We start from the raw sequence: 55,427 nt of genomic DNA on the forward strand, positions 1-55,427 counted from the left end.
GGGGGGGGGGGGTGCGGCGCCGCGCCCCGCGCGGGTGGTGTTGTTGTTGTTGGTTTGTTTTTTGGGGGGTTACGGGTGGGGGGGGGGGGGGGCGGGGGGGCCCCCCCCCCGGGGGGGGGGGCGCCCCGGCCGTTTGCGCGCACTTATCCTTGAGGGCATGTACTTCACCGATCGAGGCATCGAAGAACTCGAGAAGCGGCGCGGCGAGGAAGAGGTCACCTTCGAGTGGCTTGCCGAGCAGCTGCGCACGTTCGTCGACCTCAACCCGGACTTCGAGGTTCCGGTGGAGCGGCTCGCGACATGGCTGGCGCGGCTGGACGACGAGGACGACGAGTAGCACTCCGGCTGCCGGGCGCGGCCCTCAGTCCCACGGCCACATCAGTTCGTACGCCAGTCCCAGCGCCCCGTGCGCCAGCAGCAGCACCCCGGCCGCGGTCCAGCCGCCGCTGCGGCGCCACAGACCCCATGCCGTGAGCGGGAGCCCGGCCGCCACCTGGGCCAGGGCCAGAGCGGGCGCCCGTGACGTTCCTGACCGGGGCAGCCACGGGCCGAGGCGGCTGCTCTCGGCGGCGGCGAGTTCCGCCCGTACCGCCTCGCGCCAACCCGGCCACTCGACCGGGCGGGCGTCCGGCAGGGCGTGCGCGGCCTCATGGAGGCGGTCGGCGGGATCGCCCGGGGTGACGCCGTCGGGGAGGGACACTCCCGCGCGCGTGAGGACGGCGATCAGGGCGCGCAGGCGGGCGCGGGCATCGGCCTCGGGGTCGGGTTTCGTGAGGCGGTCCAGGGCCTGTACGTCGAGGACCGGGTCCAGGCCCAGGCGGGCCGCGAACGTGCGCACCGCCTCGTCCTCCGCGGCCGGGGTGCCGTTCGCGAGCCAGACGTAGCCGACGGGTCGACGGAAGCCCGACGCAAGGGTGAAGCCGGCGCGGTCGGCGTCCCACCACAGGGCGAGTACGGGCCAGGGGGCGCCGACGGCGAGAGCGGCGGCCCAGCCGGTCAGGACGCGGTCGACGGGTTCGCCGCCCTGAAGCCAGGGCCCGCCCTCGGGGAGGAGCAGGCTCCAGGCGTCGCCGGCCGGGGTGAGCAGCATGCGGTCGCGCAGCAGACGGGCGGCGGGGGCGACGGACTCGGGCTGCGCCCGGCACAGGAGCAGGGCACCGACGTTCGACATGACCACACGCTAGGGCGGTTCGACCGCTTTGGTCATTTCTGAGGCCTTGGAGATCACAGAACGAGTGTCTTGACTTTCCCCGTCCGCGATATATCGTGAATTGGAGAGAACGCGATATGGCGCGTTGTGACGGGGAGGTCTGCACCATGTCCGAGTGGTCTGTCGCTGAGCCGCGGAAGCTCACCTTCGACAATCCCGTGCGCGAGCTCCACGTACGCATCGTCAACGGAACGGTGAACGTGGTGGGCACGGACGAAGGTTCCGCCCGACTGGAGGTCTCCGCGATCGAGGGACCACCTCTGCTGGTGAGCCAGCAGGGCGGCACACTCACGGTTGCGTACGACGACCTGCCGTGGAAGGGCTTCCTCAAGTGGCTCGACCGCAAGGGGTGGCGGCGCAGTGCCGTCGTCTCCCTCGCCGTCCCGGCCGACACGCGCGTGGAGGTCGGCGTGGTCGGCGCCGCGGCCGTGGTCTCCGGAATCGACGGGCGTACGGAGGTGAAGGGGGTCACCGGGGATACGACCCTGGTGGGGCTGACGGGCCCGGTGCGCGCCGACACCGTCTCGGGGAACCTGGAGGCGCAGGCCCTGCGCGGCGACCTCCGTTTCAACTCCGTCTCCGGGGATCTGACGGTGGTCGAGGCGGGCTCCTCGGTCAAGGCGGACTCGGTGAGCGGCTCGATGATCGTCGACCTCGATCCGGCGAGCCGCCCGACCGACATCGTCCTGGCGAACGTCTCCGGCGAGATCGCCATCCGGCTGCCTCACCCGGCGGATGCGGAGGTGGAGGCGAACACCGCGAGCGGGACGGTCTCCAACGCCTTCGAGGATCTGCGGGTCAGCGGCCAGTGGGGCGCCAAGAGGATCACCGGCCGGCTCGGCTCGGGCAGCGGAAGCCTCAAGGCGACGACGGTCTCGGGCTCGATAGCCCTGCTGCGACGGCCCCCGGTGGAGGAGGAGCCGTGGGACGTGGAGCCGGAGGACATCGGCCCCGTGGTCGAGGACGCGGCTCCGGCGGGTTCGGAGACGGCCGCGGAGGCCGACCCGGCGAGCACCCCGGCGGACGGACCGCACAACGGCTCGGGGGACAATTCCGTTTCCGGCCAGGACGACGACTCGACCGACGACCCGGCCGACGGCACGACCGACAAGAAGGTGCTCTGACATGCCTCCCGTCTTCGCCCACGGCCGCCTCCGCCTCTACCTGCTGAAGCTGCTGGACGAGGCTCCGCGCCACGGCTACGAGGTGATCCGCCTCCTCGAGGAGCGGTTCCAGGGGCTGTACGCACCTTCGGCGGGCACCGTCTACCCCCGCCTGGCCAAGCTCGAGGCCGAGGGCCTGGTCACCCACACCACCGAGGGCGGCCGCAAGGTGTACGCCATCACGGACACGGGCCGCGCCGAACTGGCCGACCGCAGCGGCGAGCTGGCCGACCTGGAGCTGGAGATCCGGGAGTCGGTCGCGGAACTCGCCGCCGAGATCCGGGCCGATGTGCGCGGCGCCGCGGGCGATCTGCGGCGCGAGATGCGCGCCGCGGCCACGGAGGCCCGTCGGGGTACCGGCGGCAAGGGGCGCGGCGAACAGGAAGGCTCCCTGGGGGACTTCGGGGAGTACGCCGACAAGGAGTCCTGGCGCGCCGCGAAGGAGGAGATGCGGCGCGTCAAGCAGGAGTGGAAGGAGCAGGCCCGGCGCGCCAAGGACGAGAGCCGCAGGGCCCGCGACGAGGCCCAGCGGGCCCGGCGCCAGGCCAAGGAGGCGCAGGAGCGGGCCCGGGCCCAGGCGCAGGAGGAGCTGCAGCGCATCGCCAGGCACGTTCAGGAGCAGGTGCAGGACCACTTCGCGCGGGGCGACTGGCCGACGGGGGTGCGGGAGGGCCTGACCGAACTGGCCAAGGAGTTCGGGGACTTCGGGAAGGACTTCGGCAAGGGGTTCGGGAAGGACTTCGGGTTCGGACGGGGCGGCACCGACACCTCGGCACCGCAGCCCGAGTACTCGCACACCAAGGAGGACTTCCCGGCGGAGTACGAACCGTCGTGGGCACACGAGGACACCACCGGAGACCCGTCCCGCGACCTCGACCGCCTGCTCGACCGCTTCCGGGACGACATCCGCGACGCGGCCCGGGACCACGGCGTCACGGACGAACAGCTCCGCGACGCCCGCCGCCATCTGTCGACGGCGGCGGCACACATCGGAGCGATACTGCGCACGCCGAGGGTGTGAGAGCCGACGGGCCGCTCGTCGAAGGGCAGGGCAGGGAAAAGAGAGGGAAACCCTCAGTCGTTGGTGAGCACGATCTTTCCGAACTGCTCCCCGGACGCCATCCGTTCGAAGCCTTCCCGCGCGCGGTCCATCGGCAGCACCTCGTCGATGACGGGGCGTACGCCGGTGGCGGCGCAGAAGGAGAGCAGGTCCTCCAGCTCGTCCTTGGTGCCCATCGTGGAGCCGACGACCTTGAGTTCGAGGAAGAAGATGCGGGTCAGTTCGGCATGCGAGGGCCGGTCACCGCTCGTCGCACCCGAGATGACGAGCGTGCCGCCGGGGCGCAGGGACTTGATCGAGTGCGACCACGTCGCCGCCCCGACAGTCTCGATGACGGCGTCGACACGCTGCGGCAGCCGCGCCCCGGACTCCAGCGCCTCTACGGCACCCAGTTCCACGGCCCGCTTCCGCTTGGCCTCGTCCCGGCTGGTGGCGAAGACCCGCAGCCCCGCCGCCTTCCCGAGAACGATCGCGGCCGTCGCGACACCGCCGCCGGCGCCCTGCACGAGAACCGAGTCGCCGGGACGTACGCCCGAGTTGGTGAAGAGCATGCGGTACGCCGTCAGCCAGGCGGTCGGCAGACAGGCGGCCTCCGCGAAGGAGAGCTCCTTGGGCTTGGGCAGGATGTTCCAGGTCGGGACGGCGACCTGCTCGGCGAAGGTGCCCTGGTAGTGCTCGGTGAGGATGGACCGGGGTTCCTTGGGGCCGACGCCGTGACCGCTCTGGCCGATCACGGAGTGCAGGACGACCTCGTTGCCGTCCTCGTCGACCCCGGCGGCGTCGCAGCCGAGGATCATCGGCAGTTTGTCCTCGGACAGGCCCACGCCCTTGAGGGACCAGAGGTCGTGGTGGTTGAGGGAAGCGGCCTTGACGTCGACGACACTCCAGCCGGGCCGGGTCTCGGGGGCCGGACGCTCCCCCAGTTCAAGGCCGTTGAGCGGCTGGTCGCGGTCGATTCGGGCGGCGTAGACGGCGAACATGAAGTTGACCATAGGCGTCCCCCTGGCCCGACGGAACCATAAGGCCCTGTGACACACACCCTCTTGCCTCTCAGCCCGTCCGGCGTTTGAGGACGAGGCCTTTCGGGCCGAACGGGGCTCTGGGGCACAGCCCCCAGAGCCGGCAACCCCCACCCACCCGCAGGGCGGATGGGCAAAGAAATGGCCCCGCCCAAAAACGGACGGGGCCATTCAGCCGACAGCACGTCAGCGCCGAGCAACACCCTCAGCCCGAGCCGCAGCCGCCACAGCCGCCGTGACAGCCGGAGCAACCCGCTCATCGAACGGCGACGGGATGACGTAGTCCGCAGCGAGGTCGTCCCCGACGACCCCCGCCAGCGCCTCAGCCGCCGCGATCTTCATGCCCTCGGTGATCCGGGACGCCCGCACCTGCAGCGCGCCCGCGAAGATGCCCGGGAACGCCAGCACGTTGTTGATCTGGTTCGGGAAGTCCGACCGCCCGGTGGCCACGACCGCCGCGTACTTGTGCGCGACATCGGGGTGCACCTCGGGGTTCGGGTTGGCCATGGCGAACACGAACGCGCCCTCGGCCATCGAGGCGACGGCCTCCTCGGCGACCGTACCGCCGGAGACGCCGATGAAGACGTCCGCACCCTCCAGAGCCGCCTCGAGCGACCCGGTGATGCCGGCCTTGTTCGTGAACCCGGCGAGCTCCCGCTTGACGGACGTCAGGTCGTCCCGGTCGGCCGACACAACACCCTTGCGGTCGGCCACCGCGACATCGCCGATACCGGCCTCGACCAGCATCTTGGCGATGGCGACACCGGCCGCGCCCGCACCGGAGATGACGGCCCGCAGATCCCCGATGGCCCGCCCGCTCAGCCGCGCAGCGTTCCGCAGGGCCGCCAGCGTCACGACCGCCGTACCGTGCTGGTCGTCGTGGAAGACCGGGATGTCCAGCCGCTCCTGCAGCTTCCGCTCGATCTCGAAGCACCGCGGTGCCGAGATGTCCTCGAGGTTGACACCGCCGAACGAGGGCGCGAGCCGCACCACGGTCTCGACGATCTCGTCGACACCCGTGCAGTCGAGCGCGATCGGCACGGCGTCGACGCCGCCGAACTGCTTGAACAGAATCGCCTTGCCTTCCATCACCGGAAGGGAGGCCTCGGGGCCGATGTCCCCGAGTCCGAGCACCGCCGTGCCGTCCGTCACGACGGCGACGACCGACGACTTCCACGTGTAGTCGTGGACGAGCTCCGGCTGCTCGGCGATGGCGCTGCACACCTTCGCAACGCCGGGCGTGTACGCCAGGGACAGGTCGTCCTTGTCACGGACCGGCACGGTGGCCTGCACAGCCATCTTGCCGCCGCGGTGCAGCGCGAACGCCGGATCGAAGGAATCGAGGGGCTCCGCCCCGCCGTCCTGATCCGTACTGCTGTCGCTGCGAGGATTGACGATCTCCGCTGCCACTTTGTTTTACCCCTTAAGTCTTCATTGGTTGAGGGTGGCCACTCCTGGTGAGGGGTGGGCGGGCACCGCGTCAGTCCCGGTCGGTGTTGCGTACGGGTCCTGCGCGACGGGCGCGCCGCACACGCGCCCTGAGCCCCGGATGAGGGGTGTAAAGAACCTTCTTACCGGACGCACCGGGCCGAGGACGAGTCCAATAAGTGCAAGGTCACATCGCGGAACCCGAAGGTCACATCTCGGCCACAAGGATCGTCCCGAAATATAGGGACACGTCCTCGACGAATCCTCGACAAACCCTTGACCGGCAGCCGAACAGTGATCAACACCTCGGAGCGCAGGTCCGCATCCCGAGATACGTCGAAGATCTTCCGGCCGGAAGGCCGGATTCCCGCAGATGGTCCGGTCATGTTGTACCGACCTGGTGCGGTTCGGGGGTCACCCGTTATCCGATTTTGACATGACGGGTCCCCTGAACGGACGAGTCCGAATGGCAGGATGCGGTGAACACACGAGGTCGCGACCACTCGAAGGTGTGTGTTCTCGTCGACCGATCGGCAACTCCACCCATCCGCCGGAGGAACCCAAATGACCGCAAGCTCCACCCGTCGTACGACCGCCGCACGCACCCGTCTGGCAGCGGTCGGTGCGATCGCGGTCGCAGGCGCCCTGATACTCACCGGCTGCGGTGACCAGACGGACAAGGGCAGCAGCGACAGCAGCAGCGCGGGCACGTCCTCGGCCCCCCTCGCCTCCAAGCTTCCTGCCGACATCCGCAAGGCGGGCGTCATCAAGGTGGGCTCCGACATCGCCTACCCGCCGGTCGAGTTCATGCAGAACGACAAGGCCGTCGGCATCGACCCGGACATAGCGGACGCCCTGGGCAAGCAGCTCGGGGTGAAGTTCGAGTTCCAGAACGGCAAGTTCGACAACCTGATCGTGGGTCTGCAGGCCAAGCGCTTCCAGGTGCTCATGTCGGCGATGAGCGACACGAAGGACCGCCAGAACGGCATCAACTCCGACAACGGCCAGAAGGTCGGCAACGGTGTCGACTTCGTCGACTACTTCACGGCCGGTACGTCGATCCTGGTCCAGAAGGGCAACCCGAAGGGCATCAAGTCGCTCGACGACCTGTGCGGCAAGGTCGTGGCCCTGCAGAAGGGCACCACGTCCGAGGGCATCGCCAAGACGCAGAGCAAGAAGTGTACGAAGGACGGCAAGAAGGCCATCAACCTGCAGACCTTCGACACCGACCCCGAGGCGCTGCTCCGTCTGAAGCAGGGCGCGTCCGTCGCCGACCTGAACGACTTCCCGGTGGCGGCGTACAACGCGAAGACCTCCGGTGGCGGCAAGGACTTCGAGGTCACCGGCGCACAAATCGAGGCGGGTCCGTACGGCATCGCCGTCGGCAAGGAGAACACCCAGCTGCGCGACGCCCTCGAGGCCGCGATGAGCGCGATCATCAAGAACGGCGACTACACCAAGATCATGCAGAAGTGGAATGTCACGGACGGCGCGGTGACCGAAGCGAAGATCAACGGCGGTTCCTGAGCCGAGCGCAGGATTGAAAGGCAGTCACCGTGACTGACACTGTCGACAAGGCTCCGGCGCCGTCTGTGCCGCCGGAGCAGATAAAGGCCATCCCGGTGCGCCACTACGGCCGCTGGGTGGCCGGCGCCGTGGTCGTCGCCCTTCTGGTGCTGATCGGGATCGCCTTCTCCAACGCGAAGATCAACTACAGCGTCATCCCGGACTACCTGTTCGACGCGGGCATCGTGAAGGGTGCCTGGACGACGCTGTACATCTCCGTGCTGGCCATGGTGCTGGGTGTCTCCCTCGGCATCGTCCTCGCCGTGATGCGGCTGTCGTCGAACCCGGTCACCAGCACCGTGTCCTGGTTCTACATCTGGTTCTTCCGGGGCACGCCGGTCCTGGTCCAGCTGCTGCTCTGGTACAACATCTCGCTCGTCTTCCCCATCCTGAACCTGGGGTTCTACAAGGACGAGATGAACCAGGTGATGACGCCGGTCCTGACGGCCCTGCTGGGGCTCGGCCTGAACGAGGCCGCGTACATGTCGGAGATCGTCCGGGCCGGCATCCAGTCGGTCGACGAGGGCCAGACGGAGGCGTCGCACGCCCTGGGCATGACCCACGGCCAGACACTGCGGCGCGTGATCCTCCCGCAGGCGATGCGGGTCATCGTCCCGCCGACCGGCAACGAGTTCATCAACATGCTGAAGACCTCGGCGCTGGCCTACTCGGTCCAGCTGCCCGAGCTGATCAAGAAGGCACAGGACATCTCCAGCACCTCGCTGGCGGTCGTCGAGATGTACTTCGTGGCATGCATCTGGTACCTGTTCCTGACCACGATCTTCAGCATCGGCCAGTACTACATCGAACGCCGTTACGCCCGCGGTTCGTCGCGCAACCTGCCGGCGACGCCGTTGCAGAAGGTCAGAGCCAACGTGACCAAGATGAACTTGTTCTCCCTCTCCAACTGGCGGCGATAACCCATGACCCCAATGGTGAAAGCCGAGGGCGTACACAAGTCCTTCGGTCTCGCCCATATCCTCAAGGGCATCGACCTGGAGGTGAACCCGCGCGAGGTGTTCTGCCTGATCGGCCCGTCCGGCTCCGGCAAGTCCACGTTCCTGCGGTGCATCAACCACCTGGAGAAGATCAGCGCCGGCCGGCTGTACGTCGACAACACCCTGGTCGGCTACCGGCAGAGCGGCGACAAGCTCTACGAGCTGAAGGAGAAGGAGGTCGCGGCGCAACGGCGGGACATCGGCATGGTGTTCCAGCGCTTCAACCTCTTCCCGCACATGACGGCGCTGGAGAACGTCATGGAGGCACCGGTTCAGGTCAAGCGCGAGTCCAAGGCGGTGGCCCGCGAGCGCGCGCAGCGCCTGCTCGACCGCGTCGGCCTCGGCGACAAGACCGGCCACTACCCGTCCCAGCTCTCCGGCGGTCAGCAGCAGCGCGTCGCCATCGCCCGTGCGCTGGCGATGGAGCCCAAGCTGATGCTCTTCGACGAGCCGACCTCGGCCCTCGACCCGGAGCTGGTCGGCGAGGTCCTCGACGTGATGCGGGACCTCGCGGAGGACGGCATGACGATGATCGTCGTGACGCACGAGATGGGCTTCGCCCGCGAGGTCGGCGACTCGCTCGTCTTCATGGACGACGGAGTGGTGGTCGAGTCCGGCCACCCTCGCGAGGTCCTGACGAACCCTCGACACGAACGCACGAAGTCGTTCCTGTCGAAGGTGCTGTAGCCCACCAAGGGGAAGGGGCGGTACGGATCCAGGATCCGTACCGCCCCTTATTCGTAAACAGCGAACCTCGAAGGCTCAGGGGAGCCTCAGCCAGGGGCTTCGGTAAGGCAGTGTCCCTTCGCCCGTGGCCCACTGGATCGACGTATACGTCGCGTAGGCTTCGCCGTCATGGTGCGACGTGACCTTGAAGTCAGGCGCTGTGAACTGCTTCATCCGCGTCGTTCCTCGCGGACACGTGTGAACCTTCTTGGACATCACCCTCGAGCCACCGGTCCTGAGGACATAAACGTGAATCTTGCAGGCCGGGTGCCCCTGGCGAAGGGTGATGTACGCGCTGGGCCGACCGATCGTGCGCCGGGGCGACTTGAGGCACGTCTTGATGTCCACGTACTGCCCACGAGGGCCTGCGCTGCCGTCGACATACGTAGAGCAGCCTCCCCCGCTGGCTGCCGATGCGCTCGGAGCCCCGAGAAAGACAGTGGAAATGACTCCGGCAGCACACGCCAGCCGGACCCCGATTTGAATGAAGCGATTCAACTTGAATCCGTTCTACTCTCCGCTCTCGCGGCCGAGTTGTGTTGGTCGCATTGATCATCTCATGCGACCAAACGCATGCCACGACGGACTCCAGAGGGAGTTGAGGGGGCGGAACGTCCCGACCCACCCTTGACCTCGGCAACGCCAAGAATTCGGGCGTTCCTCGCGTCAGCGCTACTTCAGGCCGAGCAACAACGTGTCCGCCGGCGAACACCACACCGCCCGAGCCTCCCCGAACCCCTTCTCCCGCAGCACCCGCGCGTGCCACTGCACCGACGGCATGTCCCCGTCCGCGTGCTCGCCGTAGATCTCGAAGCGACGGGCCGTGGGGCCGGCGAGGACCGGGTCCTTGGCGGCGAGTTGCCACCACTCCGCCCAGTCCAGGGCTCCGCCCCGCATGGCCTGATCCATGCGGGCGTGCCGCTGTGCGCGCTCCGCCGCGTTGATCCGGGGTGTGGTCTCGTCGATCATGTGGTCGGCGTTCATGAAGACGCCGCCGTCGCGGACGAGTTCCGCGACCTGACCGTAAAGGACCGCGAGGGGCTCGCTGTGCAGCCAATGGAGGGCCGTGGCGGTGAGAACCGCGTCGTACGTCTCGTACGGCAGCCGCGTCGGCCAGTCCGGGTCCTTGAGGTCGGCCTCGACGAAGGTGACCCGGCCGTCGCCCTCGAAGGTGCCGCGGGCGATGGCGAGCAGAGCGGGGTCGAGGTCGATCCCGGTGCTGGTGGCGTTCGGGAATCGGGCCAGCAGACGGCCTGTGATGCTGCCGGTGCCGCAGGCGAGGTCGAGGATGCGCGGCTCGGACCCGACGCAGGCCTCGACCATGTCGAGCATGATGCGGAACCGCTCCTCGCGGTCCGGCATGTACCACTCCTGTTGCCGGTCCCAGCTCTCCTGCCAGGCCTGCCAGTCTGTTCCCGTCGTACCGGTTCCGGTCGTGGCGGTCATGGAATCCCCTCTTCCCTCACCCGCGTAATACCCTGGAAGTACAGGCAGTCGTTACCTCTTCGCACCCACGACCATAGAGCGCCTTCGTAAGGACCACAAGTGGAACTGGCCTATTACTCGGACTACGCCGTACGACTCGTCAACAGCGAGGAACCGGCCCGGGGCAAGGACACCCTGACCTCGGTCGAGGCCGTCCGCGATCTGTTCGGCGGCAACGCGTCGGCGGCCCGCCGCGCCACCGACGCCGATGTCACCCGCTTCCGCTCGGTCAGGGCCCGGCTGCGCGCGGTCTTCGAGGCGGCCGACAAGGGCGACGAGACACTCGCGGTGGACCTGCTGAACTCACTCCTGCTGGAGTTCCCGGTCAGCCCGCAGATCTCGGGCCACGACATCCGCGACGACGACGGCCGCCCGCTGTGGCACATGCACCTGGCGGACCACCCGTCGAACGCGACCGCCGGCTATGCGGCCATCGCCGCGATGGGACTGGCCTTCCACCTCACGGAGTACGGCGTCGACCGGCTGGGCCTGTGCGAGGCGCCGCCATGCCGCAACGCCTACCTGGACACCTCGACGAACCGCTCCCGGCGCTACTGCTCCGACCGCTGCGCGACCCGCGCCAACGTGGCGGCCTACCGCGCCCGCAAGCGCCTGGAGGCCGACCGGTCCGACAGGACGGGCCTCGCGGCCGACAGCGCCCAGCGCGCGAGCGCGAACGGCGAGCGCTGATCCGCCTTCGGCGGCCGGTATCGAAAGCGCACCTTGCCGAGCACCAGCTCCTCCGGGACGGTCCCGTAGTCCGTGCTGTCGCCGCCCGCGTAGGCGTTGTCGCCGAGCACCCACCAGCCGCCCTCGCGGCGCTCGGCGGCCCGCTTGACGACCAGCAGGTCCTGCTGGAACGGATGCCGCAGGACGACCACGTCACCGGGCCTGATCCGGGCCCCGTACTGCACCACGAGCCGGTCCCCGTGGTGGAGCGTGGGCACCATGGACGGCCCGGTCACCTCTGCCGCCCCGAAGGGCAGCAGCGCCCGCCCGCGCTCGATCTCCTGCGACAGCTCCGGCATCCCCGGCACCTCCCCGGTCCGATCCTCCACCAGTCTCAGTCTGACCCCGGACTTTTGTCCTAAGCCCATGGGGGCACTCGCGAAATCCCCTCTCCCAGGGAGTAATGTCCCACCTGAGAAGACGATCACGAGGAAGGAATGCTCCATGCTTTCCCGCCTGTTTGCCCCCAAGGTCAAGGTCAGCGCACACTGCGACCTGCCCTGCGGTGTGTACGACCCGGCCCAGGCCCGCATCGAGGCGGAGTCGGTGAAGGCCGTACAGGAAAAGATGGCCGCCAACGACGACCCGCACTTCCAGGCGCGCGCCACCGTCATCAAGGAGCAGCGCGCCGAGCTCGCCAAGCACCACGTCTCGGTGCTCTGGAGCGACTACTTCAAGCCCCCGCACTTCGAGAAGTACCCGGAGCTGCACCAGCTGGTCAACGACGCCCTGAAGGCCCTCTCGGCCGCCAAGGCGTCCACCGACCCGGCCACGGGCCAGAAGGCTCTGGACTACATCGCCCAGATCGACAAGATCTTCTGGGAGACCAAGAAGGCCTGACGAACGACCCGTTCGCGGGGACCGGCGATCGGTGCACCATCGCAGGTCCACGGGCATTCTGAAGGGGTCCAGCCGAAAACCGGCTGGACCCCTTCGACGTATCTCCGGACCCCTGCGACGTACCTGCCGTACCTGACGTACCTACTGGCCGCCGTGACCGCCGTGTCCGCCCTATTGACCCCCGAACCCCTCGTGATCGTCCTCCCCCGCCTCCAACAACCCCGCCGCCGCACCCACGATCCGCGGATCAGGCCTGCCGACGACCTCCTCGTCCTTGTCGGTGTAGTCGAAGCGGGCGAGCACGCTGCGCATGGCCTCGACGCGGGCGCGTTTCTTGTCGTTGCTCTTGACCACCGTCCAGGGCGAGTGCTCCGTGTCCGTCTCGCGGAACATGGCGACCTTCGCGGCGGTGTAGTCGTCCCAGCGGTCGAGGGAGGCCAGGTCCATGGGGCTGAGCTTCCACTGCCGTACGGGGTCGACCTGACGGATGGTGAAGCGGGTGCGCTGTTCGCCCTGGGAGACCGAGAACCAGAACTTGATCAGGTCTACGCCGTCGTCCGCGAGCATCCGCTCGAACAGCGGCGCCTGGCGCATGAAGCGCCGGTACTCGTCGTCCGCGCAGAAGCCCATGACCCGCTCGACGCCCGCCCGGTTGTACCAGGAGCGGTCGAACAGCACTATCTCGCCCGCGGTCGGCAGGTGTTCGACGTAGCGCTGGAAGTACCACTGCCCGCGCTCGCGCTCGGTCGGCTTCTCCAGCGCCACCACCCGTGCGCCGCGCGGGTTGAGGTGCTCGGTGAACCGTTTGATGGTGCCGCCCTTGCCGGCCGCGTCCCGTCCCTCGAAGACGATGACGAGCCGGCGCCCGGTCTCCTTGATCCAGCTCTGCAGCTTCAGCAGTTCGATCTGCTGGAGCCGCTTGTGCCAGTCGTATTCCTTGCGCTCCATGCGGTGCCCGTACGGGTAGTTCTCCCGCCAGGTGTCGATCGGGCTGCCGTCCGGGCGGATGAGTACGGGGTCGTCGGGGTCGGTGTAGTCGACCTTCAGATCGGCCAGCAGGGGTGGCGTGGTCATCCCGATGTCCTTCCGATGCTCAGTGGAACTGCCCGCTGCTCAGTGGAACTGCGGCACGATCAGATAGATCCCGTACGCCACCACGGCCGCGCAGGCGAGGAAGCACAGGCCGGCCTGGGCGAGGCCGAGGGAGGAGGTCCCGCCGCCATCCTCGCGCGCCCCATCGAAGCGGGCGAGGCCGAGTACTCCGAGAGCGAAGACGACGACCACGGCGACGGTGACGCCGATGCTCACCGCGGTGACCTGGCCGAGTGCGTTCCAGTCGAGGTTCATGATGCGGACTCCCCGTGTTTCAGGCGGCCGTGCCGACGCGGGCCGGCGGCTCGGTGCGGACGGCGACCTCGTGGTGGTCGTTGACGTTGTTGGCGTGCACCGGGTTGCGGCGCGAGACGAGGACGATGCCGGCGGCCACGGCGGCACCGACCAGCGCGACGACGACCGTGCCGAAGTTGCCGCCGTGCTTGACCGCGGCCGCGGAGATGCCGCCGACCAGCGCGGCCGAGGGCAGCGTGATCAGCCAGGCGGCGACCATGCGGCCCGCGACGCCCCAGCGCACCTCCGCGAGGCGCCGGCCCAGGCCCGCGCCGAGGATGGAGCCGGAGGCGACCTGAGTGGTGGACAGGGCGAAGCCCAGGTGGGCCGAGGTCAGAATCACCGTCGTGGAGGCCGTCTCGGCGGCGAAGCCCTGCGGGGACTGGATCTCGGTCAGGCCCTTGCCCATGGTGCGGATGATCCGCCAGCCGCCGATGTAGGTGCCGAGGCCGATGGCGAGACCGGCCGAGGCGATCACCCAGACCGGCGGGCCGGCGTCGTGGCCGAGGGCGCCCGCCGAGATCAGGGTCAGCGTGATGATGCCCATGGTCTTCTGCGCGTCGTTGGTGCCGTGCGCGAGGGAGACGAGGGAGGCCGAGGCGATCTGGCCGAGCCGGAAGCCCTTGGTGACGGAGTCCTTGCGGCCGCGGGCGGTGAGCTTGTAGGCGAGGTAGGTGGCGATCAGGGCCGCGACACCGGCCACGACCGGCGAGGCCACCGCCGGGATCAGCACCTTCTCGACAACCTTGTCGAAGTGGACGCCGTTGGAGCCCGCACCGACCCAGACGGCGCCGATCAGGCCGCCGAACAGAGCGTGCGACGAACTCGACGGCAGTCCGACCAGCCAGGTCAGCAGGTTCCACAGGATCGCCCCGACCAGCCCCGCGAAGATCATTCCCGGGCTGACAAGGGTGTCGTCAACGATGCCGCCGGAGATCGTCTTGGCGACCTCGGTGGACAGGAAGGCACCGACGATATTGAGGACTCCGCTCACAAGCACCGCTGTTCTCGGCTTGAGTGCGCCGGTGGCGATGGATGTGGCCATCGCGTTGGCGGTGTCGTGGAATCCGTTGGTGAAGTCGAATGCCAGGGCCGTGACGATGACGACCGCCACGAGGAACGTGATGTGGTCCATTCCCATATGGGAACAAGCGCTTTCATACGGCAGGCGAACTCAAGGCAAAGTGCATGCCAGGAACATGCCAGGACCCGGCGCCCGGCCCGTGACGGTCGTGCGATGCTGACGTGGTGAACCGTGAGGATCTGGTACGTCTGCGACGAGCCCGCGACCGCATGGACCGCGAGTACGCCGAGCCCCTCGACGTGGCGGCCCTCGCGAGCACCGCCCTGATGTCGGCGGGCCACTTCCAGCGCAGCTTCCGCGAGGCGTACGGCGAGACCCCGTACAGCTACCTCATGACCCGCCGCATCGAACGCGCCAAGACCCTGCTGCGCCGCGGCGACCTCACCGTCACCGAGGTCTGCATGGCGGTCGGCTGCACCTCCCTCGGCTCCTTCAGCGCCCGTTTCACCGAGCTGGTGGGCGAGACGCCGAGCTCGTACCGGGCCCGCTCGCACGAGGAGAGCGCGGAGATCCCGCCCTGCGTGGCGCGCGCGTACACGCGCCCCAGACGCACGTGACGCCGGTACGGACGTAACGCCGGAATTGACCTTAGGTTGGACCCATGGACCTGAAACTGAACAACTGTTTCATCGCCGTCGACGACCACGACAAGGCTGTCACCTTCTACTGCGACGTCCTGGGCCTGGAGATCCGCAACGACGTCAAGTACGAGGGGATGCGGTGGGTGACCGTGGGGTCGCCGCTGCAGCCGGACGTGTCGATCGTCCTGGAGCCGCCCGCGGCCAACCCCGACCTCTCCCCCGCCGACCGGGAGGCGATGGAGCAGCTGCTGGCCAAGGGCATGCTGCGCGGCGTCAACTTCACCACCGAGGACTGCGACGCCCTCTTCGCCCGCGTCCGGGAATCCGGCGCCGACGTGATCCAGGAACCGACGGACATGCCGTACGGAGTGCGCGACTGCGCGTTCCGGGATCCGGCGGGGAACATGCTGCGGTTCATGGAGCGGAAGGGATGAGCCAACAGGTCTTGTGGACCTACGCCTTCATAGACCGGCCGTACGGACTCTTCGGGCAGGCCTGCGAGTTCTGGACGGCGGTCACGGCCACACACCTTTCCGAACTCCGGGGCGAGAACAAGGAGTTCACGACCCTCCTGCACGACGGGGCCGACGCCTGCGTCAAGGTGCAGGGGGTGGCTTCGGGCCCGGGTGGCGCGCATCTGGACTTCCCCGTGGCCGACGTACGGGAATTCGTACGGTCGGCGCTGCGGCTCGGTGCGGAGGTGGTCGACGATCACGGGACGTGGGCCGTACTGCGCTCGCCCGCAGGGCAGTTGCTGTGCACCATGCCGTGGCGCGCGGAGACGACGCGCCCGCCCGTCGTGCAGGGCAGCCGCCTCGACCAGGTCTGCGTCGACATCGCGCCTTCTGCGTACGACACCGAAGTCGCCTTCTGGAGCGGCCTGTTGCCCGAGTGGCAGTCACTGCCGGGCTCGCTTCCCGAGTTCCATGTGCTCAGGCCGCCGACGGGCCTGCCGATCCGCATTCTCCTGCAGCGCCTCGGCGAGGAACGCCCGGCCGCCGCCCATCTGGACCTGGCCTGCACCGACATCGAGGCGACCCGTGCCGCCCACGAACGCCTCGGCGCGAAGCCGGTCGCCCGCGGCACCCACTGGACGGTGATGCAGGACCCGACGGGCGGCACGTACTGCCTGACGGGGCGCGATCCGGAGACGGGCGGGTTGCCCGCGCAGAAGGGCAAGGGCTCCTAGGGCCGTGCATATACGCACGCAACGGCCGTGGCCCCGTCGTCGTGCGGGCACTCGGTGGCGTTCAGCAGCGGGGCGGCCGGCTCCTCGGAGGGATCCGCCCGTTCCCAGCGGGCCGGCGGCCGCGGTTCCGTGGAGTCCTGCAGCCACAGGGTGAGCCCTCCCCCGACGGCCGCGGCAATCGCCCACACCGCCACGGCCCACCGCCACGCACGGCGGCCCACTTCCCCCAACTCGCCGGTCATGGGCCCACGTTACGTCCTCAAGCGTGCCGCCCGCCCCTGCAGATAGCGCTGTTCGGGCAGGCTCAGGGTCCCCGCGGCGGCCGACTCGTAGGCGCGGCGGGCCGCCTCGTAGGCTCCCGCACGCTCCAGGAGGTGGCCGCGGACCGCGTCGAGACGGTGGCCCAACTCCGGTCCCAACAAGTCGAGTTCGGCGAGCCCGGCCTCCGGGCCGTCCACCATGGCGACGGCCACGGCGCGGTTGAGGCGTTCGACGGGGCCCGGGACCAGGCGGACCAGCACCTCGTACAGACCGAGGATCTCCTGCCAGTCGGTCGCCTCCGCGGACGGCGCCTCGTCGTGTACGGCGGCGATGGCCGCGCGCACCTGGTAGGGGCCCGCGCCGCCCCGGGACAGTGCCCGGGTGACCAGTGCGACGCCCTCCTCGATCGCGGCCTTGTCCCAGCGGGCGCGGTCCTGTTCGTCGAGGGACACGAGCTCGCCGTGCGGGCCGGTGCGTGCGTCGCGGCGGGCGTCGGTGAGCAGCATCAGGGCCAGCAGGCCGGCCACCTCGCCGTCGTCGGGCAGCAGGCGGTGGACGGTACGGGTCAGCCGGATCGCCTCACCGGCCAGTTCGCGGCGCTGGAGGGCCGCTCCGGACGTCGCCGTATAGCCCTCGTTGAAGATCAGGTAGAGCGTGTGCAGGACGGCGGGCAGACGGTCCTCCCAGTGGTCCGGCCGCCCGAAGCGCACACCCCGCACCTTCTGCTTGGCGCGGCTGATGCGTTGCGCCATCGTCGTCTCGGGGACCAGGTACGCACGGGCGATCTCCGCCGTCGTCAGGCCGCCGACCGCGCGCAGGGTGAGCGCGATCTGGCCGGGCGGGGTGAGGTCCGGATGGCAGCACAGGAAGAGCAGCGTGAGGGCGTCGTCCTCGCGGGGCGCCCGGTCCGGCCCGGTCGCCAGACGCGAGGCCAGCGCCGCCGCCCTCTCCTCCCGGGCCCGCCGCGCCTCCTCCGACCGCAGCGCATCCGTCAGCCGCCGCGAGGCCACCTTGATCAGCCAGCCGCGCGGGTTGTCCGGCACACCCGCCGAAGGCCACTGCCCGGCCGCCGCCAGCAGCGCCTCCTGCACGGCGTCCTCGGCGGCGTCGAAGTGCCCGTACCGTCTGACCAGCGCGCCGAGGACCTGCGGCGCGTGCAGGCGCAGCAGGTCCTCGACGTCGTTGGTCGTGCCCATGGGCCGTTCAGACGTCCGCGGCGGAACCGTCGTCGATGGGCCGGATCACCACGGGGTAGTTCGTCGCCCCGGCCGGCAGGGGGCACTGGACGACGCGCTCGGCGATCTCCGTGACGCGCTCCAGGCTTGCGCAGTCCAGGACCCAGTAGCCGGCCAGCAGCTCCTTGGTCTCGCTGTACGGGCCGTCGGTGATCACGGGCTTGCCGTCGTCACCGAGGCCGACCAGCCGGGTCTTCGCCGGCTCGACCAGGCCCTGCCCGTCGATCATCTCGCCGGTCTCGGCGAGGTCGTCGTTGAGGGCGCCCATGAAGGCGTACATGGCCTGGACCTCCTCCTGACTCCAGGCCGGGGAGGTCGCGTTGGCCTTGCCGCGCATGCCCTCGTAGTCCGCCTGCGTGCACTGCACCATGACCAGGTACTTCATGACTCTGCTCCTTCGGCTCGCACCGCCCGTGGTGGGCGGCTCTCACAGGGGACGTCGGAGCCGGGCCGGGATTCTCGACACGGGCTTCAGGTATTTTTCGCGGCGGGTTTTCCGGGCTCCTGGTCCGGTTCGGCGCCATCGTCCACGTACGCCTCGCACTCGGGGTTGCGGCAGGGGCCCGACACCCAGACCGGGACCCACGCGCCCAGGGTCTTGTGGCGCTTGACGACCGTTCGCACGGGCTGTCCGCAGGCCGGACAGGTGCGTTCTGAGCTGTCCATGCCCTCAGCGTAGGCCGGTCGGCGCCCGCGCGCGTAGGTGCGGACCAGGACGCCGTTGCCGAAGGTGCGCACCGACTCCAGCGTGAAGTCGGTGAGCGCGAAGCCGCTGCCGAACATCGGCATGCCCGAGCCGTACACCTGCGGGTAGGTCTTGATGACCAACTCGTCGATCTCGCCGAGCAGTTCACCGGCGAGCTGCGAGCCGCCGCACAGATAGATACCGAGCCCGCCCTCCTCGGCCTTGAGCTCGCGGACCTTGCCGACCAGGTCCTCCGCGATGATCTCGACGCGCGGGTCCGGGGACTCCTTCAGGCTGCGGGATGCGACGTACTCGCGCAGGTGGGCGTAGGGGCAGGTGATGCCCTCCCGCAGCGCGATGTCGTAGCTGGCCCGGCCCTGGATGATCGTGTCGAACCGCTTTTTGGGCAGGTCGTCGATGCCGAGGGGCCGACGGCCGTGGGTCGGCAGGGTCTCGGGGCACTCCCCCGTGAGGAAGCCGGAGAACTCCTCGTCGACGCCGCGGTCGAGGTGCTCGCCCGCGAGGGGGCGCGCGGTCTGACGTTCCGCGCGGTGGATGCGGGGGCCGGGGTGCCCGTCGGAACCGTGTCGAACTACTTCACCGGCCGCGACGACCTGCTCCGCCAGATCGACGCCCGGCTGCACCAACGCCTCGCGCCCGACCTCGAGGTGCTCGGCGAGCTGATGCGGGCGCCGAAGGACCGCGGCCTGGTCACGGCCCTGATGCACGATCTGATGGCCCGGGTCACCGGCGACCGCACGGGCTGTCTGGCCCTTCTGGAGATGCGCCTCGAAGCCACCCGACGCCCCGAACTGCGCGCCTCCTGCACGGAGTCGGTCCGCGCCGACCTGGAGCAGGGCATGGAGTTCCACCTGTCGGCGGGACTACCCGGCTGGGACGAGACCGTCGCCGTGCTCTACCTCGCCATGCTCGGCCTGGTCCTGGAGCACCGGACGCTGCCGGACGTCCTGGACGGCGTACTGCCCGGGGTCGGGGTGCCTCAGGGGCTGGTGGAGCGGATCGTGACGGCGGTCGTGCCGGAGAGGTAGGTCAGCCGCGGGGTTCCCGCCACATCGGCCACATCTGCGGGCCGTCCGGGAGGTCGAGGGGGCGCCCGGTGAGCTCGAAGCCGAGGCGCTCGTACAAGGCGCGGCTGCGGGCGCTGCTCGCCTCCAGATAGGCGGGCAGGCCCTCGCGGTCGCAGCGGTCGAGGACGTGCTGGACGAGCGCGCTGCCGATCCCCTCGCCCTGGTGCTCCGGTGTCACGCCGATCATCCACAGGTACTCGTGGGCACGACCGGCAGGGTGGATCTCCGCGGTCAGCCGGCCGATCAGCTCGATGCGCTCGTTCCCGGGATCGACGACGGCACGCAGTCGGGCGGGCCCGTCGTCGGCCGCGTCCTCTTCGGCGTCATGCTGTCCTGCGTCGTGCTCTTCGGCGGCCACGGACAGCCACAACGCGCACGCGCTGCCGTCCTCGGTGACGTCGATCCGACCCTCGGCGAGCACGATCCCGGTGAAGGCCCCCATCAGCCTGTGGTGGGTCGTACGGCGGTACTCGTCCCCGGGAAAGACCCAGCCGCTGACCGGATCGTCCTGGAAGGCCTCGTCCAGCAGCCGCACGACCAGCTCTCGGTCGCCTTCGTCCGCCGTCCGGATCGCCACGCCCATGTGCCGCCCTTTCCCCTCAACCGACCTCGGCCGTACGGCTGTTGAGCCTATACGGGACTGTCCAAGGGGAGAGGCGGGCCCCGCACACCGTGGGGATGTGCGGGACCCGCCGGACCGGAGCCTCGGCGGCCGTGCGGGGTCAGGAGCCGCACGGCCGCCCCGGTGGGCTCCGGGGTCTGTGAGAGCCGCGGTCAGTTGGTGCGCCGCGTCACGAACTCCGCCAGCGCGAGCAGACCCCCTGCCGCCTCCGGGTCGGGGACCGCGCGGGCGAGCTCCTGCATCGCGCGGGCCATCCGGTCGGCGGCCTGGGCCTGAGCCCAGTCACGCCCGCCGGCCTGCTCGACGGCGAGAGCCGTACGCGCGAGTTCCCCGTCGCCCCCCTTCCCGTACGGCACCCCGTACAGCTCGGCCAGTTCCGAGGCCGCCGGGGTGCCCGAGGTGAGCGCCGCGACCACCGGCAGGGACTTCTTGCGGGCCACCAGGTCAGCACCGACCGGTTTACCGGTGCGGCGCGGGTCGCCCCATATGCCGATGACGTCATCGATGAGCTGGAAGGCGAGCCCGGCCTCGCGGCCGAACGCGTCCAGCGCCTCGACGTCCTCGGCGGACGCCCCCGCGTACAGCGCGCCCACGGCGCAGGCGCAGCCGATCAGCGCGCCCGTCTTGGCCTCGGCCATGGTGAGCACCTCGTCGAGGGTGACCTCGCCGGGGCCGCGCCGCTCCATCTCCGTGTCCGCGTGCTGGCCCGCGCACAGTTCGACGACGCAGGCCGCGAGCCGGGCTGCGGCCGGGCCGGACGCCGGGTGCGGGTCCTCGGCGAGCAGCCCGAGGGCCAGCGCCTGCAGGGCGTCCCCGGCGAGGATCGCGTCGGCGTCACCGAACACGGTCCAGGCGGTGGGCCGGTGCCGACGGGTGGTGTCCCGGTCCATCACGTCGTCGTGCAGCAGCGTGAAGTTGTGCACCAGCTCCACCGCCGCGGCCGCCCCTACGGCCGCCTCGCGCGCGCCCGGACCGCCGAGCGTGGCGGCCGCGGTGAGGACGAGCGCGGGGCGGATCGCCTTGCCCGCGTTGCCCGCCGCCGGGGTGCCGTCCGCGTGCTCCCAGCCGAAGTGGTAGAGCGCGATCCGGCGCATGGAGCCGGGCAACGAGTCGATGGCGGCGCGCAGTTCGGGGTCGACGGATGCCCGGGTGCGCTCCAGGATCACGGCCGCCTCGTGCCCGTCGAGCGGCTGCGCCCCCGTGGTGCGCTGCTTCGCCTCCGTCATGAACTCGGCCATGGGATCTCCCTCGGTCAGTCCGCGGACGGTGGCGGTTCCGCTGTGGCTGGGCGCATACGACCGGGGTGTACCCGCCCCGGTGGGCGGGGACACGGCTCCCAGGTGCAGAAACGTCACCTCCACCGGCCGATCTCGACGTTCTCCAGGACGCCGAGCGCGTCCGGCACCAGGACCGCGGCCGAGTAGTACGCCGTCACCAGGTACTTGATGATCGCCTGTTCGTTGATGCCCATGAAGCGCACGGACAGGCTCGGCTCGATCTCGTCCGGAATGCCGGCCTGCTGCAGTCCGATGACGCCCTGCTCGGCCTCGCCGGTACGCATGGCGATGATCGATGTCGTACGGGCCTCGCTCACCGGGATCTTGTTGCACGGGTAGATCGGCACACCGCGCCAGGTCGGGATGCGGTTGCCGGCCACCTCGATCGTCTCGGGGACCAGGCCGCGCTTGTTGAGCTCGCGGCCGATCGCCGAGATCGCGCGCGGGTGGGCGAGCAGCAGCTTGGTGCCGCGCCGCCGGCTGAGCAGTTCGTCCAGGTCATCGGGGCTGGGCACGCCGTCGTGCGGCTGGAGCCGCTGGTCGTACTCGCAGTTGTTCAGCAGCCCGAACTCGCGGTTGTTGACGAGTTCGTGCTCCTGGCGCTCCTTCAACGCCTCGACCGTCAGCCTCAGTTGCTGCTCGGTCTGGTTCATCGGCTGGTTGTAGAGGTCGGCCACGCGCGAGTGGATGCGCAGCACCGTCTGGGCGATGCTCAGTTCGTACTCGCGGGGCCTGGCCTCGTAGTCCACGAAGGTGTGCGGGATGTCCGGCTCGCCGCTGTGGCCGGCTGCGAGATCGACGGCCTTCTCGCCGTACTTGTTGGTGCGCTGCTCCGGAATCGCACGCAACTGCTGAAGGTGCTCGCGCAGGGAGTCGGCGCGCTCCGCGACCTGGTCGACGTCCTGGCGGGACAGGATGAGCACCGTGCACGCGGTGTCCGCGCGGGCCGTGTACTCCCAGATGGCGTCCGGGTCGAGCAGCGCCGCGTCGCCGAAGTAGGCGCCGTCGGCGAGCACCCCGAGGACCGCGTCGTCGCCGTACGGGCCCGTGCCGATCTTCTCGACCCTGCCGTGCGCCAGGAGATGGACCTCGTCGGTCCGGCTGCCGAACGAGGCGATCACACTGCCAGGCGCGAACTCCTGCTGCCGGCAGCGCTGGGCGAGCTCGGCGAGCACCTCCTCGTCCTCGTAGTCCCGCAGGGCGGGCAGTTCACCCAGCTCCGCCGGGATGACTTCAACTCGGTCGCCGGTCTTCACGAACGTGATGCGGCCGTCCCCCACTGCGTAGGTCAGTCGCCGGTTGACCCGGTACGTACCGCCCTGGACGTTCACCCATGGCAGCGTGCGGAGCAGCCAGCGGGAGCTGATCTCCTGCATCTGGGGTGCCGACTTGGTCGTGGTGGCCAGGTTCCGCGCGGCGGCCGTGCCGAGACTCTGCTGCGGCTTGCCCTGCTCCGAACGGACCTCTTCGCCTACCGACATATGAGAATTGCCCTCCCGCTCATACAGCCGACGCCGAATTGCGCCGCTGCGTCGATCTCCGCGGCCAAGCCTTCCATCACGGAACGTGTCCGTGCTATTACCCGAAAGAGCGGGAATGGATCACCGTCGACTGGGCACAAATGGGGATCCTGTCCAGCGGCCGGCGGGCGCGGAATGGCCGAATCCGCTCCCCCGCCGCGAACACAATGTGTAATCAGTCCCTCACTTTCGGTACAACACCCTCCACGGGCGGCCGCGCCGGGCGGCCGTCGGCACGGTACGAAGGAGGCGGTCATGGCCTCACCCATGTCCGCGGGCAGTTTCCTCGACGGCCTCAGGGCGGAGGGCCTCACTGTCGTCGAGGTGGGCGACTGGGAGCATCACAACCGCAACCACAAGGGGCCGTGGGGCCCGGTGCACGGCGTGATGATCCACCACACCGTCACGAGCGGCAGCGAACGCACCGTCGAAATCTGCCGGGACGGCTACGCCGGGCTGCCCGGCCCGCTGTGCCACGGCGTCATCACCAAGGACGGCACGGTCCACCTGGTCGGCTACGGCCGCGCCAACCACGCCGGGCTCGGCGACGACGACGTGCTGCGTGCGGTGATCGCCGAGAAGGCGCTCCCACCGGACAACGAGGCGAACACCGACGGCAACCGTCACTTCTACGGCTTCGAGTGCGAGAACCTCGGCGACGGCGAGGATCCGTGGCCGCAGGCCCAGTTGGAGGCCATCGAGAAGGCGGCGGCTGCGGTGTGCCGGCATCACGGGTGGACGGAACGGTCGGTGATCGGGCACTTGGAGTGGCAGCCGGGGAAGGTGGATCCGCGGGGGTTCACGATGGCGTGGCTGAGGGAGCAGGTGCGGGACCGGCTGAAGTAGCTGGGGGCTGCCTTCTTCAGGACCGGTGCTTCGACCTGAACGGCCTCGTCCTCGAACGCCGGACGGGCTGAGAACCCTGACCGGCATCACAATGGTGCTGTGAACAGCCTCGACCTCGGCTCCCTGCGCCCCCAGCTGCCCTCCCCCATGCAGGAGATCGAGGACGACCGTTTCTCACGCCACGGCCTCCGCCTCCTCCTCAAGCGCGACGACCTGATCCACCCGGAGCTGATCGGCAACAAGTGGCGCAAGCTCGCGCCGAATCTCGCCGCCGCGGCCGGCCGCACGCTCGTCACCTTCGGTGGCGCGTACTCCAACCATCTGCGCGCGACAGCCGCCGCGGGCCGCCTCTCGGGGCTGCCGACCGTCGGCGTGGTCCGCGGCCAGGAGCTGGCCGACCGCCCCCTCAACCCCTCCCTGGCCCAGTGCGCGGCCGACGGCATGCGGCTGCACTTCGTCGACAGGTCGACCTATCGCCGCAAGGCCGAACCGGACGTCCTCGCGCGCGTGCTGCGCACGGCCGGTGCCGAGGATGCGTATGTCGTCCCGGAGGGCGGCAGCAACGCCGAAGCCGTACGTGGGTGCCGGGCGCTGGGCGACGAGCTGCGTGGGCAGGCGGATGTCGTCGCACTCGCCTGCGGGACCGGCGGAACGCTGGCCGGACTGGCCGCGGGACTGGCCCCCGACCAGCGCGCCCTGGGCATACCAGTCCTCAAAGGCGGCTTCCTGACCGACGACATAAGGGCGCTCCAGGAGCAGGCCTTCGGTGACCTGCGCGGCGAATGGACGCTCGACGAACGCTTCCACTTCGGCGGCTACGCGCGCGTACCCCCTGAACTCGACGCCTTCGCCGAGGACTTCGAGGACCGCCACGGGGTGCCCGTGGAGCGCCTCTATGTCGCCAAGTTGCTGTATGGACTTGTCACCCTGTTGGAGGAGGGCGCCTTCGCGCGCGGAACGACGGTGGCGGCTGTCGTCACTGGGCGGCCCTTCCGCTGAGCACGGCGCGCTAAGCGGGTCCGGCGAAGTCCCTGCGGTACGGCAGCGCCCTGAAGGGGCGCGGGGAACTGCGCGACCAGCCACAATGATGCAGCAGACGAAAGACGGCACAGCCCGCGCAGCGCTCAGGCGGTCTCCCGGTAGGCGGCCGCCTCCTCCAGGTCCAGCCTGCGCAGCAACGTGCGCAGCATCTCGTCGTCGATGTAGCGGCCGTCCCGCAGCCGCACGAACATCGCGCGCTCGGCGCCGATCATCTCGCGGGACAGACGGCGGTAGGTGTCGTCGACGGATTCACCGGTGACGGGGTTGGTCTGGCCCAGGCGTTCCCAGACGGCGTTGCGGCGGCGCTCCAGGACCTGCCGGAGCCGGTCGGCGAGGGGCGGCGGGATGGCGTTGCGTTCGTCGGTGAGGAGTTCGTCGAGGCGTTGTTCGGCGACCCGGGAGGCCTGGGCCTGGGCGTTGGCCTCGGCGAGGGTCTCGGCCTGTACGTCGCGGCCGGGGAAGTTCAGCAGACGGATCACCGGGGCCAGGGTGAGACCCTGCACCACCAGGGTCCCGATGACCGTGGTGAAGGTCAGGAAGAGGATGAGGTTGCGCTGCGGGAAGTCGCCGCCGCCGTGCACGGTGAGCGGGATCGAGAAGGCGATGGCGAGGGAGACGACGCCGCGCATCGCCGCCCAGGAGGTGACGATCGGCCCTCTCCAGGTGGGGTTGTCCTCGCGTTCCCTGATCCGCGCGGACAGTATGCGGGGCACGAACGTCCCCGGATACACCCACACGAACCGGGCCACGACGACCACCAGGAAGACGGCGACCGCGTACCAGGCGGCGTCCACGCCCTCGTACTCGCCAAGGCCCTTGAGGACCACCGGCAGTTGCAGGCCGATGAGCGCGAAGACCGCCGACTCCAGGACGAACGCGACCACCTTCCACACCGCCTCCTCCTGGAGGCGGGTGGCGAAGTCGACCTCCCACGCGCGGTGTCCGAGGTAGAGGGCGACGACCACGACCGCGAGGACACCGGAGGCGTGCACCTGCTCGGCGACCGCGTAGGCGACGAACGGGATCAGCAGGGACATGGTGTTCTGCAGCAGCGACTCCTTCACGTGCGTGCGCAGCCAGTGGATCGGCAGCATCAGCACCAGCCCGACCACCACGCCGCCGACCGCCGCCAGCAGGAACTCGCCGATGCCGCCGATCCAGGAGGCGCCCTCGCCGACGGCGGCCGCGACGGCCACCCGGTAGGCGGTGATCGCGGTCGCGTCGTTCAGCAGGGACTCGCCCTGGAGGATGGTCGTGATCCGGGAGGGCAGGCCCACCCGGCGGGCGACCGCCGCAGCGGCGACCGCGTCCGTCGGCGCCACCACCGCGCCCAGCACCAGCGCCGCGGGCAGGGGCAGCCCGGGCACGACGAGATAGGCGACCCAGCCGACGACGAAGGTCGCGAACAGCACGTAGCCCACCGACAGCAGCGCCACCGGCCGCATCGTCGCCCGCAGATCGAGGTACGAGCTCTCGACGGCCTCCTTGTGCAGCAGCGGAGGCAGCACCAGCGGCAGCACGATGTCCGGGTCGAGGGTGTAGTCCGGCACCCCGGGGAGGTACGAGACGGCGAGCCCCACCGCGACGAGCAGCAGCGGGGCCGGCACCGGGGTGCGCCGGGCCACCGCGGCGATCGCGGCGCTCCCCGCCACCAGCAACAGCAGTGGCATCACGTCCATCGTCCTCGCCCGCCCTCGTTTTTCCGCGCGGCCATCCGCACACCCGTCGTAATCTGGCAATCATGAAACAGTGCACGCATGCCGACGCGCTGCCGCATCCGGAACCCGGTCCACTGACCGAGACGTGTCCGGAGTGTCTGGCAGCGGGCACACACCCGGTACAACTGCGGCTGTGCCTCACCTGCGGCCACGTCGGCTGCTGCGACTCCTCGCCCGGCCGGCATGCGACGGAGCACCACAAGGACTCCGGCCACCCGATCATGCGCACATTCGAACCCGGTGAGAACTGGCGTTGGTGCTTCGTGGACCACGTTCTCGTGTGACCCTGGACGACCGGGGGACGACCCACGATCCGGACGGTTCGACCGTCTGACGTCTGGGTACGTCAACCCGGCGCGCGTTCTTCCCAATTGGAGCCGCAGACCCCTAGACACGGAGCGTGTCCACAGTTTTACTGTGAGTGACGGCAAGGGGTTGGGGTCCCGGGGACGGGAAACTTGAGAGCGCGATAGCGTCACCGCTGAACCACACATCGCGTTATGCCGGGGGGCAACCCTCGGCCCCCGAAAAGCTTGTACCACCTTGGAGGTGAGGGTGTCCCAGATCGCAGGCGAGCCCGCGACCCAGGACTTCGTGGAAGTCCGGCTGCCGGCTGCGGGTGCCTACCTGTCGGTGCTGCGTACGGCGACTGCCGGCCTCGCGGCCCGTTTGGACTTCACCCTCGACGAGATCGAGGACCTTCGCATCGCGGTGGACGAGGCCTGCGCGATCCTGCTCCAGCAGGCCGTGCCCGGCTCGGTGCTGAGCTGCGTCTTCCGGCTCGTCGACGACTCGCTCGAGGTCACCGTCTCGGCCCCGACCACGGACGGCCATGCCCCCTCGCGGGACACCTTCGCCTGGACCGTCCTGTCCGCACTCGCGGGCAAGGTCTCCTCCGCCGTGGACGAGGACAAAACCGTTTCGATCAGCCTCTACAAACAGCGCGGCGCGGGACCCGGGCCGGCGTGAGGACAGGGGACGGGCCGGTGCGTGACGAAGAGCGCGGCACACGAGAGCTGCCGGCCGAGGGCGTAGACGGATCCCGGCGCATCGGGGACACCGTCAACGGCACCGACGGCATCGACGGCATCCCCGAGCAGGCCCGGCCGCATCCGGAGGACGACGCCGACGACACAGCGGCGGCCGGCTTCCCGGGCGACGGGCAGCGGGATCGGGAAGGTGCCGTGCAGAGCACGCCTCTGGACGGACGGAACGGGGTCACCCCGGTCCGAGCGGAGGCGAGGGCTCGGAGAAGGGCGACGGGCGGGACGATGAGCGAGCACGAGCGAAACGCCGAGGGCGACGGGCAGGACGCGCAGAGCGTGCAGCAGGCCACGCAGCACGACGCACAGGACCGCAGCGGGGCGCGCGCGATGTTCATCGAGCTGCGCAGCCTGAAGGACGGCAGCCAGGAGTACGCGGAGCTGCGCAACAAGCTGGTCCGCATGCACCTCCCGCTCGTCGAGCATCTCGCGCGCCGCTTCCGCAACCGCGGCGAGCCGCTGGACGACCTCACCCAGGTCGCCACCATCGGCCTGATCAAGTCGGTCGACCGCTTCGACCCGGAGCGCGGCGTCGAGTTCTCGACATACGCGACCCCGACGGTCGTCGGCGAGATCAAGCGGCACTTCCGCGACAAGGGCTGGGCGGTGCGCGTGCCGCGGCGCCTGCAGGAGCTGCGCCTCGCGCTCACGACGGCGACCGCGGAGCTCTCGCAGCAGCACGGCCGCTCCCCCACGGTCCACGAGCTCGCCGAGAAGCTGGCGATCTCGGAGGAGGAGGTCCTGGAGGGCCTGGAGTCCGCCAACGCGTACTCCACGCTGTCCCTGGACGTCCCCGACACGGACGACGAGTCCCCGGCCGTGGCGGACACTCTGGGCGCCGAGGACGAGGCCCTGGAGGGCGTCGAGTACCGCGAGTCGCTCAAGCCGCTCCTGGAGGATCTCCCGCCCCGGGAGAAGCGGATCCTGCTGCTGCGCTTCTTCGGCAACATGACCCAGTCGCAGATCGCGCAGGAGGTCGGCATCTCGCAGATGCACGTGTCCCGCCTGCTGGCGCGCACGCTGGCACAGCTGCGGGAGAAGCTGCTGGTGGAGGAGTAGGGCTCCGCCTCACCGCGGCCGCAGTTCTACGGCTGCTGCGGTGCCGTACGACTACTGCTTGCCGTCCTGTGCACGGCCCGGACCCTTGATCCCGAGGGCCTGGGTCGTTGCCGGATTGACCAGCAGCACGAGCGAAACGACGGCGACGACCGCGAGCGCGATGCCCGCCGGAATGGCCACACTGTCGGCCTGCAGCAGGTTGTAGGCCACTGGCAGCGCCATGATCTGGGTGATGACGGCGGGGCCGCGGCTCCAGCTGCGGCGGGCGAGCAGGCCACGGGCGGCCAGCAGCGGCAGCAGGGCGAGGACAACCAGTGTGATGCCGCCGGTGACGGCGGACCGGCGGTCGTCCGGGGCACCCGCGAGGCCCTCCACCAGCATCCACACGCCCCCGACGGCCAGCGCGAGCCCCTCCAGCGCGGCGAGCGCCGCGGCGTACGTCAGGCGGCGCGGGCGGGGGCCGGTGTTTTCCTCGGTGGCGGGGGTCTGCTCACTGGTCACCCCTGAAGGGTAGCCCTGGGGATGCACGCCTCCGTGGCAAGCCCGGGGGACGCGGACCGCCCTGCTGAGGTTGAGCCGGACCCTCGTGGTGAGCCTCACGCCCGCACCTCTTACCTGATCCCTACCTCGACCTGTGCCCGGTACTTCCCAGTAGGTACGCTGCAACTCATGCGTGCACTTCTCGTGGCCAATCCGGCAGCAACCACCACAAGCGCACGTACGCGCGACGTCCTGACCCATGCGCTGGCGAGCGAGATGAAGCTCGAGGCGGTCACCACCGAGTACCGCGGCCACGCGCGCGACCTGGGCCGGCAGGCGGCGGAGAGCGACGACATCGACCTGGTCGTGGCCCTCGGCGGTGACGGCACGGTCAACGAGGTGGTCAACGGCCTGCTGCACGCCGGACCCGACCCGGAAGGCCTGCCCCGGCTGGCCGTGGTGCCCGGCGGCTCCACCAATGTCTTCGCCCGCGCCCTGGGGCTGCCCAACGACGCCGTGGAAGCGACCGGCGCGCTGCTGGACGCCCTGCGCGAGGGCAGCGAACGTACGGTCGGCATGGGCATCGCCGAAGGCACGCCGGGCACCGAGGACGAGGCGGTGCCGTCCCGCTGGTTCACCTTCTGCGCGGGGCTCGGCTTCGACGCGGGCGTGGTCGGGCGGGTCGAGCAGCAGCGCGAGCAGGGCCGGAAGTCCACCCACGCCCTCTATCTGCGCCAGGTCGCACACCAGTTCCTGCAGGAACCCAACCGGCGGCACGGGTCGATCACGCTGGAGCGGCCCGGCGAGGAGCCGGTGACCGGTCTGGTGCTGTCCATAATCTGCAACACCTCACCGTGGACGTATCTGGGCAATCGTCCGGTGTACGCGGCACCTAAGGCCTCGTTCGATACCGGGCTCGACCTGCTGGGTCTCAGCCGTATGTCCACGGTCTCGGCTGCCCGGTATGCCACGCAGTTGCTCACTTCGTCCCCCGAGCGCGGACCCCATGGCAAGCACGTCGTGTCTTTGCACGACCTGGACGGGTTCACCTTGCATTCGAAGGTGCCCCTGCCCCTCCAGATGGACGGCGACCACCTGGGGCTGCGTACGAGCGTGACGTTCACAGGCGTACGCCGTGCACTGCGTGTGATTGTGTGAGCAGAAAGGGCTGAAGTCCTTTCACTCGAACGTTTAGGCCAGGATCCACCCCATGGAAGTACGGCTGTGACCTAGTCGACACCGAGGAATCAAAAAAAACTTTCCGGAAGGGGTTGTATCCGCCGCTGAGGTTTGCGAGTCTCTACGTGGCGATCGGGACGGCCCGCAACACCGGCCTCAACAGATCACCGGAACCCCTCTTCAAATCACAGGACCTCGCCAGGGAACCTGGCGCTCGGCCCTTCACTTGTTGAGGGATTCGTGAAAGCGTTCACATTCACAAGCAACCTGCACGTAATACCAAGGAGAGGTAGCAGCCATGGACTGGCGTCACAACGCCGTTTGCCGCGAGGAAGACCCCGAGCTCTTCTTCCCCATCGGCAACACCGGTCCTGCGCTGCTGCAGATCGAGGAAGCCAAGGCCGTCTGCCGCCGCTGCCCCGTCATGGAGCAGTGCCTGCAGTGGGCGCTCGAGTCCGGCCAGGACTCCGGCGTCTGGGGTGGTCTCAGCGAGGACGAGCGTCGCGCCATGAAGCGCCGTGCCGCCCGCAACCGGGCCCGTCAGGCCTCCGCCTGACAACCCGCCCCGCAACAGCCTGAGCTTGGCGGCGCGTACAGCGAGTACGCATCTCCCGCCCCCGAGCCGCAGCGCGCAGTACCCCCGATGCGCAGCACAAGCTGGCAACGAGCATTTCAGCCCCGGACCTGGGAACGGTCCGGGGCTTCTTGCTGTGCACCGGCCTGCCGTACGGCGCTCCTTGTGTACGGCGTTACTTGTGCGCCTGCACCGGAACGTCCAGGATCACCCGCGTCCCCCCGTCGGGCGCCGGGACCATGTCGAATGTGCCGCCCAACTCCCCCTCCACCAGGGTCCGTACGATCTGCAGACCCAGGTTGCCCGCGGTGTGCGGGTCGAAGCCCTCGGGCAGGCCGACGCCGTCGTCCTGGACGGTGACCAGGAGTCGGGCCTCCTTGGTGGTGCCGCCGCGGACCGCGGAGACCTCGACCGTGCCGGTGTCGCCCTCTCGGAAGCCGTGTTCGAGGGCGTTCTGCAGGATCTCCGTCAGGACCATGGACAGCGGGGTGGCCACCTCGGCGTCCAGGATGCCGAAGCGGCCGGAGCGCCGGCCGGTGACCTTGCCCGGCGAGATCTCCGCGACCATGGCCAGCACCCGGTCGGCGATCTCGTCGAACTCCACTCGCTCGTCCAGGTTCTGGGAGAGCGTCTCGTGCACGATCGCGATCGATCCGACACGGCGGACCGCCTCTTCGAGCGCCTCCCGGCCGCGGTCGGACTCGATGCGCCGGGCCTGCAGGCGCAGCAGGGCGGCGACCGTCTGGAGGTTGTTCTTCACCCGGTGGTGGATCTCCCGGATGGTCGCGTCCTTGGTGATCAACTCGCGCTCGCGGCGGCGCAGTTCGGTCACGTCACGGAGCAGGACCAGCGAACCGATGCGTGTGCCCTTGGGCTTGAGGGGGATCGCCCGGAACTGGATCACTCCGTCGCGGGCCTCGATCTCGAACTCGCGCGGCGCCCAGCCGCTGGCGACCTTGCTCAGCGCCTCGTCCACCGGGCCGCGGGTGGGGGCGAGTTCGGCGGTTGTCCTGCCGAGGTGCTGGCCGACCAGGTCGGAGGCGAGGCCCATGCGGTGGTAGGCGGACAGGGCGTTCGGGGAGGCGTACTGGACGATGCCGTCCGCGTCGAGGCGGATCAGGCCGTCACCGACGCGCGGCGCGGCATCCATGTCCATCTGCTGGTTCGCGAACGGGAAGGAGCCGGCCGCGATCATCTGCGCCAGGTCCGAGGCGCTCTGCAGATACGTCAGTTCGAGGCGGCTCGGGGTGCGTACGGTCAGCAGGTTGGTGTTGCGCGCGATGACGCCGAGGACGCGTCCCTCCCGGCGTACGGGGATCGACTCGACCCGGACGGGGACCTCCTCGCGCCACTCGGGGTCGCCCTCGCGCACGATCCGGCCCTCGTCGAGCGCCGCGTCCAGCATGGGGCGTCGGCCGCGTGGGACGAGGTGGCCGACCATGTCGTCCTGGTAGGAGGTGGGGCCGGTGTTGGGGCGCATCTGGGCGACAGAGACGTAGCGCGTGCCGTCGCGGGTGGGGACCCACAGGACGAGGTCGGCGAAGGAGAGGTCGGACAGCAGCTGCCACTCCGAGACCAGCAGATGGAGCCACTCGAGGTCGGAGTCGTCGAGGGCGGTGTGCTGGCGGACCAGTTCGTTCATGGAGGGCACGTGGGTGAGCGTACCTGGGGGTATGTGCAGGTCCTAAATACGACCGGAGGTCCGTACAGGCCCTGAAAACACCCGCGGGCCGCGGCGCCTGGGAGGGACCCTCAACCCTCCCGGCACCGCAGCCCGGAGCAATATCGGCCGCGGGGTGTGCGGTCCCGGATGGCCGAAGGATGAGGAGCCGGGGCAGTCAGGGCAGAGAGCTCCGGATCCTCCGTCCGTCTTCCTGTGCGGGGAAGACGGAAGCTCGTGCGTACACGCTCTTTACGCATTGTGGACTAGACCACTACGTGTGTCCATGCGTTGGAGCCTGTTTGTTGTTGTCAGTTGTGCGGCTGCTACGACTGGCGCTACGACTAGTCGGACGCCCTAACATCCACCACGCAGCCTAACCCGTGTGGGTTCATGTGCGGGGCCAGATGGACATGGCAATTTCCGCGAGCGCCTCCAACTCCTCGCGGCTCGCGCCGTCCCGAGCCTGCTGGGACATGCCCTGAATGATCGCCCCCGTGTGCCGGGCGAGCGCGGCGGCATCGGTCCCGGCCGGCAGCTCCCCCGATGCGATGTCGGCCCTCATACGACTCTCGAAGGCGGCGATGTTGGCGTTGCGCCGCTCACGCAGGGAGGCCTCGACCTCGGGGCTCGTGCAGTTCGTGGCCGCGTGGATGACGAGGCAGCCGTGCGGTCGGCCGGGAGTCGTGTACTCGGCGGCGGCCTCCCGCAGGACCCGCTCCACGGCCGCCCGGGCGGTGGGCTCCTCGGCGAGGGCCCGGTCGGTGAAGGAGCCGTAGCGGACGCCGTAGACGGTCACGACCTCGTCGAACAGCGCGCGCTTGTCGCCGAAGGCCGCGTACAGGCTCGGCGCGCCGATGCCCATGACGCGGGTCAGGTCGGAGACGGAGGTCGCCTCGTACCCGTGCTCCCAGAAGGCCAGGACCGCCTTCTCCAGCGCGGTCTCGCGATCGAAGGAACGAGGGCGGCCGCGGGGCTTGGGTGCCACCTGGGTCTTCGTCTTCGTGTCCTCACTGCCCACCATGGAGTGAATTGTATAGGGGGCGCTAGAGAAATGTCGGAGGGCTGCTGTACGGTCTTTCTGTAGCGATCGATAGACAATGTGCGAAGGGGGCGCCGGCATGGGCGTGCTTGCAGGCAGGACGGCACTCGTCACGGGGGCGAGCAGGGGGATCGGGCGGGGGATCGCCGAGCGGCTGGGGCGTGACGGGGCGCGGGTCGCGGTCCACTACGGGAGGAACGGGGCGGCGGCGAAGGAGACGGTGGCCGCGATCGAGGCGGCGGGCGGCTCGGCGTTCGCGATCGGGGTGGAGCTGGGGCGGCCGGGGGACGTGGACGCCCTGTGGGAGGAGTTCGACCGGCATGCGGACGGGCTGGACATCCTGGTGAACAACGCGGGCATCGGTAAATCGCGGACGATCGAGGAGATAGACGAGGAGGAGTACGACAAGCTCTTCGCGGTGAACGTGAAGGCGCCGTTCTTCATCGTCAAGCAGGGCGCGGCGCGCCTGCGGGACGGGGGCCGGGTCGTCAACATCTCGTCGGGGCTGGCCAGGAGCGCCGCGATGCCGCACAACATGGCGTACACGATGACCAAGGGCGCGCTGGACGTTCTCTCCCGCGACCTGTCCAAGGTGCTGGGCCCTCGGGGCATCACCGTGAACTCGGTCGCGCCGGGGCTCATCGACACGGACAACACATATGAGGTCCTGCACGGCAGCCCGGACGCGTGGGAGTGGGGGGCGGGGCTCTCCGCACTGGGCCGGGTCGGCGAGACGGCCGACGTCGCCGACGTGGTGGCGTTCCTGGCGTCGGACGCCGGCCGGTGGGTGACGGGAAGCTGGGTGGATGCAACGGGGGGTTCGCTGACGTAAGGGTTCCTACGAGGCCGGTGGTGGCCGCCCGCGGGCCGGCTCAGTGGGTCTCGGTCACCTTGGCCAGCGCCCGCGGTGCGTCCGGGTCCTGGCCGCGGGCGATGGTGATCTCGTGGGCCAGGAGCTGCAGCGGGATGATCTCCAGGATCGGCTGGACCTCCTCGGCCACGCCCTCGGTGGGCAGGACGAAGCCGGCGGAGGCCTGCTCGACCTGGCTCCTGGGCCCGATGACGAACAGATCGGCGCCGCGGCCGCGCAGCCGGTCGAGGACGGGCTGGAGGGCCTCGCCGCCCTTGCCGTCGGTGACCACCGCGATGACCGGGGAGACGTTGTCGACCATGGCGAGGGGGCCGTGCAGGAGGTCGGCGCCGGAGTAAGAGAGGGCGGGGATGTAGCTGGTCTCCATGAGCTTGAGGGCGGCCTCCTTGGCCGTGGGGTAGCCGTAGCCGCGGGAGGTGATGACCATGCGTTCGGCGAAGCGGTAGCGGGCGGCGAGGGCGCGGACCTCGTCCTGCCGGGCCAGCAACTGCTCGGCGAGGTCCGGCAGCACCTTCGCAGGGGCGCCGTCGCCGCCGCGCAGGCCTTCGACGAAGAGGTAGAGGGCGAGAAGGGAGGCCGTGTAGGTCTTGGTCGCGGGAAGGGCCTTCTCCGGCCCGGCCATGATGTCGACGTGGTACTCGGAGACGCCGGCCAGCGGTGAGCCGGGGTTGTTGGTCACGGCGAGGGTGATCGCGCCGGCCTCGCGGGCGGCGCGGGTCGAGGCGACCAGGTCCGGGGAGCCGCCGGACTGGCTGACGGTGACGACGAGGACGTCGGTGAGGTCCGGGCGGGCGCCGTATGCCGTGGTGGTGGACATCGAGGTGAGGCCGCAGGGCAGGCCGAGGCGGATCTCCAGGAGGTACTTGGCATAGAGGGCGGCGTTGTCGGAGGTGCCGCGGGCGGTCAGCAGGACGAAGCGGGGTTTGCGGGCGGCGATCTCCCGGGCCACCTGCCGAATGCCGGGGGCTCCCTCCTCGAGGATGCGGCGCAGCACGGCGGGCTGCTCGGCCATCTCACGGGCCATGATCCGGCCCGGGACGTCGTTCTGGGGGTCCGGTGTCGGGTCCGGAGTCAGGGCGGTCATGGCGGGTTCCTCCCGAGTGTGTCTGCTTGCCGTGCGAGGCGATGCGCGTCGCTGCACCGCACCCATTCCACTCCCCCGTGACGAATGACGCCTGTCCTCCGCATGGAATGGCGATGGCCCTCCATGCGGTGTGCCGATCGCCCTGCATCGGCCTGGGTCGCAGGAGTCGATTCTGTTAGATTGGTCTAAACCACATAGCCCACACAGCCCTTCAGATCGGCAGGCCCAGCGTGGAAGTTGTCATCGTTCCGGACGCCAAGTCGGGCGGCGAGCTCATCGCCGAGGCCATGGCGCAGCTCCTGAGGCGCAAGCCCGCGGCGCTGCTCGGCGTGGCCACCGGCTCGACCCCGCTGCCCGTCTACCAGGCGCTCGCGGCCCAGGTGCGCTCCGGTGCCGTGGACACCTCGCGGGCGCGGATCGCGCAGCTCGACGAGTACGTGGGGCTGCCGGCGGAGCATCCGGAGTCGTACCGTTCGGTGCTCGGGCGCGAGGTGCTGGAGCCGCTCGGGATCGGGATGGACGCGTTCATGGGGCCCGACGGGACGGCCGAGGACGTGCAGTTGGCGTGCGCCGCGTACGACAGGGCGTTGGCCGAGGCCGGCGGGGTGGACCTGCAGCTGCTCGGCATCGGGACCGACGGGCACATCGGGTTCAACGAGCCGTGTTCGTCGCTGGCCTCGCGGACGCGGATCAAGACGTTGACCGAGCAGACGCGGGTCGACAATGCGCGGTTCTTCGACGGGGACATAACGCAGGTCCCGCATCACGTCATCACTCAGGGGATCGGGACGATTCTGGAGGCTCGGCATCTGGTGCTGCTTGCCACGGGGGAGGGCAAGGCGGATGCGGTTGCCGCGACCGTGGAAGGGCCGGTGGCTGCGGTGTGTCCGGCCTCGGCGCTGCAGTTGCACCCGCATGCGACGGTTGTTGTCGACGAGGGGGCGGCGTCCAAGTTGAAGTTGGCGGACTACTTTCGGCACACGTATGCCAACAAGCCTGACTGGCAGGGTATTTAGGCGGTTTCGTCTGCCTGGTTCGGTTGTCTTCGGACTGCGAGTCGTGGTGGGTTGCTCGCGCCCACGCGGCGGAGCCGCATATCAGACACAGCCCCGCGCCCCTGAAAGCGTTGCAGGCGCCGGTTCCCCTTTGAGGGAGCCGGCGCCTGTCTCGTCGTAGTGATTACGCCCCCGCAATCACCTCCGCCGCCGCTCGCCCGCACACCCGGGCCGCGCCATGCGTCGCGATGTGCAGGGCTCCGCGAGGGGATGCCTGGGGCAGGCCCATCTCGACCACGATCGTGTCCGGGCGGGCTGCCAGCAGGGTGTCGAGAGCGGCTGCCATCCAGGGGTGGCGGTGTTCGTCGCGGACCACGGCCACGATGCGGCGGGGGCCGGCCGCGGCCAGGGCGGTGCGGCCCGCGTTCTCGCCGGCGAAGCTGCCCGTCTCCGTGCCGGGGAGGAGGCGGAAGAGTTCCGCCGCGACGCCCCAGGGGGTCTCGTCGCCGACCGCGATGTTGGCGACGGGGGTGAGGGCGGCGACGTAGGGCGGTTCGGTGAGCGGGGTGAAGGGCTCGGTGGCGGTCGTCTTCAGGGCGCGGCGGGCTGCGCGGAGGCCCACCTCGGTGTCGGGGGTGTGTTCCGCGTCGGTTGCAGCCGCCGCGGCCGTCCAGTGGGCCAGCGCCCGGACCCGTTCCGCCGCCTCCGCCAGGCGCTCCTCGGGGAGTTCGCCGGTGCGGACCGCCGAGACCAGGGCGTCGCGCAGGCGTCGTACCGTCTCGTCGTCGGCGAGGCCGCCGCCCACGCAGATCGCGTCGGCGCCGGCGGCCACCGCGAGGACGCTGCCGCGCTCGATGCCGTACGTGCCGGCGATGGCCTGCATCTCCATGCCGTCGGTGACGATGAGGCCGTCGTAGCCGAGGTCGCCGCGGAGGAGGTCGGTGAGGATCGTGGGCGAGAGGGTCGCCGGGTGGTCCGGGTCCAGGGCCGGGACCAGGATGTGGGCGCTCATCACCGCGCGGGTGCCCGCCGCGATGGCCGCGCGGAACGGGGACAGTTCGCGGGACTCCAGCACCGCCGCCTCCACGTCGATGCGCGGCAGCGCGTGGTGGGAGTCGACGGCCGTGTCGCCGTGGCCCGGGAAGTGCTTGGTGCAGGCGGCGACTCCGGCGGACTGGAGGCCGGTGACGTAGGCGGCGGTGTGCCGGGCGACCAGGTCGGTCTCGGCGCCGAACGAGCGGACGCCGATCACGGGGTTCTCGGGGTTGGAGTTCACGTCGGCCGACGGGGCCCAGTTGAGGTTCACCCCGCAGGCGGCGAGGCGGCGGCCGAGTTCCGCGGCCACCTGCCTCGTCAGGTCCACGTCGTCGACCGCGCCCAGCGCGTTGTTGCCGGGGAAGGAGGAGCCGGTGCGGACCTCGAGGCGGGTGACATCGCCGCCCTCCTCGTCGATCGCGACCAGGACGTCGTCCCGCTCGGCCCGCAACTGGGCGGTCAGGGCCGCCAGTTGTTCGGGTGAGGCGATGTTGCGGCCGAAGAGGCCTACGGAGGCGAGGCCTTCACCGAGGCGGCGCAGCAGCCAGTCGGGGGCCGTCGTGCCGGTGAAGCCCGGCTGAAGGACCGTCAGGGCGTCGCGGGTCAGGGTGTCTGTACCGCTGGCGAATGTCGTCATCGGGTGGCGTTATCCCTTCACTGCGCCGGCGGTCAGGCCCGCGGCCATCTTGCGCTGGACGAGGAGGAACAGGACGACGATCGGCACGGCCATCATCGTGGCTCCGGCCATCATCGGGGCGTATTCGGTGCCGTGCTTGGTGGTGAAGTTGCCGAGCCAGACGGTCGCGGTCTGGTTCTTCTGGCTGAGCAGCATCAGGGCGTAGAGGTATTCGTTCCAGGCCTGGATGAAGCCGTAGACCGAGGTCGCGACCATGCCGGGGGCGAGGAGGGGGAAGACCACGCGGATGAAGGCGCCGGTGCGGGAGCAGCCGTCGACCATGGCCGCCTCCTCCAGTTCCTTCGGGATGTTGACGATGAAGCCGCGCAGCGTCCACACCGTGAAGGGGAGGATGAAGGTCAGGTACGTGATGATCAGGCCCGAGAGCTTGTCGTACTGCTCCAGGTCGTTGAGGAGCAGGAAGATCGGGATGATCATCGCGACCAGCGGGACCATCTGGACCGCGAGGATGCCGACGATCACGATCCTGCGGCCGCGGAAGGCGAACCGGGAGATGGCCAGTGCCGCCAGCATGCCGACGACGATGCCGATCGCCACGACCGACAGGGAGACGATCAGGCTGCGGCCGACCGGGCCCCAGAAGTCCGCGATGGCCAGCGCCCGGCGGAAGTTGTCGAGCGTGAAGCCGGTCGGGAACAGGCTCGGGTCGGGGTCGATGGTGTCCTTGGCCGGTTTGATGGCCGTGTTGAGCATCCAGTAGACGGGGAAGCCGGCGGTGAGGAAGACCAGGAGGCCGAGGAGGTTCCAGCCGAGCTTGGACTTCCGGGGCCGCGAGGGGGTCCCCTTGGTCGCCACGGCGTTCATGACGGTCATTCGACCTCTCCGATCTTCAGCATCTGCCGCATGTACACGGCGACCACGCCGAGCATCAGCACCACGGTGATCAGGGCGATCGCCGAGCCCTGCGCATAGTCGTTGACGACGAAGGCGCGGTCGTAGGAGTAGGTGGTGAGGAGCTGGAACTCCGCCTCCGGGTGGCCGTTTCGCATCACGAAGACCTGCGGGAAGACGCCCATGTCCCAGATGACCGACAGGGTCGTGAGCATCACGATGATCGGCTTGAGGATGGGCAGGGTGACGTAACGGAAGACGCCCCAGGAGCCCGCGCCGTCCAGCCGGGCCGCCTCCTCCAGCTCGGCGGGGACCTGCGTGAGGCCGGCGCTGAGGGTGATGACGACGAAGGGGACGGCTCCCCAGACCACCAGGAGCATGATCACGGCCAGGCCCTGCGGGCCGCTCGCGAACCAGTTGTGGCCGATCAGCTGGACGCCGGGCAGCTTGCTGAGCAGCGCGTTGAGGATGCCGTAGTCGGCGTCGAACAGCCACTTGAAGACCGTGGTGGCGACGATGATGGGCATGCCCCAGCTGGCCACCAGCACGATGTTGACCAGCGTCTTCACCCAGCCGGAGACCCGCTGGAGGAGCAGGGCGATCAGCATGCCCAGCACCATCGTGAAGATGACCGAGCCGGCCGCGAAGACGATCGTGCGGACCACGACCTGCCAGAACTCGCCGTCGCCCAGCACCCCGGTGAAGTTGTCGAACCCGACCCACTCGGCCGGCAGGAAGCCCCACAGCTGGGACTGCCCGAACTTCTGGAAGGAGAGGGTGACCAGGCGGACCAGCGGATAGCCGAGTACCAGCGCCAGGATCAGCAGACAGGGGGCGAGCAGCAGCCACGGTGTGGCCGCGCCGCCCGAAGTCCGGGCTCTGCGTGGGTTCTTGGCGACCGGCGGTGGTGGCGGCGCCTGCCGCGGCGGCGGCACCTTGGCGGGGGTGGTCGTGTCTGCGGCACTCATGGCGCGCTCCTCAGCGGTCCCTCAGGTCGTACGGTCGTACGAGAGGCAGGGCCCGCCTCTCCGTCGACGGAGGCTGTACGGGCCCTGCCCTCAGGTCACTTGTTGTTGATGACCTTGTCGATCGCGGCGTCCGCGTCCTTCGCGGCGGCCTCGACCGACTTCTTGCCGGTGCCGATGTCCTGCAGCATGGTCTGCAGGACCTGGGCCTTCTCGACCTGGCCCCAGCCGGGTGCCATCGGGACGAACCAGTTGGACTCGGCCGCGGTGGCCGGGACCGCCGTCGCGGGGTCGTTCTTGAGGGTCGCGAGGTCGGTCTTGTTGTTGGGCAGGTTGCCCTTGGCCATCAGGCCCTTCTGGCCGGAGGGGCCGGTGAACGCGTTGATCCACTCGGCGGCGACGGCCTGCGCCTTGGACTTGACCGGGATCGCGAGGTCGCTGCCGCCCAGGAAGACGGGGAGGTTCTTGCCGGACGGACCCGGCATCACGAAGTTCTCGAGGTTGTTCTTGAGCTTGCCGGTCTTGTCGTTCTTCGGGTCGGCCGAGGTCGCGCCCTCCCAGGCGGCGCCGAAGATCATGCCGGACTTGCCCTGGCCGTAGACGATGTAACGGTCGGACTCGTCCTTGGTCTTGTCGCCGTGCATGTACTTGTCGACGACGTTCTTGAACTCGGTCAGGCCCTTGACGGACTCCGGCGAGGAGAGGTTGGCCTTCCACTGGCCGCCGGACTCCTTGGCGATGGAGCCGCCCGCGTCGTAGACGAAGGACATGGCCGCGTACCAGTCACGGGTGGGCTGGTACCAGGCGGAGAACTTGTCGCCCTCCTTCTTCTGGACCTTGTCCAGGGCGGAGGTGAGCTCGGCGTACGTCTTGGGCGTGGACTTGACGCCGGCCGCGGCGAACACGTCCTTGCGCCAGTTGGCGACGCGGCCGCCCGCGTAGTACGGGACGCCGTAGGTCTTGCCGGCGAACGTCACCGAGGCCTTGAGGCCGTCCAGCCAGGCGGAGGAGTTGGTGAACTTGGCCGGGTCGACAGGGGCGAAGGCGCCCTTGACCATGTAGCCGAGCATCTCGGTGTTGCCCATCTCGACCACGTCGGGGGCCTTGTCGGTGGCGAGGACCGCGTCGAGCTTGGTGTTCTTGTCCGGCCAGCCGTAGTACTCGTGGTTGATCTTGATGCCGGGGTGCTTCTTCTGGACGGCCGCGTCGGCCGCCTTCACCAGGTTCGGCCAGTTGTTCTGGGCGTCGACGGTGAGCCAGACAGTCAGCTCCTTGGCGTCCGCGCCGCTGTTGGAAGAACCCTTGCTGTCGCTGCCGCCACACGCCGCGATGGAGACCATCATGCCCGCGATACCGATCGCGGCTATCAGCTTGCGCTTCACGCCACCCTCCTCAGGGATGCCCACACCTCCCCCGCCCATGCGCCGGGACCTGAACCAATGGTGTAGACCAGTAGGGGGAGCTTGGACCAGACCAGGAGGCCTGTCAAGAGTGCTCGAAACGGCCCTGACCAGCCGTTATGCGACCTACATATGCAGGAACCTTTAAGTAAGAAGGCAGCGAAATCAGCGCCGCCGGAGTACTCTCGTCCGCTAGACCACTTAGCCCCGTGGACTAGACCAAAAGAGGCGGCGACGGTATACAGAAGGGATCACGAAGTGACCCCCCATCCGGAGCCGGAGAGGCAGAGCATGAGCACCGACGTCAGCAGTGCGGAGAACGAGGGTGGGGCGACCGTCCGTACCGCGCGCGTGCCCAAGTACTACCGCTTGAAGAAGCACCTCCTCGACATGACGGAGACGCAGTCGCCCGGCACTCCGGTACCGCCCGAGCGCACCCTCGCCGCCGAGTTCGACACCTCACGCACGACCGTGCGGCAGGCCCTTCAGGAGCTGGTCGTCGAGGGCCGCCTCGAACGCATCCAGGGCAAGGGCACCTTCGTCGCCAAGCCGAAGGTCTCGCAGGCGCTCCAACTCACCTCGTACACCGAGGACATGCGCGCCCAGGGCCTGGAACCCACCTCGCAGCTGCTGGACATCGGCTACATCACCGCCGACGACCGCCTCGCCGAGCTCCTCGACATCACGGCCGGCGGCCGGGTGCTGCGCATCGAGCGCCTGCGCATGGCCAACGCCGAGCCGATGGCCATCGAGACGACCCACCTCAGCGCCAAGCGCTTCCCGGCCCTGCGCCGCTCCCTGGTCAAGTACACGTCCCTCTACACGGCGTTGGCCGAGGTCTACGACGTCCACCTCGCCGAGGCCGAGGAGACCATCGAGACCTCGCTGGCCACCCCGCGCGAGGCGGGCCTGCTGGGCACCGACGTGGGCCTGCCGATGCTGATGCTCTCCCGGCACTCCTTCGACAAGACCGGGGAGCCGGTGGAGTGGGTGCGGTCGGTGTACCGGGGGGACCGGTACAAGTTCGTGGCCCGCCTGAAGAGGCCCACCGACTAACCGGACGGGCGGGGCAGCGCCCCCGAAGGGGCGCGGGGCTGTGTCGGATATGCGGCTCCGCCGCGCGGGCGCGACCAGCCACAACGGCGCCGCAGACAAAAAACAACCCCACGGCACCCCCAGCGGAGCGCTACCGCGGTGTAGCGCAACTGCCGTTCCTGTTCTACGGTCCTCCCGACTCCGTCTGGACGGGAGGACCGCCTCGTGCGTACCGCGAACGTCCGCTCCATCGTCATCTGGACCCTCGTCGCTCTGGTCGGGGCGGCAGGCTGGTCCGTACTCGCGCTCTCCCGGGGTGAGAACGTCTCGGCCGCCTGGATGGTCGCAGCCGCCCTCGGCACCTATGCGATCGCCTACCGCTTCTACGCGAAGTTCATCGCGTACAAGGTGCTCAAGGTCGACGGGACCCGGGCCACCCCGGCCGAACGTCTCGACAACGGCATCGACTTCCACCCCACCGACCGCCGCGTCCTGCTGGGCCACCACTTCGCGGCGATCGCCGGCGCCGGGCCCCTGGTCGGCCCGGTGCTGGCCGCGCAGATGGGCTACCTGCCCGGCACGATCTGGATCATCGCCGGGGTCGTCTTCGCGGGCGCGGTCCAGGACATGGTGGTGCTGTTCTTCTCCACGCGTCGGGACGGGCGTTCGCTGGGGCAGATGGCCCGCGAGGAGATCGGCCCCTTCGGCGGTGCGGCCGCGCTGATCGCCGCCTTCGCCATCATGATCATCCTGCTCGGCGTGCTGGCGCTGGTCATCGTCAACGCGCTCGCCGCCTCGCCGTGGGGCACCTTCTCCATCGCGATGACCATCCCGATCGCCCTGCTGATGGGCTTCTATCTGCGGGTACTTCGCCCCGGCCGGGTCGCCGAGGTGTCGCTGATCGGTGTGGCCCTGCTGCTGCTCGCGCTCGTCGCGGGCCGCTGGGTCGCCGAGTCGTCGTGGGCCGGCGCCTTCACCCTGGCGCCCTCGACCCTGGTCATCTGGCTGGTGGCGTACGGCTTCATCGCCTCGATCCTGCCGGTGTGGATGCTGCTCGCGCCGCGCGACTACCTGTCCACCTTCATGAAGATCGGCACCATCGCGCTGCTCGCGCTCGGTGTGGTCATCGCCCTGCCGACGCTGAAGATGGACGCGGTGACGGACTTCGCCTCGCGCGGCGACGGCCCGGTCTTCGCCGGATCCCTGTTCCCCTTCGTCTTCATCACCATCGCCTGCGGGGCGCTGTCCGGCTTCCACTCGCTCATCTCGAGCGGGACGACGCCGAAGATGATCCAGAAGGAGACACAGGTCCGGATGATCGGCTACGGCTCCATGCTGATGGAGTCGTCGGTCGCGATCATGGCGCTGGTCGCGGCCAGCATCATCGACCCGGGACTGTACTTCGCGATGAACGCACCGGCCGGTGCCATCGGTACCACCGTGCAGAACGCCTCGCAGGTGGTGACCGGTTGGGGGTTTCACATCTCCCCCGCCGACCTCGCCCAGGCGGCGAAGAACGTCGAGGAGACGACCCTGCTCTCCCGTACCGGGGGCGCCCCCACGCTCGCCATCGGCGTCTCGGAGATCTTCTCCAAGGTCACCGGCGGGAGCCTCAGGGCCTTCTGGTACCACTTCGCCATCATGTTCGAGGCGCTGTTCATCCTGACCGCGCTGGACGCCGGTACGCGGGTGGGCCGGTTCATGCTCCAGGACATGCTGGGCAACGTCATCCGGCCCTTCAAGAACGTGAGTTGGAAGCCGGGACTGGCCATCACCAGTGCGATCGTGTGCGCGCTGTGGGGCTACTTCCTCTGGGTGGGCGTCCACGAGCCCCTCGGCGGCATCAACCAGCTGTTCCCGATCTTCGGCATCTCCAACCAGCTGCTCGCCGCGGTCGCCCTGGCCGTGTGCACGACCCTGCTGGTGAAGTCCGGGCGCCTCAAGTGGGCCTGGATCACCGGGATTCCGCTCGCCTGGGACGCGACCGTCACCCTCACGGCCAGCTACCAGAAGGTGTTCTCCAGCGACCCCAAGGTCGGCTTCTTCAAGCAGCGGTCCGTGTTCCAGGATGCCATCGACGCCGGGAAGGTGCTGCCGCCCGCCAAGAACATGGACGACATGCACACCGTGGTCACCAACTCCACGGTGGACGGCGTCCTTTCGGCGGTCCTGGCCGTTCTGATCGTCGTGGTGATCGCGGACGCTCTGCGCGTCTGCATCCGGCACGTCCGCCGCCCGGCTCTCTCCTCGCTGAGCGAGTCGCCGTACGTCGAGTCGAGGATCACCGCCCCGGCGGGGCTGATACCGACCCGCCAGGAGAAGGAGGAGGAGCGCCGTGCGGTCGTCGGTACTGCTGCGCCGGGCGATTAGGGGTGTGCGCTGGTATGTGCGGGAGCTGACGGACGAGTCGGCGTACGACCGTTATGCCGCGCATCTGCGGAAGGGCCATCCGGACGCGGAGGTGCCGTCCCGGCGTGAGTTCGAGCGGATGCGGACGGACCGTCAGGAGGCCGATCCGCAACAGGGTTTCCGCTGCTGCTGACCTGCTGCCGATGACACCGATGTCGGGCCTTCACGGAATCGACATACCGATATGCGGACGAGGTCTTCCGCTGCCTTCACACAGTGACCTAGATTGCCTGCGCGTTACACAGGTGATCAGTGGGATCAGCGAGGGAACGGAGCCGCGATATGTCAGATGCGCCTGAAGTGAGACCCCCGGTGGTGACACCGGTCCGCGCGGTCATCGCCCTCTGCCTCGTCGCGCCCTTCGTGGCGATGCTCTGGGTCGGCTCCTACGCCAAGACGGACCCGGCGCTCATCGGCATCCCGTTCTTCTACTGGTACCAGATGCTGTGGGTGCTGATCTCCACGGCGCTGACGATGACCGCGTACAAGCTGTGGCAGCGTGACCAGCGCGCCCGTGCCTCGCAGAAGGGCGGTGCGTCCAAGTGAAGAACGGCGTGAACGGCGTCGCACTCGGCGTCTTCATCTTCTTCTTCCTGGCCGTCACGGTCATGGGCTTCCTGGCCGCGCGCTGGCGCAAGGCCGAGAACGAGCAGAGCCTCGACGAATGGGGCCTGGGCGGACGGTCGTTCGGTACCTGGATCACCTGGTTCCTGCTCGGCGGCGACCTGTACACGGCGTACACCTTCGTCGCCGTACCCGCGGCGATCTATGCGGCGGGCGCGGCCGGCTTCTTCGCGGTGCCGTACACCATCCTCGTGTACCCGCTGATCTTCACGTTCCTGCCCCGCCTGTGGTCGGTGTCCCACAAGCACGGCTATGTGACGACCTCGGACTTCGTGCGCGGCCGGTTCGGCTCGAAGGGCCTGTCGCTGGCGGTGGCCGTGACCGGCATTCTCGCGACGATGCCGTACATCGCGCTCCAACTGGTGGGCATTCAGGCCGTGTTGGACGTCATGGGCATCGGCGGCAGCGCGAACTCCAACTGGTTCGTGAAGGACCTGCCGCTGCTGATCGCCTTCGGCGTGCTGGCGGCGTACACGTACTCGTCGGGCCTGCGCGCGCCCGCGCTGATCGCGTTCGTGAAGGACGCGCTGATCTACATCGTCATCGCGGTGGCGATCATCTACATCCCGATCAAGCTGGGCGGCTTCGACGACATCTTCGCCAAGGCGAGCGAGGCGTTCAGCGCGACCAACCCGGCGACCGGCAAGCCGCGCGGGGCGCTGGTCCCGGCCGAGGCGAACCAATGGACGTACGCCACGCTGGCGTTGGGCTCCGCGCTCGCCCTCTTCATGTACCCGCACTCCATCACGGCGACCCTCTCCTCCAAGAGCCGTAACGTGATCCGCCGCAACACCACGATCCTGCCGCTGTACTCGCTGATGCTGGGCCTGCTCGCGCTGCTGGGCTTCATGGCGATCGCGGCCGGAGTCAAGGTCACCAACGGGCAGCTGGCGATCCCGCAGCTGTTCGAGAACATGTTCCCGAGCTGGTTCGCGGGCGTGGCCTTCGCCGCGATCGGCATCGGCGCCCTCGTGCCCGCGGCCATCATGTCCATCGCGGCGGCGAACCTCTTCACCCGCAACATCTACAAGGACTTCATCAAGCCGAACGCCACGGCCGAGCAGGAGACCAAGGTCTCCAAGCTGGTGTCCCTGCTGGTGAAGGTGGGCGCCCTGGTCTTCGTCCTGACCATGGACAAGACGGTCGCCATCAACTTCCAGCTGCTGGGCGGCATCTGGATCCTGCAGACCTTCCCGGCCCTGGTCGGCGGCCTGTTCACGCGCTGGTTCCACCGCTGGGCACTGCTCGCGGGCTGGGCGGTCGGCATGGTCTACGGCACCCTCGCCGCGTACGGCGTCGCCTCCCCGACCAACCCGGGCCAGAAGCACTTCGGTGGCTCCAACGCCGACATCCCGGGCCTCGGCGAGATGGGCTACATCGGCCTCACCGCGTTCGTCCTGAATGCCGTGGTCGCGGTGGTCCTGACCTTCGTACTCAAGGCGCTGAAGGCCCCGGAGGGCGTCGACGAGACGAAGCCGCAGGACTACACGGCGGACGCGGGCGACCCGGGCGTGCAGGTGGAGCTGCCGCCGGCCACGGCCGGGGCTTCCCACTGACGGTTGCGGTGACCAACGGGCCGTCGGACGAAATCCGGCGGCCCGTTGTCGTACCCGTCCGGCACACTCGGGTACATGGACATCGTGATCAGGCCGGTGGAACCCGGTGAGTACGAGGCCCTCGGCGAGATCACCGCCCAGGCCTACCTCCAGGACGGCCTTCTCACCTTCGGCGCGAGCGACTGGTATCTCGGCGAACTGAAGGACGTCGCCAAGCGGGCGGCGGCGGCCGACGTGCTGGTGGCCGCGCAGGGCGACCAACTCCTCGGCGGCGTCACCTTCGTCGCGTCCCCGGGCCCCATGACCGACATTGCGGGCCCCGGAGAGGCCGAGATCCGTATGCTCGCCGTCGACCGCGCCGCCCGCGGCAGAGGAGCCGGAGAGGCCCTCGTCCGCGCCTGCATCGACCGGGCAAGAGCCGCGGAGTGCACCGGCATCGTCCTGTCCACCCAGTCGATCATGCATGCCGCCCACCGCATCTACGAACGCGCCGGCTTCGTCCGCGCCCCCGAGCGCGACTGGAACCCGATCCCGGGAGTCGACTTCACGCTGATCACCTATGAGTTGACGCTCTGACACGCTCCGGAGTCAGCAGCGACACAACATATGGGGGTGCTTCCGGCGCCCGGCACAAGATGTATGCTCATGCTCGCTGTCGCCGCAGGGGAATCCGGTGCGAATCCGGAACTGTCCCGCAACGGTGTACTCATGCGTGTTCGCACATGTTTGAGCGTCAGTCCGAGGACCTGCCGACAGTGCGCCCGGCCGCCGTGGCCCGGGTGCTGTGACGTCCGGGCCTCGTGGAATGGGCCGGTGGACGCGACGCCGTGCGCGCTCGTGACTGCCCCCTGCCCTCCGCAAGGCCCCCCGTGCCGAGCGAGGGAGAGCCTCACGTGACCATCGCGCCAGCAGACCCGGTTTCAGCGAACGCCGCAGTGGCCGACGACGGTCCCGGAGCCGCGCTGCTGCGGACCCTGACCGAGCTGACCGCCGACCTCCCCGACGCCGACCCCGGCCGGGTCGCCGCCGCCGCGCTGCGCGGCCGGTCCGCCCGTGCGGACGAGACGGAGCTGCGCGAACTGGCCACGGAGGCGGCCGCCGGCCTGATCTCGGAGGACCCCGCGTACAGCAGGCTCGCCGCCCGGCTGCTCACGATCAGCATCGCCGCGGAGGCCGCCTCGCAGGGCGTCACGTCCTTCACGGAGTCTGTCGCCGTCGGGCACCGCGAAGGCCTCATCGCCGACCGCACGGCGGAGATCGTCCGCCTGCACGCCGCCCGCCTGGACGCACTCGTCGACCCTCAAGGGGACGACCGCTTCGGCTACTTCGGCCTGCGCACGCTCCACAGCCGCTATCTGCTCCGGCACCCGATCACCCGCCGCGTGATCGAGACGCCGCAGCACTTCATGCTGCGGGTCGCCAGCGGCCTCGCCGAGGACGACTCGGCCCGCGCCGTCGACGAAGTCGCCGCGCTCTACGGCCTGATGAGCCGCCTCGACTACCTCCCCTCCTCCCCCACCCTCTTCAACTCCGGCACCCGGCACCCCCAGATGTCGTCCTGCTACCTCCTCGACTCCCCGCTGGACGAGCTGGACTCCATCTACGACCGCTACCACCAGGTGGCCCGCCTCTCGAAGCACGCCGGCGGCATCGGCCTCGCGTACTCCCGCATCCGCAGCCGCGGTTCGCTGATCCGCGGCACCAATGGGCACTCCAACGGCATCGTCCCGTTCCTGAAGACCCTCGACGCCTCGGTCGCCGCCGTGAACCAGGGCGGCCGGCGCAAGGGCGCGGCGGCCGTCTACCTGGAGACCTGGCACTCCGACATCGAGGAGTTCCTGGAGCTGCGCGACAACACCGGCGAGGACGCCCGCCGTACGCACAACCTGAACCTCGCGCACTGGATCCCGGACGAGTTCATGCGCCGCGTCAACGCCGACCAGCAGTGGAGCCTCTTCTCCCCCGCCGACGTACCCGAGTTGGTGGACCTGTGGGGCGCGGAGTTCGACGCCGCGTACCGCAAGGCGGAGGCGGAGGGGCTGGCCCGCAAGACCATCCCCGCCCGCGACCTCTACGGCCGCATGATGCGCACCCTCGCCCAGACCGGCAACGGCTGGATGACCTTCAAGGACGCCGCCAACCGCACCGCCAACCAGACGGCCGAGCCGGGCCATGTCGTCCACTCCTCCAACCTCTGCACGGAGATCCTGGAGGTCACGGACGACGGCGAGACGGCGGTCTGCAACCTGGGTTCGGTCAACCTCGGCGCATTCGTGGTCGGCCAGGACATCGACTGGAAACGGCTGGACGAGACCGTCCGCACGGCCGTCACCTTCCTGGACCGCGTCGTCGACATCAACTTCTACCCGACCGAGCAGGCGGGCCGGTCGAACGCCCGCTGGCGCCCCGTCGGCCTCGGCGCGATGGGCCTGCAGGACGTCTTCTTCAAGCTCCGCCTGCCCTTCGACTCACCGGAGGCCAAGGCCCTGTCCACCCGTATCGCCGAGCGCATCATGCTCGCCGCGTACGAGGCCTCGGCCGACCTCGCCGAGCGGAGCGGCCCGCTGCCGGCCTGGGAGAAGACCCGTACGGCCCGCGGCATCCTGCACCCCGACCACTACGACACGCAGTACACCTGGCCGGAGCGCTGGACGGCACTGCGGGAGCGCATCGCCACCGTCGGCATGCGCAACTCCCTTCTCCTCGCGATCGCTCCCACGGCCACCATCGCCTCGATCGCGGGCGTGTACGAGTGCATCGAGCCGCAGGTGTCGAACCTCTTCAAGCGCGAGACGCTGTCCGGTGAATTCCTGCAGGTCAACTCGTACTTGGTGAAGGACCTGAAGGCGCTGGGAGTCTGGGACGCCCGTACCCGCGAGGCGCTGCGCGACGCGAACGGCTCGGTGCAGGACTTCGCCTGGATCCCGGCCGACGTACGCGCCCTGTACCGCACGGCGTGGGAGATCCCGCAGCGCGGCCTGATCGACATGGCGGCGGCCCGCACCCCGTACCTGGACCAGTCCCAGTCCCTGAACCTGTTCCTGGAGACGCCGACCATCGGCAAGCTCTCGTCGATGTACGCGTACGCCTGGAAGCAGGGCCTGAAGACGACGTACTACCTGCGCTCCCGCCCGGCGACCCGCATCGCCCGCGCCGCCCAGGCCCAAGCTCAGCCTGAAAAGACCATCCCCGTGCAGCAAGCAGCCGACCCCGACGCGGTCGCCTGCTCCCTGGAAAACCCCGAGTCCTGCGAGGCCTGCCAGTAATGTCCACCACCCAGAATCTGCTCGACCCGGGCTTCGAGCTGACCCTCCGCCCCATGCGCTACCCGGACTTCTACGAGCGCTACCGGGACGCCATCAAGAACACCTGGACCGTGGAGGAGGTCGACCTCCACTCGGACGTCGCCGACCTCGCCAAGCTCACGCCCGCCGAGCAGCACCTGATCGGCCGACTGGTCGCCTTCTTCGCGACGGGCGACTCGATCGTGGCGAACAACCTGGTCCTGACCCTCTACAAGCACATCAACTCCCCCGAGGCACGGCTCTACTTGAGCCGCCAGCTCTTCGAGGAGGCAGTCCACGTCCAGTTCTATCTGACCCTCCTGGACACCTACCTCCCCGACCCGGAGGACCGCGCCGCCGCCTTCGCGGCCGTCGAGAACATCCCCTCGATCCGCGAGAAGGCCCAGTTCTGCTTCAAGTGGATGGACTCGGTGGACAAGCTCGACCGCCTGGAGTCCAAGGCCGACCGCCGCCGCTTCCTGCTGAACCTGATCTGCTTCGCCGCCTGCATCGAGGGCCTGTTCTTCTACGGCGCCTTCGCGTACGTGTACTGGTTCCGCAGCCGGGGCCTGCTGCACGGTCTCGCCACCGGCACCAACTGGGTGTTCCGCGACGAGACCATGCACATGAGCTTCGCGTTCGACGTGGTCGACACCGTACGCAAGGAGGAGCCGGAGCTCTTCGACGACCAGCTCCAGCAGCAGGTGACGGACATGCTGAAGGAAGCCGTCGAGGCCGAGCTGCAGTTCGGGCGCGACCTGTGCGGGGACGGCCTGCCCGGCATGAACACCGAGTCGATGCGCCAGTACCTGGAGTGCGTCGCCGACCAGCGCCTCACCCGCCTCGGCTTCGCCCCGGTGTACGGCTCCGAAAACCCCTTCTCCTTCATGGAGTTGCAGGGTGTCCAGGAACTGACCAACTTCTTCGAGCGCCGGCCTTCGGCGTACCAGGTCGCGGTGGAGGGCACGGTCGACCTCGACGAGGACTTCTAGCCTCCCAAGGCTTCGGGTCGGCCCATGGAGCTTTCATGGGCCGACCAAGCGTCATCCATGCGCCGTCCATGCGCCGTCCATGGAGCTCTTATGGAGCGGCAAAGTTCTTCCGGCCCGTCTGTTCCGGTGTCCTCGCCACCCGCTACTTTCTGGCCGTCCTGTCATGTCACACACAACCGCACCACAACAGCATCACGTACGGCATCACACACGGCATCACAGGACGTTCAATGTGTCATGCCCATGACGGCATCGCGCACCGCCGCCGCTACGCGCGTCACAGGCCTGCCACCAGCGTCGAGAACCCCACTCCAACGACGGAGGCAGTACCCCCATGCGTCAGACACGCACCGGAAAGTCCAGACGGAGCCTGCGAAGACTCCTGGCCGTAGCCATCCCCACCCTCGCCCTCGGCCTCGCCGGACTCGTCGCGGCACCCGCGCACGCAGAGCCCGCGGCATCCGCGGCCTCGCACATCTCCCGCTCCACCCAGAACTCCAAGGCCCTCACCTCCCCCGAGCGGCAGACGTTCCACTCGACCGGCAAGGCCGGCCAGAAGGTGCCCACCACGCACCTGTGCGCCACCGCGGCCCCCGGTCACGCATCGTGCTTCGCCCAGCGCCGCACCGACATCAAGCAGCGGCTGGCCTCCGCGGTCGCCGCCGCCGCGCCCTCCGGCCTCAGCCCGGCCAACCTGCACAGCGCCTACAACCTGCCGTCAACGGGCGGCTCGGGCCTGACCGTCGCCATCGTGGACGCGTACAACGACCCCAACGCCGAGTCGGACCTGGCCACTTACCGCTCGACGTACGGCCTGTCCTCGTGCACCAAGGCCAGCGGCTGCTTCAAGCAGGTCAGCCAGACCGGTTCCACGACCTCGCTGCCCACCAACGACACCGGCTGGGCCGGTGAAGAGGCGCTGGACCTCGACATGGTCAGCGCCGTCTGCCCGAACTGCAACATCATCCTGGTCGAGGCCAACTCGGCAACGGACTCCGACCTCGGCACCGCCGAGAACGAGGCCGTCGCGCTCGGCGCCAAGTTCGTCTCCAACAGCTGGGGCGGCTCCGAGTCCTCCTCCCAGACCAGCGAGGACACCTCGTACTTCAAGCACCCGGGTGTCGCGATCACCGTCTCCTCCGGTGACTCCGCCTACGGCGCCGAGTACCCGGCGACGTCCCAGTACGTGACCGCCGTCGGCGGCACGGCGCTGAGCACCTCCTCCAACTCCCGCGGCTGGACCGAGTCCGTCTGGAAGACCAGCTCCACCGAGGGCACCGGCTCCGGCTGCTCCGCGTACGACTCCAAGCCGAGCTGGCAGACCGACACCGGCTGCACCAAGCGCATGGAGGCCGACGTCTCCGCCGTCGCCGACCCGGCCACCGGTGTGGCCGTGTACGACACCTACGGCGGCTCCGGCTGGGCGGTCTACGGCGGCACCAGCGCCTCCGCGCCGATCATCGCGGGCGTGTACGCGCTGGCCGGCACCCCGGGTTCGAGCGACTACCCGGCGAAGTACCCCTACAGCCACACCAGCAACCTGTACGACGTGACCAGCGGCAGCAACGGCTCCTGCTCCACGGCCTACTTCTGCACCGCCGAGACCGGCTACGACGGCCCGACCGGCTGGGGCACCCCCAACGGCACCACCGCCTTCACCTCCGGCAGCACCACCGGCAACACGGTGACCGTCACCAACCCGGGCAGCCAGTCGACGACGACCGGCAGCTCGGTCAGCCTCCAGATCAGCGCCTCCGACAGCGCGGGGGCGACCCTGACCTACAGCGCGAGCGGCCTGCCGACCGGGCTGTCGATCAGCAGCTCGACCGGAAAGATCACGGGTACGGCGTCCACCGCGGGCACCTACCAGGTCACCGTCACCGCGAGCGACTCCACCGGCGCCTCCGGCTCGGCCTCCTTCAGCTGGACGGTGGGTTCCAGCAGCGGCACCTGCACCTCGTCCCAGCTGCTCGGCAACCCCGGCTTCGAGTCGGGCAACACCACCTGGACCGCGTCCAGCGGCGTCATCACCAACTCCAGCAGCGAGTCGGCGCACGCCGGTTCGTACTACGCCTGGCTGGACGGGTACGGCTCCTCGCACACCGACACGCTGTCCCAGTCGGTGACCGTGCCGAGCGGCTGCAAGGCGACCTTCACCTTCTACCTGCACATCGACACCGCGGAGACGTCCAGCAGCACGGCCTACGACAAGCTGACCGTCACCGCCGGCTCGACCACCCTGGCGACGTACTCGAACCTCAACGCCGCCTCCGGGTACGCCCAGAAGTCCATCGATCTGTCCTCGTACGCCGGCTCCACCGTCACCCTGAAGTTCAGCGGTGTCGAGGACTCCTCGCTCCAGACCAGCTTCGTCCTCGACGACACCGCCGTGACAACCAGCTGATCACTGTCTGACCCGTTTGACCCGGAGCCCCGGTCGCCGCCTTCGCGGCCGGGGCTCCGGTGTGGATCCAAAGGTGCTGGTGACACGTCACATGGGAGAGGAGGCCCCCCATGCGTCGAACGATCCGCCACACGACCCTCGCCCTCGCGGCACTCACCTTCACCCTCGCCCTCGCCGGCTGCGGCAGCCAGGCCGACAGCGGCAAGGGCGGCAGCAACAGCGTGTCGTCGTCCCCCACCCCCACGAAGAGCCCGACGACCAGCCCGACGCCGAGTCCCACGGGCGGCTGTACGACGGCATCCACGCTCGGCGCCGCCGAGAGCGGCCGTACGGTCTGCGTGGCCGTGGGCGACACCGTCCGTATCAGCCTGGACGGAACCGCGAAGCGGCCCTGGAAGCCGGTCACCGCGAGCGGCTCCGGCCTGGAGGCCGCCAACAGCGGGTTCGTCCTGCAGCCCGGTGACGCGAGCGCCGCCTTCAAGGCCGTGTCGGACGGGAAGACCCGGCTGCAGTCCACCCGGCCGCTGTGCGCCACTCAGGCCGGCCGGGTCTCGTGCATGGGGATTCAGGAGTGGTGGGTCACCGTGGTGGTGAAGTAGCGCCGCCGTGTCCTTGGTGGACGGGAGGCCTCGGTCTCCCGTCGAGCCTGCTCGGCCTCGCGGATCTGACGGTCGATGCGACGGTCGTGCACGATGCCCATCACGGACGGGAGAACCAGCAGGACCAGGATTCCGAGAACGGTCAGCATTCCGATCAGTCCTTCGATGTGTGCCGTATCCATGGACACCACTGTCGCGCCGATAGCTCCTTACAAACAGTGGCAGGACTGCCGTAGACCCTCGAAATACTGCCAATGGCGAGGCACACTGGTGGCATGCTGCAGAACGTCGCCGCCGTCGTCCTGGACGGCGTGAACCCCTTCGAACTGGCCGTCGTCTGCGAGGTGTTCGGCACCGACCGCAGTGACGACGGACTGCCCGTGTACGACTTCGCGGTCGCCTCGGCCGAGGGGCCGGTGCTGGGCACGCGCGCGGGCTTCTCCATGCAGGTCGAGCACGGCCTGGAGCGGCTGGAGGAGGCCGACCTCATCGCCGTACCGGCAGGTGCCCGCTTCGAGACGCGGGAGTTCCCGCCCGAGCTGCTGGATGCCCTGCGGCGCGCCGTGGACCGTGGGGCGCGGGTGCTCAGTGTCTGTTCCGGCGTCTTCGTGCTCGCCGCGGCCGGGCTGCTCGACGGCCGGCGCTCTGCCGTGCACTGGCACCACGCGGAGGAGCTGGCGCAGGCGTACCCGCGGCTGAAGGTCGAGCCCGACGTCCTGTACGTCGACGAGGACCCGGTGATCACCTCCGCGGGCACCGCCGCCGGCATCGACGCCTGTCTGCACATCGTGCGCAAGGAGCAGGGCCCCGAGGTCGCCAACAAGATCGCCCGGCGGATGGTGGTGCCGCCGC

The 55,427-nt window shown here is 69.3% G+C and carries 56 protein-coding genes, 1 pseudogene and 1 riboswitch (1 of these 58 only partly in view); of the genes and pseudogenes, 32 read left to right on the forward strand and 25 right to left on the reverse strand.

What is annotated here, in order from left to right; all coding sequences use genetic code 11:
• The first annotated feature begins 157 nt into the window (after positions 1–157).
• A complete protein-coding gene (locus tag ACFY10_RS15530) occupies positions 158–337 on the forward strand; it encodes a DUF6104 family protein (protein WP_003992906.1) in 180 nt (59 codons plus the stop codon).
• Positions 338–361: 24 nt separating this feature from the next.
• Here ACFY10_RS15530 and ACFY10_RS15535 read toward each other — a convergent pair whose 3' ends face one another.
• The gene (locus ACFY10_RS15535; RefSeq protein WP_390665640.1) at positions 362–1,171 is read right to left on the reverse strand and encodes a hypothetical protein; all 810 of its coding nucleotides are present in this window, start codon (positions 1,169–1,171) and stop codon (positions 362–364) included.
• 146 nt (positions 1,172–1,317) lie between these two features.
• Here ACFY10_RS15535 and ACFY10_RS15540 point away from each other — a divergent pair, with 146 nt between their 5' ends.
• Complete coding sequence (locus ACFY10_RS15540) at positions 1,318–2,334, forward strand: DUF4097 domain-containing protein (RefSeq protein ID WP_390665641.1); 1,017 nt, start codon at positions 1,318–1,320, stop codon at positions 2,332–2,334.
• Position 2,335: 1 nt separating this feature from the next.
• Positions 2,336–3,394 (forward strand): helix-turn-helix transcriptional regulator, encoded by a 1,059-nt coding sequence (locus ACFY10_RS15545; RefSeq protein ID WP_390665642.1) that lies wholly within the window; start codon positions 2,336–2,338, stop codon positions 3,392–3,394.
• 53 nt (positions 3,395–3,447) lie between these two features.
• Here the strand turns inward: ACFY10_RS15545 and ACFY10_RS15550 are convergent, their stop codons facing one another.
• Both ACFY10_RS15550 and ACFY10_RS15555 read right to left on the reverse strand, forming a co-directional pair.
• Entirely contained in the window at positions 3,448–4,413 is a 966-nt protein-coding gene (locus ACFY10_RS15550; RefSeq protein ID WP_390665643.1) for a zinc-binding dehydrogenase, read from the reverse strand.
• Between the two features lie 225 nt (positions 4,414–4,638).
• A complete protein-coding gene (locus tag ACFY10_RS15555; protein ID WP_390665644.1) occupies positions 4,639–5,862 on the reverse strand; it encodes an NADP-dependent malic enzyme in 1,224 nt (407 codons plus the stop codon).
• 582 nt (positions 5,863–6,444) lie between these two features.
• Here ACFY10_RS15555 and ACFY10_RS15560 point away from each other — a divergent pair.
• From ACFY10_RS15560 to ACFY10_RS15570, 3 genes are read left to right on the forward strand one after another with little or no spacing between them, the layout of a single operon-like run.
• The gene (locus ACFY10_RS15560; RefSeq protein ID WP_390665645.1) at positions 6,445–7,407 is read left to right on the forward strand and encodes an ABC transporter substrate-binding protein; all 963 of its coding nucleotides are present in this window, start codon (positions 6,445–6,447) and stop codon (positions 7,405–7,407) included.
• Positions 7,408–7,436: 29 nt separating this feature from the next.
• Entirely contained in the window at positions 7,437–8,366 is a 930-nt protein-coding gene (locus ACFY10_RS15565) for an amino acid ABC transporter permease (RefSeq protein WP_390665646.1), read from the forward strand.
• 12 nt (positions 8,367–8,378) lie between these two features.
• Positions 8,379–9,131, forward strand: a complete 753-nt coding sequence (locus ACFY10_RS15570; RefSeq protein ID WP_390665647.1) for an amino acid ABC transporter ATP-binding protein — start codon at positions 8,379–8,381, stop codon at positions 9,129–9,131.
• A gap of 711 nt (positions 9,132–9,842) precedes the next feature.
• Here ACFY10_RS15570 and ACFY10_RS15575 read toward each other — a convergent pair.
• The gene (locus ACFY10_RS15575; protein WP_390665648.1) at positions 9,843–10,616 is read right to left on the reverse strand and encodes a class I SAM-dependent methyltransferase; all 774 of its coding nucleotides are present in this window, start codon (positions 10,614–10,616) and stop codon (positions 9,843–9,845) included.
• A gap of 99 nt (positions 10,617–10,715) precedes the next feature.
• On the opposite strand from ACFY10_RS15575, the gene ACFY10_RS15580 reads away from it, so the two are divergent.
• Positions 10,716–11,345: a CGNR zinc finger domain-containing protein gene (locus ACFY10_RS15580; protein ID WP_390665649.1), complete on the forward strand. Its 630-nt coding sequence runs from the start codon at positions 10,716–10,718 to the stop codon at positions 11,343–11,345.
• On the opposite strand, the gene sodX is transcribed toward ACFY10_RS15580, so the two are convergent.
• Positions 11,249–11,683: a nickel-type superoxide dismutase maturation protease gene (gene sodX / locus ACFY10_RS15585; protein ID WP_390666171.1), complete on the reverse strand. Its 435-nt coding sequence runs from the start codon at positions 11,681–11,683 to the stop codon at positions 11,249–11,251. The genes ACFY10_RS15580 and sodX overlap by 97 nt on opposite strands.
• A 145-nt stretch (positions 11,684–11,828) precedes the next feature.
• Between sodX and sodN the strand changes: the two genes are divergently transcribed.
• On the forward strand, positions 11,829–12,224 hold the full coding sequence (gene sodN, locus ACFY10_RS15590) for a superoxide dismutase, Ni (RefSeq protein ID WP_020123534.1): 396 nt from the start codon (positions 11,829–11,831) through the stop codon (positions 12,222–12,224).
• Positions 12,225–12,395: 171 nt separating this feature from the next.
• Here sodN and ppk2 read toward each other — a convergent pair whose 3' ends face one another.
• From ppk2 to ACFY10_RS15605, 3 genes are read right to left on the reverse strand one after another with little or no spacing between them, the layout of a single operon-like run.
• Positions 12,396–13,298 (reverse strand): polyphosphate kinase 2, encoded by a 903-nt coding sequence (gene ppk2 / locus ACFY10_RS15595; protein WP_390665650.1) that lies wholly within the window; start codon positions 13,296–13,298, stop codon positions 12,396–12,398.
• 39 nt (positions 13,299–13,337) lie between these two features.
• A complete protein-coding gene (locus ACFY10_RS15600) occupies positions 13,338–13,571 on the reverse strand; it encodes a hypothetical protein (RefSeq protein WP_390665651.1) in 234 nt (77 codons plus the stop codon).
• A 19-nt stretch (positions 13,572–13,590) separates the two neighbouring features.
• Positions 13,591–14,745: an anion permease gene (locus ACFY10_RS15605; RefSeq protein ID WP_390665652.1), complete on the reverse strand. Its 1,155-nt coding sequence runs from the start codon at positions 14,743–14,745 to the stop codon at positions 13,591–13,593.
• 113 nt (positions 14,746–14,858) lie between these two features.
• On the opposite strand from ACFY10_RS15605, the gene ACFY10_RS15610 reads away from it, so the two are divergent.
• Genes ACFY10_RS15610 through ACFY10_RS15620 form a run of 3 tightly spaced genes read left to right on the forward strand, consistent with a single transcriptional unit; the run spans position 14,859 to position 16,464 of the window.
• Positions 14,859–15,251: a helix-turn-helix transcriptional regulator gene (locus tag ACFY10_RS15610; protein ID WP_390665653.1), complete on the forward strand. Its 393-nt coding sequence runs from the start codon at positions 14,859–14,861 to the stop codon at positions 15,249–15,251.
• Between the two features lie 44 nt (positions 15,252–15,295).
• Entirely contained in the window at positions 15,296–15,709 is a 414-nt protein-coding gene (locus tag ACFY10_RS15615; protein WP_390665654.1) for a VOC family protein, read from the forward strand.
• Positions 15,706–16,464 (forward strand): VOC family protein, encoded by a 759-nt coding sequence (locus ACFY10_RS15620; protein WP_390665655.1) that lies wholly within the window; start codon positions 15,706–15,708, stop codon positions 16,462–16,464. Before ACFY10_RS15615 ends, ACFY10_RS15620 begins: the two co-directional genes overlap by 4 nt.
• On the opposite strand, the gene ACFY10_RS15625 is transcribed toward ACFY10_RS15620, so the two are convergent.
• From ACFY10_RS15625 to ACFY10_RS15640, 4 genes and pseudogenes are all read right to left on the reverse strand, one after another.
• Positions 16,461–16,706, reverse strand: a complete 246-nt coding sequence (locus ACFY10_RS15625; protein WP_390665656.1) for a hypothetical protein — start codon at positions 16,704–16,706, stop codon at positions 16,461–16,463. The genes ACFY10_RS15620 and ACFY10_RS15625 overlap by 4 nt on opposite strands.
• Positions 16,707–16,715: 9 nt before the next feature.
• Complete coding sequence (locus ACFY10_RS15630; RefSeq protein WP_390665657.1) at positions 16,716–17,921, reverse strand: RNA polymerase sigma factor; 1,206 nt, start codon at positions 17,919–17,921, stop codon at positions 16,716–16,718.
• A gap of 7 nt (positions 17,922–17,928) precedes the next feature.
• Positions 17,929–18,345, reverse strand: a complete 417-nt coding sequence (locus tag ACFY10_RS15635) for a YciI family protein (protein WP_390665658.1) — start codon at positions 18,343–18,345, stop codon at positions 17,929–17,931.
• 302 nt (positions 18,346–18,647) lie between these two features.
• A pseudogene (locus ACFY10_RS15640) lies at positions 18,648–19,142 on the reverse strand (dihydrofolate reductase family protein); the annotation flags it as partial.
• On the opposite strand from ACFY10_RS15640, the gene ACFY10_RS15645 reads away from it, so the two are divergent.
• Positions 19,083–19,694 carry a TetR/AcrR family transcriptional regulator gene (locus tag ACFY10_RS15645; protein WP_390665659.1) on the forward strand — a complete coding sequence of 204 codons (612 nt, stop codon included), beginning with the start codon at positions 19,083–19,085 and terminating at the stop codon, positions 19,692–19,694. The pseudogene ACFY10_RS15640 and the gene ACFY10_RS15645 sit on opposite strands and share 60 nt — an antisense overlap.
• 1 nt (position 19,695) lies before the next feature.
• Here the strand turns inward: ACFY10_RS15645 and ACFY10_RS15650 are convergent, their stop codons facing one another.
• The 3 genes from ACFY10_RS15650 to ACFY10_RS15660 all read right to left on the reverse strand — a co-directional run bounded on the left by ACFY10_RS15650 (position 19,696) and on the right by ACFY10_RS15660 (position 23,113).
• The gene (locus tag ACFY10_RS15650) at positions 19,696–20,316 is read right to left on the reverse strand and encodes a GNAT family N-acetyltransferase (protein ID WP_390665660.1); all 621 of its coding nucleotides are present in this window, start codon (positions 20,314–20,316) and stop codon (positions 19,696–19,698) included.
• A 191-nt stretch (positions 20,317–20,507) separates the two neighbouring features.
• On the reverse strand, positions 20,508–21,593 hold the full coding sequence (locus ACFY10_RS15655) for a family 2 encapsulin nanocompartment cargo protein polyprenyl transferase (RefSeq protein WP_390665661.1): 1,086 nt from the start codon (positions 21,591–21,593) through the stop codon (positions 20,508–20,510).
• A gap of 113 nt (positions 21,594–21,706) precedes the next feature.
• Entirely contained in the window at positions 21,707–23,113 is a 1,407-nt protein-coding gene (locus ACFY10_RS15660; RefSeq protein WP_390665662.1) for a family 2B encapsulin nanocompartment shell protein, read from the reverse strand.
• 294 nt (positions 23,114–23,407) lie between these two features.
• Here ACFY10_RS15660 and ACFY10_RS15665 point away from each other — a divergent pair, with 294 nt between their 5' ends.
• Positions 23,408–23,998 (forward strand): N-acetylmuramoyl-L-alanine amidase, encoded by a 591-nt coding sequence (locus ACFY10_RS15665; RefSeq protein ID WP_390665663.1) that lies wholly within the window; start codon positions 23,408–23,410, stop codon positions 23,996–23,998.
• 147 nt (positions 23,999–24,145) lie between these two features.
• Complete coding sequence (locus ACFY10_RS15670; RefSeq protein WP_390666172.1) at positions 24,146–24,997, forward strand: 1-aminocyclopropane-1-carboxylate deaminase/D-cysteine desulfhydrase; 852 nt, start codon at positions 24,146–24,148, stop codon at positions 24,995–24,997.
• Positions 24,998–25,122: 125 nt separating this feature from the next.
• Here ACFY10_RS15670 and ACFY10_RS15675 read toward each other — a convergent pair whose 3' ends face one another.
• The gene (locus ACFY10_RS15675; RefSeq protein ID WP_390665664.1) at positions 25,123–26,718 is read right to left on the reverse strand and encodes a Na+/H+ antiporter; all 1,596 of its coding nucleotides are present in this window, start codon (positions 26,716–26,718) and stop codon (positions 25,123–25,125) included.
• Between the two features lie 62 nt (positions 26,719–26,780).
• Between ACFY10_RS15675 and ACFY10_RS15680 the strand changes: the two genes are divergently transcribed.
• The 3 genes from ACFY10_RS15680 to ACFY10_RS15690 all read left to right on the forward strand — a co-directional run bounded on the left by ACFY10_RS15680 (position 26,781) and on the right by ACFY10_RS15690 (position 28,859).
• On the forward strand, positions 26,781–27,041 hold the full coding sequence (locus ACFY10_RS15680; protein WP_390665665.1) for a UBP-type zinc finger domain-containing protein: 261 nt from the start codon (positions 26,781–26,783) through the stop codon (positions 27,039–27,041).
• Between the two features lie 271 nt (positions 27,042–27,312).
• The gene (locus tag ACFY10_RS15685) at positions 27,313–27,726 is read left to right on the forward strand and encodes an anti-sigma regulatory factor (RefSeq protein ID WP_004925829.1); all 414 of its coding nucleotides are present in this window, start codon (positions 27,313–27,315) and stop codon (positions 27,724–27,726) included.
• Positions 27,723–28,859, forward strand: a complete 1,137-nt coding sequence (locus ACFY10_RS15690) for an RNA polymerase sigma factor SigF (protein WP_390665666.1) — start codon at positions 27,723–27,725, stop codon at positions 28,857–28,859. The genes ACFY10_RS15685 and ACFY10_RS15690 overlap by 4 nt, the downstream gene beginning before the upstream one ends.
• A gap of 51 nt (positions 28,860–28,910) precedes the next feature.
• Here the strand turns inward: ACFY10_RS15690 and ACFY10_RS15695 are convergent, their stop codons facing one another.
• Entirely contained in the window at positions 28,911–29,360 is a 450-nt protein-coding gene (locus ACFY10_RS15695; RefSeq protein WP_390665667.1) for a hypothetical protein, read from the reverse strand.
• Between the two features lie 168 nt (positions 29,361–29,528).
• Here ACFY10_RS15695 and ACFY10_RS15700 point away from each other — a divergent pair, with 168 nt between their 5' ends.
• Positions 29,529–30,497 carry a diacylglycerol/lipid kinase family protein gene (locus ACFY10_RS15700; protein WP_390665668.1) on the forward strand — a complete coding sequence of 323 codons (969 nt, stop codon included), beginning with the start codon at positions 29,529–29,531 and terminating at the stop codon, positions 30,495–30,497.
• Between the two features lie 319 nt (positions 30,498–30,816).
• A complete protein-coding gene (locus ACFY10_RS15705) occupies positions 30,817–31,074 on the forward strand; it encodes a WhiB family transcriptional regulator (protein WP_016639615.1) in 258 nt (85 codons plus the stop codon).
• 193 nt (positions 31,075–31,267) lie between these two features.
• Here the strand turns inward: ACFY10_RS15705 and ACFY10_RS15710 are convergent, their stop codons facing one another.
• Positions 31,268–32,734, reverse strand: a complete 1,467-nt coding sequence (locus ACFY10_RS15710) for a sensor histidine kinase (protein ID WP_390666173.1) — start codon at positions 32,732–32,734, stop codon at positions 31,268–31,270.
• A 409-nt stretch (positions 32,735–33,143) separates the two neighbouring features.
• Positions 33,144–33,776 (reverse strand): TetR/AcrR family transcriptional regulator, encoded by a 633-nt coding sequence (locus ACFY10_RS15715; RefSeq protein WP_390665669.1) that lies wholly within the window; start codon positions 33,774–33,776, stop codon positions 33,144–33,146.
• 97 nt (positions 33,777–33,873) lie between these two features.
• Between ACFY10_RS15715 and ACFY10_RS15720 the strand changes: the two genes are divergently transcribed.
• A complete protein-coding gene (locus ACFY10_RS15720; RefSeq protein WP_390665670.1) occupies positions 33,874–34,626 on the forward strand; it encodes an SDR family oxidoreductase in 753 nt (250 codons plus the stop codon).
• 40 nt (positions 34,627–34,666) lie between these two features.
• Here the strand turns inward: ACFY10_RS15720 and ACFY10_RS15725 are convergent, their stop codons facing one another.
• Positions 34,667–35,749 (reverse strand): SIS domain-containing protein, encoded by a 1,083-nt coding sequence (locus ACFY10_RS15725; protein WP_390665671.1) that lies wholly within the window; start codon positions 35,747–35,749, stop codon positions 34,667–34,669.
• Between the two features lie 230 nt (positions 35,750–35,979).
• On the opposite strand from ACFY10_RS15725, the gene nagB reads away from it, so the two are divergent.
• Positions 35,980–36,765: a glucosamine-6-phosphate deaminase gene (gene nagB / locus ACFY10_RS15730; protein WP_390665672.1), complete on the forward strand. Its 786-nt coding sequence runs from the start codon at positions 35,980–35,982 to the stop codon at positions 36,763–36,765.
• A gap of 163 nt (positions 36,766–36,928) precedes the next feature.
• On the opposite strand, the gene ACFY10_RS15735 is transcribed toward nagB, so the two are convergent.
• The 4 genes from ACFY10_RS15735 to ACFY10_RS15750 all read right to left on the reverse strand — a co-directional run bounded on the left by ACFY10_RS15735 (position 36,929) and on the right by ACFY10_RS15750 (position 41,654).
• Positions 36,929–38,416 (reverse strand): glycoside hydrolase family 3 protein, encoded by a 1,488-nt coding sequence (locus ACFY10_RS15735; protein WP_390665673.1) that lies wholly within the window; start codon positions 38,414–38,416, stop codon positions 36,929–36,931.
• Positions 38,417–38,425: 9 nt separating this feature from the next.
• Entirely contained in the window at positions 38,426–39,289 is an 864-nt protein-coding gene (locus tag ACFY10_RS15740; protein ID WP_390665674.1) for a carbohydrate ABC transporter permease, read from the reverse strand.
• Complete coding sequence (locus tag ACFY10_RS15745) at positions 39,286–40,275, reverse strand: carbohydrate ABC transporter permease (protein WP_390665675.1); 990 nt, start codon at positions 40,273–40,275, stop codon at positions 39,286–39,288. Before ACFY10_RS15745 ends, ACFY10_RS15740 begins: the two co-directional genes overlap by 4 nt.
• A gap of 95 nt (positions 40,276–40,370) precedes the next feature.
• The gene (locus ACFY10_RS15750; protein ID WP_390665676.1) at positions 40,371–41,654 is read right to left on the reverse strand and encodes an extracellular solute-binding protein; all 1,284 of its coding nucleotides are present in this window, start codon (positions 41,652–41,654) and stop codon (positions 40,371–40,373) included.
• A 309-nt stretch (positions 41,655–41,963) separates the two neighbouring features.
• On the opposite strand from ACFY10_RS15750, the gene ACFY10_RS15755 reads away from it, so the two are divergent.
• From ACFY10_RS15755 to ACFY10_RS15800, 10 genes are all read left to right on the forward strand, one after another.
• Complete coding sequence (locus tag ACFY10_RS15755) at positions 41,964–42,728, forward strand: GntR family transcriptional regulator (RefSeq protein WP_390665677.1); 765 nt, start codon at positions 41,964–41,966, stop codon at positions 42,726–42,728.
• 204 nt (positions 42,729–42,932) lie between these two features.
• Positions 42,933–45,077 (forward strand): carbon starvation CstA family protein, encoded by a 2,145-nt coding sequence (locus ACFY10_RS15760; RefSeq protein WP_390665678.1) that lies wholly within the window; start codon positions 42,933–42,935, stop codon positions 45,075–45,077.
• Positions 45,043–45,249, forward strand: coding sequence for a YbdD/YjiX family protein (locus tag ACFY10_RS15765; RefSeq protein WP_390665679.1), 207 nt, complete (start codon positions 45,043–45,045; stop codon positions 45,247–45,249). The genes ACFY10_RS15760 and ACFY10_RS15765 overlap by 35 nt, the downstream gene beginning before the upstream one ends.
• 149 nt (positions 45,250–45,398) lie before the next feature.
• Positions 45,399–45,662 (forward strand): DUF3311 domain-containing protein, encoded by a 264-nt coding sequence (locus tag ACFY10_RS15770; protein ID WP_390665680.1) that lies wholly within the window; start codon positions 45,399–45,401, stop codon positions 45,660–45,662.
• Positions 45,659–47,296, forward strand: coding sequence for a monocarboxylate uptake permease MctP (gene mctP / locus ACFY10_RS15775; RefSeq protein WP_390665681.1), 1,638 nt, complete (start codon positions 45,659–45,661; stop codon positions 47,294–47,296). The genes ACFY10_RS15770 and mctP overlap by 4 nt, the downstream gene beginning before the upstream one ends.
• Before the next feature lie 75 nt (positions 47,297–47,371).
• Positions 47,372–47,872: a GNAT family N-acetyltransferase gene (locus ACFY10_RS15780; RefSeq protein WP_390665682.1), complete on the forward strand. Its 501-nt coding sequence runs from the start codon at positions 47,372–47,374 to the stop codon at positions 47,870–47,872.
• 26 nt (positions 47,873–47,898) lie between these two features.
• Positions 47,899–48,065, forward strand: a riboswitch (cobalamin riboswitch).
• 124 nt (positions 48,066–48,189) lie between these two features.
• On the forward strand, positions 48,190–50,562 hold the full coding sequence (locus ACFY10_RS15785) for a ribonucleoside-diphosphate reductase subunit alpha (RefSeq protein ID WP_390665683.1): 2,373 nt from the start codon (positions 48,190–48,192) through the stop codon (positions 50,560–50,562).
• On the forward strand, positions 50,562–51,572 hold the full coding sequence (locus tag ACFY10_RS15790) for a ribonucleotide-diphosphate reductase subunit beta (protein ID WP_390665684.1): 1,011 nt from the start codon (positions 50,562–50,564) through the stop codon (positions 51,570–51,572). The genes ACFY10_RS15785 and ACFY10_RS15790 overlap by 1 nt, the downstream gene beginning before the upstream one ends.
• 334 nt (positions 51,573–51,906) lie before the next feature.
• The gene (locus ACFY10_RS15795; RefSeq protein ID WP_390665685.1) at positions 51,907–53,976 is read left to right on the forward strand and encodes a putative Ig domain-containing protein; all 2,070 of its coding nucleotides are present in this window, start codon (positions 51,907–51,909) and stop codon (positions 53,974–53,976) included.
• Positions 53,977–54,086: 110 nt separating this feature from the next.
• Complete coding sequence (locus ACFY10_RS15800) at positions 54,087–54,575, forward strand: hypothetical protein (RefSeq protein ID WP_390665686.1); 489 nt, start codon at positions 54,087–54,089, stop codon at positions 54,573–54,575.
• Here ACFY10_RS15800 and ACFY10_RS15805 read toward each other — a convergent pair.
• Complete coding sequence (locus ACFY10_RS15805; RefSeq protein ID WP_390665687.1) at positions 54,542–54,757, reverse strand: hypothetical protein; 216 nt, start codon at positions 54,755–54,757, stop codon at positions 54,542–54,544. The genes ACFY10_RS15800 and ACFY10_RS15805 overlap by 34 nt on opposite strands.
• 93 nt (positions 54,758–54,850) lie before the next feature.
• On the opposite strand from ACFY10_RS15805, the gene ACFY10_RS15810 reads away from it, so the two are divergent.
• Positions 54,851–55,427, forward strand: the 5' portion of a protein-coding gene (locus ACFY10_RS15810) for a GlxA family transcriptional regulator (RefSeq protein ID WP_390665688.1). The gene runs 398 nt beyond the window's last position; only the first 577 of its 975 coding nucleotides appear in the window; its start codon is at positions 54,851–54,853; its stop codon lies off the right edge, out of view.

It is taken from the genome of Streptomyces sp. NPDC001401 (assembly GCF_042895385.1).
Lineage (GTDB): Bacteria > Actinomycetota > Actinomycetes > Streptomycetales > Streptomycetaceae > Streptomyces.

Coding starts and splice junctions, on each gene's coding strand:
- ACFY10_RS15530 (WP_003992906.1), top strand. CDS start 158: ATGTACTTCACCGATCGAGGCATCGAAGAACTCGAGAAGCGGCGCGGC.
- ACFY10_RS15535 (WP_390665640.1), bottom strand. CDS start 1,171: ATGTCGAACGTCGGTGCCCTGCTCCTGTGCCGGGCGCAGCCCGAGTCC.
- ACFY10_RS15540 (WP_390665641.1), top strand. CDS start 1,318: ATGTCCGAGTGGTCTGTCGCTGAGCCGCGGAAGCTCACCTTCGACAAT.
- ACFY10_RS15545 (WP_390665642.1), top strand. CDS start 2,336: ATGCCTCCCGTCTTCGCCCACGGCCGCCTCCGCCTCTACCTGCTGAAG.
- ACFY10_RS15550 (WP_390665643.1), bottom strand. CDS start 4,413: ATGTTCGCCGTCTACGCCGCCCGAATCGACCGCGACCAGCCGCTCAAC.
- ACFY10_RS15560 (WP_390665645.1), top strand. CDS start 6,445: ATGACCGCAAGCTCCACCCGTCGTACGACCGCCGCACGCACCCGTCTG.
- ACFY10_RS15570 (WP_390665647.1), top strand. CDS start 8,379: ATGGTGAAAGCCGAGGGCGTACACAAGTCCTTCGGTCTCGCCCATATC.
- ACFY10_RS15575 (WP_390665648.1), bottom strand. CDS start 10,616: ATGACCGCCACGACCGGAACCGGTACGACGGGAACAGACTGGCAGGCC.
- sodX (WP_390666171.1), bottom strand. CDS start 11,683: ATGCCGGAGCTGTCGCAGGAGATCGAGCGCGGGCGGGCGCTGCTGCCC.
- sodN (WP_020123534.1), top strand. CDS start 11,829: ATGCTTTCCCGCCTGTTTGCCCCCAAGGTCAAGGTCAGCGCACACTGC.
- ppk2 (WP_390665650.1), bottom strand. CDS start 13,298: ATGACCACGCCACCCCTGCTGGCCGATCTGAAGGTCGACTACACCGAC.
- ACFY10_RS15600 (WP_390665651.1), bottom strand. CDS start 13,571: ATGAACCTCGACTGGAACGCACTCGGCCAGGTCACCGCGGTGAGCATC.
- ACFY10_RS15605 (WP_390665652.1), bottom strand. CDS start 14,745: ATGGACCACATCACGTTCCTCGTGGCGGTCGTCATCGTCACGGCCCTG.
- ACFY10_RS15615 (WP_390665654.1), top strand. CDS start 15,296: ATGGACCTGAAACTGAACAACTGTTTCATCGCCGTCGACGACCACGAC.
- ACFY10_RS15620 (WP_390665655.1), top strand. CDS start 15,706: ATGAGCCAACAGGTCTTGTGGACCTACGCCTTCATAGACCGGCCGTAC.
- ACFY10_RS15625 (WP_390665656.1), bottom strand. CDS start 16,706: ATGACCGGCGAGTTGGGGGAAGTGGGCCGCCGTGCGTGGCGGTGGGCC.
- ACFY10_RS15630 (WP_390665657.1), bottom strand. CDS start 17,921: ATGGGCACGACCAACGACGTCGAGGACCTGCTGCGCCTGCACGCGCCG.
- ACFY10_RS15635 (WP_390665658.1), bottom strand. CDS start 18,345: ATGAAGTACCTGGTCATGGTGCAGTGCACGCAGGCGGACTACGAGGGC.
- ACFY10_RS15650 (WP_390665660.1), bottom strand. CDS start 20,316: ATGGGCGTGGCGATCCGGACGGCGGACGAAGGCGACCGAGAGCTGGTC.
- ACFY10_RS15655 (WP_390665661.1), bottom strand. CDS start 21,593: ATGGCCGAGTTCATGACGGAGGCGAAGCAGCGCACCACGGGGGCGCAG.
- ACFY10_RS15660 (WP_390665662.1), bottom strand. CDS start 23,113: ATGTCGGTAGGCGAAGAGGTCCGTTCGGAGCAGGGCAAGCCGCAGCAG.
- ACFY10_RS15665 (WP_390665663.1), top strand. CDS start 23,408: ATGGCCTCACCCATGTCCGCGGGCAGTTTCCTCGACGGCCTCAGGGCG.
- ACFY10_RS15670 (WP_390666172.1), top strand. CDS start 24,146: ATGCAGGAGATCGAGGACGACCGTTTCTCACGCCACGGCCTCCGCCTC.
- ACFY10_RS15675 (WP_390665664.1), bottom strand. CDS start 26,718: ATGGACGTGATGCCACTGCTGTTGCTGGTGGCGGGGAGCGCCGCGATC.
- ACFY10_RS15680 (WP_390665665.1), top strand. CDS start 26,781: ATGAAACAGTGCACGCATGCCGACGCGCTGCCGCATCCGGAACCCGGT.
- ACFY10_RS15700 (WP_390665668.1), top strand. CDS start 29,529: ATGCGTGCACTTCTCGTGGCCAATCCGGCAGCAACCACCACAAGCGCA.
- ACFY10_RS15705 (WP_016639615.1), top strand. CDS start 30,817: ATGGACTGGCGTCACAACGCCGTTTGCCGCGAGGAAGACCCCGAGCTC.
- ACFY10_RS15710 (WP_390666173.1), bottom strand. CDS start 32,734: ATGAACGAACTGGTCCGCCAGCACACCGCCCTCGACGACTCCGACCTC.
- ACFY10_RS15715 (WP_390665669.1), bottom strand. CDS start 33,776: ATGGTGGGCAGTGAGGACACGAAGACGAAGACCCAGGTGGCACCCAAG.
- ACFY10_RS15720 (WP_390665670.1), top strand. CDS start 33,874: ATGGGCGTGCTTGCAGGCAGGACGGCACTCGTCACGGGGGCGAGCAGG.
- ACFY10_RS15725 (WP_390665671.1), bottom strand. CDS start 35,749: ATGACCGCCCTGACTCCGGACCCGACACCGGACCCCCAGAACGACGTC.
- ACFY10_RS15735 (WP_390665673.1), bottom strand. CDS start 38,416: ATGACGACATTCGCCAGCGGTACAGACACCCTGACCCGCGACGCCCTG.
- ACFY10_RS15740 (WP_390665674.1), bottom strand. CDS start 39,289: ATGACCGTCATGAACGCCGTGGCGACCAAGGGGACCCCCTCGCGGCCC.
- ACFY10_RS15745 (WP_390665675.1), bottom strand. CDS start 40,275: ATGAGTGCCGCAGACACGACCACCCCCGCCAAGGTGCCGCCGCCGCGG.
- ACFY10_RS15755 (WP_390665677.1), top strand. CDS start 41,964: ATGAGCACCGACGTCAGCAGTGCGGAGAACGAGGGTGGGGCGACCGTC.
- ACFY10_RS15770 (WP_390665680.1), top strand. CDS start 45,399: ATGTCAGATGCGCCTGAAGTGAGACCCCCGGTGGTGACACCGGTCCGC.
- ACFY10_RS15780 (WP_390665682.1), top strand. CDS start 47,372: ATGGACATCGTGATCAGGCCGGTGGAACCCGGTGAGTACGAGGCCCTC.
- ACFY10_RS15790 (WP_390665684.1), top strand. CDS start 50,562: ATGTCCACCACCCAGAATCTGCTCGACCCGGGCTTCGAGCTGACCCTC.
- ACFY10_RS15795 (WP_390665685.1), top strand. CDS start 51,907: ATGCGTCAGACACGCACCGGAAAGTCCAGACGGAGCCTGCGAAGACTC.
- ACFY10_RS15800 (WP_390665686.1), top strand. CDS start 54,087: ATGCGTCGAACGATCCGCCACACGACCCTCGCCCTCGCGGCACTCACC.
- ACFY10_RS15805 (WP_390665687.1), bottom strand. CDS start 54,757: ATGGATACGGCACACATCGAAGGACTGATCGGAATGCTGACCGTTCTC.